Raw genomic sequence first — 56,836 nt, 5'->3', positions numbered from 1 at the left:
TTGCAACGGCGTCGATAGCTCTGACCAAGCTGCTCATTACAGCATTGACAGCACCGGCGATACCGGTTGCAGGTGAATTTACGCAGCCAAGCATTTTTGCATAGAGTTCTTCTCTTGAAGGAATGCTTGCGAGAGCTTTTACTTGGTCGGCGTCTAAGAGTTGACCATCCAAAGCTGCGGCTACGATTTCGCCTTTTTTAGTTGCTTTGATGAATTTTTCAAGTACTTTTGCAGGAGCGGCTTGATCTTCGTAACCGAAAGCGATTGCGATAGGACCTGTCATTTTGTCTGCTAATACTTCAAATTCAGTGTCTTTGATAGCAAGTTTTGCTAAAGTATTTTTAGTAACCATGTAGTCACCGTTTTCTTTTTGAAGAGCACGGCGTAAGTTTGTGATTTCTTCAACAGTGAAACCTTTGTACTCAGTTACTATGGCTACTTTTGCTTTGCTGACTTTTTCTTTGATAGCATCAATTTTTTCTTGTTTAAAGGCTTTAGTTGCCATATTATCTCCTTTATTTTTTATATCGACCTATTTTTTTGTAAAAATCTTTATATAACAAAAAATTTTTACGTATGGAACCGTAAAAATCGAATTATAAAATAAATTTAGTTTTTAAATGTATTTTACTAATCCTGAACGGGGTTGTTTTTTAAGGCTTTAGCTTGTATTTGCTATTGGGAATCGTTTTAATCTTCATCAAAACTGTACCCTTTCGCCCCCTGTTTTCTAAGGTTCGTATGATTATATTATGCAAAACATGTTTTAAAAGCAACATGTAAGTTTAATTTTGTAACATGGATTTATCGCACAGATATTCATCAAACTCTTCTTCAATATTTTTTAAAGTCCCTCTCAAAAGGATTTTTGCTTCGGCTTGAGTCAAATTTAGGCTTTTGTAATCTATCAATGCCTGTATTTCGTGAATATTGATTAGTAGCAAAGAAAATACTTGAGTCATTGTACTCCTCCAAAAAGGGAATGTCATTCCTGTAAATTAATATCGTATTAAATCATTATTGGAACATGAGTCAAGATTTAAATATAAATATCAGGCAAACACTTGCGAAAAATATAAAAGTTTACCGTGTCAAAAAGAAAATGACACGTGAAGAATTATCTCTGATTTTAGGGTTTGATAATTCATATATAAGTAAACTTGAAAAAGGTAACGTAAATATAACTATATACAGACTCGCAGCGATTGCTTCTGCACTTGAAACTGATGTGAAAAATCTTTTTTGATAATCAGATGAACTTTTCTAAAACAGCTTAGAGTTACACAATATTAAATTGTTCTCTTTTGCGTTTCAGTTTGGTATATTAACTCCAAAAGGAGGCTTATATGAAATCGCATACAAAATACCTTTGGTTCAACACAGAACACCATAGAGAATACATAAATATAACAGATGAAGTCGAAGATGCACTAAGAGAGAGCAAAATCCAAGAAGGAATGGTTCTTGTCAGTGCAATGCATATTACAGCAGGTGTATATGTAAATGACGACGAAAACGGTCTGATTTCAGATATCGACAAATGGGCGGAAGAAATTGCCCCTTTTGATATAAACTACAACCACCATAGAACCGGTGAAACCAATGGCGATAGCCATTTAAAAAGCCTTTTAATTGGGCACGAGGTTATTGTTCCGATAACAAAAGGTACTCTGGACTTAGGTCCTTGGCAACAAATCTTTTACGCTGAATTTGACGGACAAAGAAGAAAAAGACTGATTATAAAGGTTATGGGCGAATGATTGTAGAAAAAACCACAAGCACGCTGGGGCGTGAGATATTCTTATTGGAAAAATCTCCTGAAAAATATGACAAAACTATACTCATCATTGGCGTTTTCCACGGAGATGAACCTGAAGGAGAACAGCTTATTAGCAAATTTTTAAATGAAAAAGTGGACTATTTATCTTTAAAAAACAGGCTTTTAATTTTGCCATGCCTGAACCCTGACGGCAAAGAAGCAAAAACCCGTCAAAATGCTAATATGGTTGATTTAAACAGGAATTTCCCGACCAAAAACTGGGAAAAAGTCGAAGATAAAAATTATTTCGGCGGTGACGAGCCTAACAGCGAAGCCGAAACTCAATTTATGGTCAAAATAATCGAAAAATACAAGCCCGATATGATTTTATCTTTGCACACACCTTACAAAATAGTAAATTATGACGGCGACGCAAAGGAAATTGCCGAAAAAATCTCAAAGCTCACCGGTTATAAGATTGAAGCATCTATCGGCTACCCAACTCCCGGCAGTTTCGGGACATACGCAGGAATTGAAAGAAAAATTCCCACAATCACGTTGGAGCTCCCCGACAATGAGTCTTTTGAACAACTTTGGATAGAAAATGAACCTGTTTTTGACTTTTTAAGTATAGAAATTATTTAATATTATATTTCTTCTAAAAGCATTATTGCTTTTTCAAGTGCCTCTGTTTCAGTAATATTATGTTTTTCACTATAATTTTTAAGGACATTTAAAACTTCTTCATTTATTCTGCGTGTAAAAGGAATTTTTTTGGCACAGGTTTTTCTTCTACCTGCAAATTGTCTTTTTCCGCCCCAAGGATGGGCCAATTCGACTTCTTTCCAAATTTGTTCAATATCAAACTTGTATTTTTTTCCATCCTCTGTCAAAAGCCATTCATCAAAAGCTAAATCAGTATCGAAATTAGGAATTGAATTGGTCAAAAGGTATTTAGTATATTTTTCTTCAAAAAGTTTTCTTCGATTTCCACGCCCCTGACGCTTTTGGCAACCTTCTCCTTGTCCATTACCACACCCGTGTTGCCCATGATGATTACAAGAGTCCCCATGATGTTGCCCGTTTCGGCAACCTTGATGGTTACAATTTTGCATAACAAACTCCTTACTTTACATTTCTTTTACTTTAAGTATAACTCGCTTTTTGATTTTGTCAATACATTTTCAAGTTGCAAGATTCATTATTGCCTACGCCAATAGGTATTATGACAAATCTAAAACAAATATCTTTCGATTAGAAACGTAATAAAACTACAATTTTTATTTCCTACTTCTCAAAATAAATATTTTTATGGTATTATCAACGAAGCTAAGAATATAAGGAAAACTAAATGATTTCAGTAAATGATTTAAAAACAGGATTAACTCTTGAAATTGACGGAAATTTGTGGTCCGTTATTGAATTCTTACACGTCAAACCGGGAAAAGGTGCTGCTTTTGTAAGAACAAAACTTAAAAATGCTGAAAGCGGTAACGTTATAGAAAAAACTTTTAGAGCAGGCGAAAAAGTTGCAAAAGCAACTCTTGATCGCCGTGATATGCAATACCTTTACAAAGAAGGTAATGACTACGTAATGATGGATTTGGAATCTTACGAACAACTACCTGTCACCGAAGTCCAGATCGGCGACGGCGTTAAATATCTAAAAGAAAATATGAATGTTTCTATTCTACTTCATGATAACAGAATTATTGGCGTAGATATCCCTAACCACGTCGAACTTGAAGTCGTCGACACCCCTCCTTCTGAAAAAGGAAACACCTCTCAAGGCGGAACTAAACCTGCAAAACTTGAAACCGGTGCCATCGTAAACGTTCCTTTCTTCGTTGTGAACGGCGATGTCATTAGAGTTGACACAAGAACTAATGAATATTTGAATAAAGTATAAAGGCTTTTCGTGAAAGAAAATCTCTTTAAAAACCTATTTAATAAGGCAAAAAGTAAGCCCGCTGGATTACTTTGCGTCAAATCAGAAAAGGAATTAAACATGAAATTTGATATTGATTATATCGAAAAACTCGCTGAAGTCTTGACAAAGAGCGATTTGACAGAAATCACGTTGGAAGACACTGATAAAGCGATTGTCCTAAAAAGAGAAAAAAATTATATAACAGCTCAAGCTGCACCACAAATGATTGCAACTCCTGCTGCTCCTGTATCTACAGTTACTTCTCAGGTCATTGAAACTAAAAAAGATGAGCCAAAAGCAGAAGCTCCAAAAGGTAAAGCTATAACTTCACCTATGGTTGGAACTTTCTACGGCTCGCCTTCTCCTGACAGCAAAGCTTTCGTTGAAGTCGGTGATACTGTAGCTAAAGGACAAGTTGTCTGCATAATTGAGGCAATGAAATTAATGAACGAAATCGAAGCGGAAGTTTCAGGAAAAGTTACTGAAATTTGCGTTGAAAACGGACAAACCGTTGAATTCGGTCAAGTCTTGATGTATGTAGAATAAATTTATTTAAAAGTAATAGATATTTGCTAATCAAAATGTATAATTCTATTACTTTTATATTTTATATAAGGAAATTTTTACAATGTTTAAAAAAGTATTAATCGCTAACAGAGGTGAAATCGCTGTTAGAATAATTAGAGCTTGCAGAGAAATAGGAATCCCCACTGTAGCTATATATTCCCAAGCTGATGCCGACTCTCTCCACGTAAGCTTGGCAACAGAAGCTTATTGCATCGGACCTGCTTCCAGTGCGAAAAGTTATCTTAACATACCTACTATAATTTCAACCGCTTTGACTTCTGAAGCTGATGCAATCCACCCCGGATACGGTTTTATGTCTGAACGCTCCGATTTTGTAGACATTTGCACAGAACACGGTATTAAATTTATCGGGCCGACTTCTGAACAAATGAACAAAATGGGCGACAAAGCAACAGCAAGAAAAACAATGAGAGAACACGGCGTTCCTATTACACCCGGAACCGACCTCATTGACTCCGTTGAAGACGCTAAAGCTTTTGCTGAAAAAGTAGGCTACCCCATTATTATTAAAGCAACAGCAGGCGGCGGCGGAAAAGGAATGAGAATCGTCAACAATCCTGACGAAATGGAAGACAATATGCGTCTTTGCAAAACCGAAGCTCAAAACTCCTTCGGTAACGCAGGCGTTTATATCGAAAAATATCTCGTTAATCCACGACATATCGAAGTTCAAATTATCGGCGACAAATTTGGTAACGTAGTTCATTTAGGCGAAAGAGATTGCTCTATTCAAAGAAGACATCAAAAACTCTTGGAAGAAGCTCCCTCTCCTGCTATCGACGCTGAAACTCGCAGAAAAATGGGTGAAGCTGCTGTTACAGCCGCAAAAGCTATTAACTACGAAGGTGCCGGCACTATTGAGTTCCTTTTAGACCACGACGGAAGTTTCTACTTTATGGAAATGAACACCAGAATTCAAGTTGAACATTGCGTTTCTGAAATGATTTCTAACGTAGATTTAGTAAAAGAACAAATCAAAGTTGCAGCCGGTATGCCTCTATCCTTTACGCAAGAAGATATTGAACTTAAAGGACACGCCATAGAATGCAGAATTAATGCTGAAGACCCTGAAAAAGGCTTTATGCCTTGCCCCGGAGAAATAAAAGGCTACATTGCACCGGGCGGTTTCGGAGTAAGAGTAGATTCTCACTCATACCCCGGGTATAAAATCCCTCCATTCTACGACTCAATGATTGGCAAACTAATCTGCTGGGGCAGAGATAGAGAAGAAGCCCGCAGAAGAATGTACAGAGCCTTAAAAGAATATGTGGTTACTGGTATTAAAACTACCATTCCTTTCCATCAAGAATTGATTGAAAATGAAACCTTTATCAGTGGCAACTTTAACACCGGTTTTATTGCTGAATATCTTGATAAAAAGAAAAAAGCAGAAGAAACAACAGAAGCAAAATTGTAATTTAATGATTTTATTGCAAAAATGGTGTATCATTTAATTGAATACACCATTTTTTAATCGGGAGCGAGAGTTGAAAAAGTTTTTTGCAACATTAATAGGACTATGCATAATAAGCATGAACTTGTTTTGTCTATCAGCTCATGCTGAAACAACTCAGGGAACAGTCTTTGAAGGACATGCTGAAATAACTGACAAAGCTGACCAAAAACCTGACACCATTTTTTCAGGTGAAACCGAAAAAATTGAAACTAAAGACACGATAGATATGACCGTTTCTCAAGTTCTCAGTGCAGGCATTTCTCAAGAAGGAGATGAATTTTTCGCCGAAGTTACCAATGAAGTTATTGGCGACAAAGGGGTGCTTCTACCTCTCGGAACAATAGCACATGGAACAATTAGAGGCGTTCAACCCTCAAAAAGACTCGGGCGTGACGGCTGGATTGAGCTTTCTTTTGACTACCTTGTTACTCCTGATGGCCGTGAAATCCCTATTGACGGAAAAATGACAACAAGATTACACCCGGTTGCCGGTGTAGCAAAAGCTGTCGCAACAGATGCAGCCTACACAGTAGCAGGTGGCGTCGTTGGTGGCGTGCTCGCTGCAAATATGTTCGGACTCGAAGGTGCTATTGCCAGCCAAGGCTACACACTAATGGGTGGGGCAGGTGTTGGAGCCGGCGTTGGTCTAGGCATAAGCCTTTTCAGAAAAGGAAAAGATGCTCTGATTTCTCCAGGAGATTTAATAAAAGTAAAAATGAAAAGCGACATAAAGCTTCCTGTAATCTCATTTAATGCAATGAAACAAGATGAACAAAAATATGATGGCTTAACCGTTAAAATCAACAACATAAATCTTGAAAAAGACCCCTTCGGTGAAGAAAATACTATCGCTTTAAATTTATTAATTCAAAATAACTCTAAAAAGAATTTTTCAAGTTTCGACGTTTCCCTAGTTAATGATTTAGGAGCATGCTTTTTCCCATCAGTGTTCGCAGAAGAAAATTCTCTTGCCTTTACACAAATAAAAATCGGTGACAGAGTCGCAGGAAGATTGGCTTTTGGAGTAGATAATCCCAAAAGAAAATTTTGGCTTGTTTTTTACGACAGACAAACAAGAAAACCTGTTGCAAAAATCTCTATAGATAACGCAAAAAGACAACTTGAAGCTGAAAAAAAACAAAAAAAGAGAAGAAAATAAGCTCGTTTTCAAAATGTTTTTATAAATATAATAATAATTGATTTATTAAGAAATTGTTACACTAAATCCGTAAGTCCGCACATGGTGTGACTTTTTAGCATGCTTGCAATTATTGTGCATTTCGCTAGATTAAAAAAACAATTTGATGATATTTTTCTCTTTTCTCTTTAAAACGTTGAAATTCAAGGAAAAAAGGACTTGATTACAAATCTTGAACATGTACGATAGTATAAGATAAGATAGTCATGAGGTCTAAATGTCAAAAGATGTAATAGAATTTGAAGGAACGATTCTCGAATCACTCCCGAACGCAATGTTTAGAGTCGAGCTCGAAAACGGTCACGAAATATTAGCCCACATTTCAGGCAAAATAAGAAAAAATTTCATTAGAATATTGCCGGGCGACAAAGTAAAAGTAGAAATGACACCATACGACCTTACTAGAGGCAGAATTACATATAGATTAAAGTAGCAAACAATATAAGGAATCTACGATGAAAGTTAGAACATCTGTAAAAAAACTTTGTGATAAATGCAAAGTCATCAAAAGAAAAGGTAGAGTAGCGGTTATCTGCGAAAACCCTAAACACAAACAAAGACAAGGATAATTTATCCTAATTACGAACAAATTACACAAATCACAATAAAGGAGACACAATGGCAAGACTCGCTGGGGTAGATTTACCTCGTAACAAAAGAATGATCATAGCATTGACCTATATTTTCGGTATAGGACCTGCTCGCTCTGCGAAAATTTTAGCGGCTTGTGGTATTTCTGAAGATCTAAGATCTGACGATTTGACTGATGAAGATATTAAAAAACTTAGAAATGAACTTGCTAACTACACTATCGAAGGTGACTTGAGACGTGAAGAATCTCTATTCATCAAAAGATTGGGTGAAATCGGTTCATACAGAGGAATGCGTCACAGACGTAAACTTCCTTGCAGAGGTCAAAGAACTAAAACAAACGCTAGAACAAGACGTGGTAAGAAAACAGGACCAGTTTCTAAAAAGAAATAATTAAAGGAGTAATATAGAACAATGGCTAGACCAGTTAAAACTAAAAAGAAAGAAAAGAAGAATGTATTACAAGGTGTTGTTCATATTCAGTCAACATTCAATAATACAATCGTAACTTCAACAGATACTCAAGGTAACGCTGTTGCTTGGGCTTCTGCAGGTGGATGCGGATTTAAAGGTGCCAGAAAAGGTACTCCTTTTGCTGCTCAATCAGCTGCTGAAAAAGTTGCTAAGCAATCAATCGATCAAGGTATGAAAAAAGTTGAAGTCTATATAAAAGGACCCGGCTCAGGAAGAGAAACTGCTATCAGAGCTATCCAAGCCGCAGGACTTGAAATTACACTAATTAAGGACGTAACACCAATTCCTCACAACGGATGCCGTCCTCCGAAAAAACGTAGAGTTTAATAACCAAAAAGGAAAAGGAGTCATAAATTGGCTAGATATACAGGACCCAGTAATAAGTTATTTCGTAACTTTGGTGTTACGGATTTATCAAACAGAAAGCTAGTCTCCTCTATGAGACAAAACGCATCAGGTCAACACGGTGCTGCTAGAAAAAAACTTTCTGATTACGCTATTCACTTAAATGAAAAACAAAAAATTCGTCTTACTTACTTAGTAAGCGAAAAACAATTTGCTAAATATTACAACGAAGCTGCTAGAAGAAAAGGCGTCACAGGCACCATCCTTCTTCAAATTCTTGAATCAAGATTGGACAACATTTTGTTTAAATCAGGTTTAGCAATAACCAGAAAACAAGCTCGTCAAATCGTTAATCACGGTCACGTTCTTGTTAACGGTAAGAGAGTTGATATCCCTTCTTACTTAGTAAAACCTCAAGACGTTGTTACTATTAAAGACAAAAGTAACAACTTCCTTAAAACTGTCGTTGAAACTATCGACGCGGCTATCGCTCCTGCGTGGATGACTATCGATAAAGATAACTTGAAAGTTACTTTCGACAGAATCCCCGAAAGAGAAGAATTAGACCCTGAATTCAAGGAACAACTTGTAATTGAGTACTACTCTAAGTAATTGTAGGAGAGAATCTATAATGGAACTAAAAATTAAATGCGTAAATACAACAACCGATTCTGACGGTTCTCAATACGGCAAATTCGTCGTTGAACCGCTTGAAAGAGGTTTTGGTACTACTATCGGTAACGCTTTGAGAAGAGTGCTTTTATCTTCACTTGAAGGTGCTGCTGCTACTTCTATCAGAATTGAAGGTATCACACACGAATATACTTCAATCCCCGGTATCGTTGAAGATGTTATCGATATTATGTTGAACTTAAAAGGACTTATTGTCAAAACTGACAGCAAAGAAGCTCAACATTTAAGATTAGATATCGACAAACCAGGACCTGTCTTGGGTAGCGATATCCAATTGCCGGCCGGCGTTAAAATCGTCAACCCCGATTGGCTTGTTTGCACAATCGCTGAAGGCGGTAGCATTCACGCTGACATCATCGTTGAAACAGGCAAAGGCTATGTAACAGTTGATGTTCTTAAAGAAAATAAAGGCAACTTGCCAATTGACATGCTTCCAATTGATGCTTCATTTATGCCGATTAAAAGAGTAAGCTATAACGTTGAAAGCACTCGTGTAGGCGACGTTATCGACTATGACAAATTAACTCTTGAAATCTGGTCTAACGGTAGCATTGACGTTAGCAATGCTTTGAGCCAATCTGCTAATTTGCTTATCGAACACTTCATGCAAATCGCCTCAATAACAGGTCAACCTGCTATTTTGACTACTCAACAAGTCGTTGAAGAAGAAGTTGAAGAAGAACCTGCTCCAAGTATCACAATTGAAGACCTCGAACTTTCTGTAAGAGCATACAATTGCTTGAAAAGAGCAAGCATCAATTCTTTACCTGAATTGCTCAAAAAATCTGAACACGACTTACTAAATATTAAAAACTTCGGTAAAAAATCATCTGATGAAGTTATCGAAAAACTTCACCAAGTCGGTTTAGACTTAATGCCTAACCCAGAAGGCGTTGAACTCGAAGAAGTTTAGATTAATACAAAATAAAACAAAAGGACAAATAAAATGAGACACCAATGTAACAAAAACAGACTAGGCAGACCTCAAGACCAACGCAAAGCGTTATTGAGATCTTTAGCAACTGAATTATTCTTACATGGCGAAATCAAAACTACCATCTCTAGAGCTAAAGCTTTGAAACCTTACGCTGAAAGTATTATTTCTTTGGCTAAAAAAGGTGACTTGCACTCTAGAAGACAAGCAGCTAACTTTATTTTCGATGTTGAAACAGGAAAATTTATGGACGCTGAATCAGGTGAAGTTTTCGAATCTGCTCAAGAAGGTAAGAAAATGATGCCTGAAACCGTTTTGAGAAAACTTTTCAGCCAAATCGGTAAGAAATACGAAAGCAGAAACGGTGGTTACACTCGTATCTACAATATGCCTCCAAGACGCGGTGACGCTACTGAAATGGCATTAATTCAGTTGGTATAATGCAAAGATTTGTACTTGTTATTGAATATATAGGTACAAATTATGCAGGAAGCCAAACCCAGGGGGCTCGTAAGTCTAAGGACAAGGCGGTAACGCTGAAAACCGATAAAAACCCGAATCCCCCTAAAACAATCCAAGATGAGATTGAAAAAACTCTTAGCACATTGACAAAAAAACCTATAAAAACATTTTTCTCTGGGCGAACTGACGCAGGAGTCCACTCCAAAGGTCAGATTATCCATTTCGATTCTGATTTCGATTGCTTAAATCCGAAATTCATAAACTCTATGAACGGGCTTTTGCCAAAAGACATCAGCATTAAGAAGATTAAAGAAGTCCCAAAAAACTTCCACGCCCAAAAAAGTGCTACCGCAAGATGGTATCGATACAAAATCGTCAATCGTAATCAACGTAGTGCTTGGGACGAAAATTGTTTATTCGTTAGAGATAATTTGAATGTTGATAAAATGAATGAAGCCCTTTCCTATCTGGTAGGGGAACATGATTTCTCCACCTTCAAAAAGGTTAAAACCTTAAATCCTGCGAAAGTTTGCACAATGTATAAAGCTCAATGCTTTAGAAATAATGATGAAATTTATATTGACTTAATTGCAAACAGGTTTTTGTACAATATGGTAAGGTCCATAGTAGGAACTCTCCTGATGATTGAAAGAAATTCTTTAGCCCCGTCGGCACTTAAAGAAATTCTCAACAGTAAGGATAGAAACCAAGCAGGTCCTACGATAAGCCCTAACGGCTTAACTTTAATGAAAGTAATATACAATAATGAAAAATATGGAGATAGCTTATGAAAACTTATTCGGCTAAACCTCTTGAAGTTGAAAGAAAATGGTATTTAATCGATGCTGAAGGTAAAACTTTAGGTAGATTGGCTGTTGTAATCGCTAACTTATTAAGAGGAAAGCACAAACCTCAATATACTCCTCATATCGACACCGGTGACTTCGTTATCGTTGTTAATGCGGATAAAATTAAGGTTACCGGAAACAAAGAAACAGACAAAAAATACTATAGACACACTGGTTACCCAGGTGGTTTGAAAATAACAAGCTTCAAAGAATTAATGGAAAAAAATCCTGTTGCCGCTATTGAAAAAGCTGTAAAAGGTATGTTGCCTCATAATACATTGGGTCAAGACCAATTCAACAAACTCAATGTGTATGCCGGTGCTGAACATCCGCATGAAGCTCAAAAACCTGTTAAATTTGATGAAGTGGAGGCTAAATAATGGCTAATAATGAAGTAATGGCTACAGGCAGAAGAAAAACTTCTATCGCAGTTGTAAAACTTGTTAAAGGCAAAGGCAGAATTTTTGTCAACGGCAAAACTTTTGCTCAATACTTCGGCAACAGACCTGCTTTAGAAATGATGATGTATAGACCTCTTGCTTTAACTGACAATCAAGATAACTTTGATGTAAGAGTTAAGGCTGTTGGCGGTGGCATTTCTGCTCAAGCAGGAGCTATCAAACACGGTATTTCAAGAGCTTTATTAAAATTCAACGAAGAATATAAAGCTGTTTTGAAAGCTGAAGGTCTTTTAACCAGAGATGCTCGTGAAAAAGAACGTAAAAAATACGGTAGAAAAAGAGCAAGAAAAAGATTCCAATTCTCAAAACGTTAATACGTTTGTTTTTTGGAAAATATTTTCTTTTATTCATTTTACAAAATCCCCTTTTATTTGGGGATTTTTGTTTGCTAATTTTTTAAGAAAATTGTATAATAGCATGTCAGATTTTGCTTTTTTGCATATCGACGGTTTGTATTTAATTAGAGGTTTAATATGACAACTTTGACAGAAAAAGAAGGATTGGTTACTCAAATCATCGGACCGGTTATTGATGTTGAGTTTAGAGCAGGCAATTTGCCTAAAATTTATGATGCTTTAAATATTTTCTACGATGACGGAACTAAAGTAGTGGCTGAAGTTCAACAACATTTAGGCGAAAATAAAATCCGTTCTGTTGCTATGTCTTCTACCGACGGTCTTAAAAGAGGTATGAAAGTTGTCAACACCGAACAGCCTATTAAAATTCCTGTCGGAAAACCTATCCTTGGCAGAATTTTAAATGTATTAGGAGAAGAAGTTGACCATCAAGGCGAAATCGTCACTGACACTTATCTTCCTATTCACAGAGAATCACCTAAACTTGTTGACCAAAATACAAACGTTGAAATTCTTGAAACCGGTATTAAAGCAATTGACCTTTTACAACCTTATCAAAAAGGTGGTAAAATCGGGCTTTTCGGAGGTGCCGGCGTTGGTAAAACCGTATTGATTATGGAACTTATCCACAATATTGCGATGGAACACTCTGGTGTTTCTGTATTTGGTGGTGTTGGAGAAAGAACTCGTGAAGGTAATGACCTTTGGAACGAAATGAAAGAATCAGGCGTTATCGACAAAGTTGCTTTAATCTACGGACAAATGAACGAACCACCAGGAGCAAGAATGAGAGTCGGATTATCTGCTCTTACAGCTGCCGAATATTTCAGAGATTACTCAAAACAAGATGTGCTTTTATTTATTGACAATATTTTTAGATTTGTACAAGCAGGTTCCGAGGTTTCAGCTTTGTTAGGTCGTATGCCTTCTGCTGTAGGCTATCAACCAACTTTAGCAAACGAAATGGGTGAACTTCAAGAAAGAATTACATCTACTAAAGACGGTTCTATTACGTCGGTACAAGCAATTTATGTTCCTGCCGATGACTTAACCGACCCTGCTCCTGCTACTACATTCTCCCACTTAGATGCGTCTACGGTTTTATCTCGTCAAATCGCATCCTTGGGTATTTATCCTGCTGTTGACCCGTTGGCTTCTAACAGTAGAGTTTTAGACCCATTGATTATCGGTGAAGAACATTATAATACAGCAAGACAAGTTCTTGAAATATTGCAAAAATACAAAGAATTACAAGATATTATCGCTATTTTGGGTATGGATGAACTATCTGAAGAAGATAAAGAAACCGTAAACAGAGCAAGAAAAATTCAAAAATTCTTATCTCAACCTTTCTTCGTTGCTGAAAAATTCTCAGGTATTGATGGTAAATATGTAAAACTTGAAGATACTATTAAAGGTTTCAAAGGTATTATCGAAGGCAAGTATGACGATATTCCCGAGCAAGCTTTTTATATGGTCGGCTCTATTGAAGAAGCTGTTAAAAAAGCAGAAGAAATGAAATAGAGTAGGTTCAAATGGCAGAAAAAAAAATTCACATTAAAATAATCACTCACGATAAAATTGTTTATGAAGATGATGTTGATGCCATCTATACTAAAGGTGTTGATGGTGAATTTGGTATCTTATTTGACCATACACCTTTAATGAGTGCTCTTGATATCGGCGTTACAAGGGTAGAAAAAGAGTCTAAAATTGAATTTATTTCAACTATGGGCGGAGTTTTTCAATTCAAAAACAATGAGGCTGTTATTTTAACAGAAGCAGCTGAGAGGGGTCAAGATATTGACGTCACAAGAGCTCAACATGCCAAAGAACGTGCCGAAGCAAGAATAGATAATATAAATGAAAAAATTGACGCTGAACGTGCAAATATTGCCTTGGCTAAAGCTATGGCAAGACTAAAAGCGGCTTTAAATAAATAATTTTTATCATTCCTCTGGATTGCATCATTTCGTTCGCAATGACTTGAAAAAGTGAAAGTAAAAAACGTAACCTCTGCGGAGATGTTTAGGTTCAGTTATTTTGCAAAACTGCAAAGCCGAACTTGTTTGAGTTTACGTGTTGTGAGGCTTCAACAGAAAAATTACTGAACATTAATATCATAGCCAAAGGGGAAGATTTTTAGTTTTCACTTACCTTTGATTTATTCAACATACACGCTTACATATAGCAATCTCTATTATCACTCGACTGGATTGATTCATTTCGTTCGCAATGACTTGAAAAAGTGAAAGTAAAAAACGTAACCTCTGCGGAGGTGTTTAGGTTCAGTTATTTTACAAAACTGCAAAGCCGAACTTGTTTGAGTTTACGTGTTGTGAGGCTTCAACAGAAAAATTACTGAACATTAATATCATAGCCAAAGGGGAAGATTTTTAGTTTTTACTTATCTTTGATTCATTCAACATACAACTTTTTAACCGCCAAGAGTGCTGCTCCGACCATGCCAGCATTATTTTTCATTTTTGCCAGCTTTACTTTGATTGGTGAAACAACTATCGTATTATTGATTTCATTTTCAATTTTTTGAACATCAATGAATTCGCCCATTCCTCCTGATATAACAATGCTTTCTGTATCAAAAATATTCGTCAGGCTGATTAATCCTGCAACTAGATGGGATTGCCACAAGTCAAAAACTTTTTTGGAATACAAATCATTTTCTTTAACGCCTTTGGTTATATCATAGGTCGTAATTTGGTTTGGTTTTTTTGAATTAAACATACTTGATTTAAAAACAGGGTCTGATTGAGCTATTTCTTCTGCTGTTTTTTTCAATCCCGTTCCTGATGCGTAACTTTCCCAGCAATCATAGTTATGACAAGTGCATTCCCGCCTTTTGTCGGGATAAATTTTTATGCTTCCAACCTCTCCTCCACGACCTGATTTGCCTCTTAAAAGATTACCATTAATAATAATTCCGCCGCCAATTCCTGTTCCCAAGGTTATAGTTATTGTGTTTTCATCGCCTTTTGCAGCTCCGATTTTATATTCAGCATAAGCTGCTGCATTAGCATCATTTTCAACATAAACAGGTTTTTTTGTTAATTTTTCAAACTCAATATCCGGATAACCCTCAGGCAAATTTGGTGTAGATGAAGCAACTCTCGTGTTTTCAAGGTTTATTGCACCAGCTGTTGCAAAAGCCACGGCATCTATATCGCTCTCATGTTCTTGTATAACTTGTTTAAAAACAGCAATTATTTCGGGCGTTGTTTTCGGGGTTTGTATTTTATTAATTTTTGAAATCTCACATCCATTTTCATCAAAAACAGCATAACAGATTTTTGTACCACCAACATCAATTCCCAATACTTTTTTCATCTCAAGTCCTATTTTCTATTGCAAAATCTTTTAACAATTAATTGTGGTCTTGTAATTGCTGAACCGATAACCACAGAATGAGCTCCAAGTTCAAACGCACGATTGACCTGCTCCGGAGTCCAAATTCTACCTTCCAAGACAACAGGGCAATCAAGAATTTTTGTTAATCTTTCTAAAAGCTCAAAATCAGGTTCCGTAGAATCAGAATCAGACTCCTTAGTATAACCCGAAAGTGTTGTAGAAATAATATCTGCACCCAACGCACGGGCTGCAACACCTTCTTCAAGAGTCGAAATATCCGCCATTGAAAGCTTATTATTTATTTTTATATATTTGATTATTTTTCTCAAATCATCTTCTGGTCTTGGGCGAGGAGTTCCATCAAATGCGACAATATCTGCACCTGCAACTATAAGATTTTTGACATCTTTAATAGTAGGTGTAATATAAACGATTTGTTTCCAATTTTGAGGAATCACATCTGGTTTTGTAAGACCAATGACAGGAACATCAAAAAGAGCCTTTGCATTCTTGACATCTCTTGCACCTGCAAGTCTTAATGCCTTTGCTCCGCCTTTTACTACAGATTTCATCATCGCAATTAAGCATTCTTCTTGATATAAAGGTTCATTTGGCATTGCCTGAACCGATACAACAACTTGTCCTTTTAATTTATCAATTATTTTCATAACCTGATTATATAGCTATTTTTTATGTATTGCAATTGTATCAAGCTTTTGATACGTATATTAAATATATTCTATTTCTTTTCTATCATACAAAATTTTATCTTATCAAAACCTTATACGAAGCAGTAATAAGTTCAACTGTCCATTTCAAAATTACAACAGCTCCGAGAACACCAATCAACGGGTCTAAAACCGTCCAACCAAGATATTTTCCGAGCAAAAGAGCCGAAATAGCAAGCAAAGAGGTGAATGCGTCTGCCAAAATATGAAGATACGCTGATTTAAAGTTTAAATTTTCATGTTCATGGTGATGTTCGTCATCTTCAATTCCGTCATGAGCTTGATGATGATGATGCTCCGGTCCCATTACCATAATACAAAGAACATTCACAGCAAGACCGATTACAGCCACCAAAATCGCCTCACTAAAAGCAATTTGCTCTGGGTGAAAAATCCGTCTTAAAGATTCAAACAAAATTCCAAATGCCGTTAATCCAAGTAAAATAGAATTTGTATATCCGCCTAAAGCGTTTAACTTTTCCTCTTTATCTGCATTATTTACAGCTATTAAGCAAATAAAAAACGTAACAAACAACGCAAACGCATGCGTTCCCATGTGAATACCATCAGCTGTCAGTGCCATTGAGTGCGTCATCAGCCCAAAAGCAATCTCGGCGACCATTGTTATCAATGTGAATACTACAACAATTAATGTTCTGTTTTTTACTTCTGTTTGTTGCATAAAAAATCCTATCTTAATTTTTCAATATGATTAACTAATTCATCAATGAGTTCTTTGCTGTTTTTTCCATCTTTCATAGCTGTAGAAACACAACCTTGAAGATGGTCTTTGACAACCTCTTTCCACACGCCTTTTATCGCCGATTGAACAGACACCACCTGATTCAAGACCTCCATACAATCTCTATCCTCTGTTATCATTTTTGATAGCCCTCGAACCTGACCTTCTATCCTATTTAGTCTTACAATCAATTTTTTTTTATCATCATCTGTTCCGCAAAGAGTCATTTTATTATCCTAATTAATCATCTCATCACAATATAGTATATACCCCTATACCCTATTTTGTAAACCTCCGATTTGTGTTAACCTTTATAAAAGAAATGAGGATTTATGAAAAAAGCAACTGTCATGAGTGTTCAAATTGAGCCGATTTTAGGAGATAAAAAAACAAACTATGAAAAAATCTCCAAACTTGTTGAACAAAAAGCTCCGAACAATCTCGACTTAATTGTTATGAGTGAATTTTTTTCAACAGGAATCAACCACGATGTATTTACTTCAACAGCAGAAGAAGAAAACAACTCGCCAACTCTTGAATATTTTTCAAAATTAGCTCAACAATATAAAACATACATTGTTTGCGGCTCAATAATAATTAAAGAAAATCAAAATTTTTATAACACCTCTTTTTTGATAGACAGAAGTGGCAAAATCATCGCAAAATATAGAAAAATTAACCTTTTTGACTCTTTTGGTGGAACTGAACACGAAGTGATTTCAAGAGGAGAAGATATTGTTGTTGTAAACACTGATTTTGGGAAGCTGGGTTTAGCAATTTGTTTTGATATCAGATATCCGCAACATTTTTTAAAACTTTTACAAAAAGGAGCTGAAATTATTGCACTTCCTGCAGCATGGGGCATGCCAAACGAATTAGAAAAAGAATGGCGAAATGATTGGATTTTATTGAATAAAAGCAGGTCCTTTGACTCCTTTGCTTATTTGGTTTCAGCCGATATCTCAGGAAGAATAAACCCTGAAATTGTCAGCTGCGGACATTCCATGATTGTCGCTCCCAACAACAATATTATAGCTGAAGCCGGAAACGAAGACGAAGCCATAGTCGCAACTTTAGACCCGATTATGATAGAAAATTTAAGAAATAATTTTAATATGAAACACTTTTTGGCAAATTAAATTTATTCATAAATTGGGACTATTTGGGATGTTTTTTTCGTCAAACTTTATAACCGGATTACTTCATTTACCCGCTCAAACTTTTTGCACTTCATTTCGCAAGCTACACTTGCTTCTTTTCGGTAATGTTTTCGCCATTAAGCAAAGCCTCGGTAAAAATCCGCCTCTTGGATTATTTACCCGCTCAAACTTTTTGCACTTCTTTCCGCAAGCTACACTTGCTTCTTTTCGGTAATGTTTTCGCCATTAAGCAAAGCCTCGGTAAAAATCCGCCTCTTGGATTATTTACCCGCTCAAACTTTTTGCACTTCTTTCCGCAAGCTACACTTGCTTCTTTTCGGTAATGTTTTCGCCATTAAGCAAAGCCACGGTAAAAATCCGCCTCTTGGATTATTTACCCGCTCAAACTTTTTGCACTTCATTCCGCAAGTTACACTTGCTTCTTTTCGGTAAAGTTTTCGCCATGTGGCAAAGCCACGGTAAAAATCCGCAATTATTAATTTTTTGTTTATTTTTTTATTATTTCCTGAAATCGGTGATTTAATAGTAATGTAAAATTGTGATTGCATAAAATAATCAAAGGAGATAATAAAATGGCAAAAACAATAGGTATCGACTTGGGAACAACAAACTCTGTAGTCGCTGTCATGGAAGGTGGTAAACCAAACGTCATCGCTAACGCTGAAGGCTCAAGAACCACTCCTTCTATCGTAGGTTTTTCTAAAACCGGTGAAAAATTAGTAGGTCAATTAGCTAAACGTCAAGCTATTCTTAACCCAGACAAAACTGTAGCTTCTATCAAAAGACACATGGGTGAAGATTATAAAAAAGATATCGACGGAAAAAACTATACACCTCAAGAAATCTCAGCTATGATTTTGAGAAAATTAGCTGACGACGCTTCAAACTATTTGGGCGAAAAAGTTACTTCTGCCGTAATTACCGTTCCTGCTTACTTTAACGACGCTCAACGTCAAGCTACAAAAGATGCAGGTAAAATCGCTGGTTTGGACGTTCTTCGTATTGTGAATGAACCAACTGCCGCTGCTTTGGCTTACGGGTTAGAAAAAGATAAACCTGAAAAAGTTTTAGTTTTCGACTTAGGTGGTGGTACTTTCGATGTATCTATCCTTGAAATCGGCGACGGCGTTCACGAAGTTCTTTCAACTTCTGGTGATACTCAATTAGGTGGTGATGACTTTGACCAAAAAGTTATGGATTGGTTAGCTGATGAGTTCAAAAAACAAGAAGGCATAGACCTTAGAAGCGACAAACAAGCTATGCAACGTCTAAAAGAAGCTGCCGAAAAAGCTAAATGTGAATTGTCTTCTGTTGTTGAAACCAACATTAACTTGCCTTTCATCACAGCAGATGCAAATGGTCCTAAACACTTGGATATCCAACTTTCAAGAGCTAAGTTCGAAGAATTATCTCACGATTTACTCGAAAGATGTAAAACTCCTGTAGAACAAGCGATTAAAGATGCCGGACTTTCTAAAGGTGAAATTAATGAAGTAGTTTTGGTCGGTGGTTCTACTCGTATTCCTGCCGTTCAAGCTTTGGTTAAAGAATATACAGGTAAAGAACCAAACCAATCAGTAAACCCTGATGAAGTTGTTGCTGTTGGTGCAGCTGTTCAAGCAGGTGTTTTAGCAGGTGAAGTTAAAGATATCGTCCTTTTAGATGTTACTCCTTTAACTTTGGGTATCGAAACTTTAGGTGGCGTTATGACTCCTTTAGTTCCTCGTAACACTACTATTCCTGTCTCTAAATCACAAGTTTTCTCAACTGCTGAAAACAACCAAACCGCCGTTGACGTTCACGTTCTACAAGGTGAAAGACCAATGTCTAAAGACAACAAATCTTTAGGTATGTTTAGATTAGACGGTATTCCGCCTGCTATGAGAGGTCTTCCTCAAATCGAAGTTACTTTTGATATCGACGCAAACGGTATTGTAAACGTTTCAGCTAAAGATAAAGCTACTAACAAAGAACAAAAAATCACTATTACAAACGGTTCTAACTTGTCTGAATCTGATATTGACAGAATGGTCAAAGAAGCTGAAGCTAACGCCGAAGAAGATAAAAAACACAAAGAAGAAGCTGAAATCAAAAATAATGCTAACAGCTTAATCACTTCTGCTGAAAGAATTGTAAAAGACTTCGAAGGTAAAATCGCTGACACCGACAAGACTAAACTTGATGAACAAAAGAAAGCTCTTGAAGAAGCATTGAAAGCTGAAAAATCTGCTGATGAAATCAAAAAATTATCAGAAGAACTTCAACAAACAATGTACGCTATCTCTCAAGCCGCTTACAGCCAAGTTCAACAAGAAGCTCCAGCCTCAGGTGAAGCCGGTCAAGAACAAGCTCAAGAAGAACAAAAACCCGCTGATGACGACGTCATAGACGCTGAATATACTAAAGAATAGCGGATTTTTAACGTGGCTTTGCCACAACGAAAACATTAAATGCCGAGTTTAACAGCTCGGCATTTTTAAATAACAATTAACTTTAAAGCTTATGTTTGTGCAAGGTTAGGTATTTTAAGTTAAGCACTCTTGACTTGAGTTTAACAATAATCATAGATAAGAACGGTTCGATTACTTGAATATTTTAAAGCTCTTTATTAAATCAAAAAACTAATCTATTTTAATTTTTCATCAACAAAATTCTTCAACACTTCAAGAGAACGTTTTGATAAAAGTTCATTTTTAAGCTTTTTATTCTTTTTAGTTTTTCTATCCATCTGCATTTCTGCCACAATTCCCCAATTAGAATTAATCGGCTGAAAAGATTTATGCCCGTCAAATGAAATATAATGCGTTAGTGCACCCAAAATTGTTTCTTGAGGCAATTCAATTAAAGGTTCCTTCTTAATAAATCGAGCCATATTTATACCTGCTAAAACACCTGAAGCGATTGACTCTGTATAACCCTCTGTTCCTGTTATTTGACCTGCAAAAAATATTTTTGGATTTTTTCTTGTTTGCAAAGTCGGGTTTAAAACTTTTGGACTATTTATAAAAGTATTCCTGTGCATTACGCCAAACTTAACAATATTAGCGTTTTCAAGCCCCGGAATAGAATGAATAAGTTCTTTTTGAGCAGGCCATTTTAAGTTAGTTTGGAAGCCAACTATATTATATAAAGTTGCCGCTTTGTCATCTTGTCGAAGTTGAACTACAGCATAATTTTCATTATTTGTTCTTTCATCCACAAGTCCGATAGGCTTCATTGGTCCAAAACGCAAGGTATCAAACCCTCTTGACGCCAAAACTTCAACAGGAAGGCACGATTCAAAAAACTTGGCATCTTTTTCAAAATCTTTTAGCTCTATTTTTTCTGCGGTAGTTAATATTTGATAAAAATTTTCATATTCAGCCTTATCCATAGGACAGTTGATGTAATCATCGTCGCCTTTGCCATATCTGTTCATATAAAATGCTTTATCGAAATTTATAGAATCTTTTTCAACAATAGGAGCGATAGCGTCAAAGAAATAAAGATGATTTTCGCCTGTAAACTCTTTTATTTTTTCAGACAAATCAAGCGAGGTTAAAGGTCCTGAGGCGATAATGGTCGGAGCTTCTTCGTCAATATCCGTAACTTTCTCCCTAATAACATTGATATTTGGATTTTCCTCTATCATATTTGTCACCGCTTGAGAAAAAGCCTCTCTATCAATCGCAAGAGCACCCCCTGCCGGAACTTGATATTCAAAAGCCGTTCTTATCAAAAAAGAACCAAGGGTTTTTAGTTCGGCTTTCAATAGACCGGAGGCATTGGTTTCATCAAACGCACCAAGGCTATTTGAGCAAACAAATTCAGCAAATTTTTTAGTTTTGTGTGCCCCTGTTTCAAAAAGAGGTCGCATTTCATATAAATCAACTTCTATACCTTGTTTAGCCAGTTGCAACGCAGCTTCTGAGCCAGCCAGTCCCCCACCGATAACTTTTACTTTCATTAAATTGACAATTCCTCTAAATAATCTATGTCATTATAGCTTAGCATGTGTATAAATGTATATAAAGCATCTGCTGAAAATCTTCGTGAGCCGAGTTCTAACATTATTTTGCATGCTTCGTGACAATTATGTATTTTTTGGTTTGTCACATTTGATATCAAATTGTCAAAATGGTTGCAAACAGACACAATACAGCTTTCTTTACTAATAAAATCACCTGATTTGCCATATGGATAACCTGAGCCGTTACTATTTTCGTGGTGCTCAAGTGCAACTCTGGCAATATTTTCTGAAACTTTAAACTCTTCTTTTAGTAATTGATATCCGATTTTTGTATGAGTCTGTATAACTTTTTGTTCTTTATCTGTTAAAATTTGTTGTTCTAAAATAGATTCAGGAATTTTAACCTTGCCGATATCATGCATTAAAGCTCCTAAAATCACATCGGACAAAATACTTTCTTTAACCTGCATTTTATATGCTAAAAAACCACTCAAAATGGCAACATTCAAAGCGTGGCAATCTTTATAATCACCCATAATTCTAAGCTCTGAATAACAATTAAACTCATCACTATGCATTATAATATCAGAAATTATTCTGTCCTTTAAATGCGTGTACATTTGAGCTAATTCAGAAACTTTTTTTGTTTTTATTGAGTTTTGCGTATAAACATGAAATGCCTTAATTTTAAGTTGCAATTCTGGGTCAATTTTTGCCTTCCTATTTAAAGCACCTTTTACGCTACCGATATCAACGTCATCAAGAGTATAAATGACTTCTTCGTTTTCTGTTTCTTCTTGCTCGTCTTCATCTGTTACAGCCTGAGATTGATTGTCGCCATTTTCATTTATCATGTCAGCAAGAGCCTCCTGTTTCGGGGCTTCCTTTGCCTCTGCCAATTTTTGTTTATAATCTTCAACATCTGTATATATATCAGGAATTTGTTTCAACTCCATAAGTTTACCCGGGGTTAAAACATCTCCTGAGGCAAACAACTTCTCTCCCGCCTCGTTAAAAATACTAAACGGAAGAATTTTTTGTTCTACTAAATCTTCTATCAAAACTTTTTGCATATACAAAAAACCCTAATTGTACTCTGATATTATAGCTTTTGCTTCTGTTTTTAAAACGCTTCGTTTAGAGGATATTCAAAAAATTATTTTAAACTGGTAAAATTGATATACATATAGTAAAATAAAACTTATGAATAAAATTAATATTATAGTTATAGACAAAGAAGAAGTCTCTAAAACGCTTATTGAAAACTATTTGAAAGAAATCGATTCTGTCAGCGATATTTCGACTTTTGACTCTTTCGAACAAGTTGGCAATCTCGACAAGACGGCGACACCAACTATTGTCGTGATTGATATTTCGGAAAATACAAAACCGTCTTTGGATTTTATAAAACAGGTTATTGAAAAAAATAATCAATGCAAATTTGTATTGATTTCTTACAATCTTTCAACAAATTTCATTGTTGATGCCTTGAGAACCGGGGCTAAAGAATTTCTTGCAAAACCGATAATCAAAGAAGAATTTATTAAAATAATAAAAAATACAAAATCTATCTTATTCGGAGAAGCCTCTCCATATTCAACAAGCAAGGTTATTTCAACCTTCTCAAATAAAGGGGGACTTGGAAAAACAACCGTTGCGGTAAATCTTGCTCAAGAATTAGCTGATATTTCGAAGGAAAAAGTTGTACTTGTTGATTTAAACATGCACCTTGGCGATATAACTGCATTTTTAGATATTAACCCGAATTATGACATTAAATATGTTATTGACAATTTAGATAAAGCTAATAAAGACTTTTTCTTAGGCACTTTGGAACAGTATAAAGATTCTAATCTTTTTATCCTTGCGGATTCTCCCTACAGAGAACCCTCGGATGAACCTTCACCTCAACAATTCGCCAACTTAATCAAAAAATTAAAAGAATCTTTTTCTTACGTGGTTGTTGACAATAATTCTGTATTGGATACAAAAACTACAACTGTTTTTAATGAGTCTGATTTGATTTTGTTCATCACTGCCGCTAATTTGCCAACCCTTAGAAACTGCAAAAGATGCCTCGATATTATTGACAAACTCGGCTATAAAAATGACAAGCTCAAACTTGTCTTGAACAGATATATCAACACCGAAAACTATAAAATCGAAGATATTACTGCTGTTTTAAACAAAGATATTTTTTGGAAAATACCTAACAACTACTTCGTCGTGATTGAATCTATTAACAAAGGTTTAACTTTACAAGAGTTAAATCCAACCTCTAATATTACTCAAAATTATCAAGATTTAGCCCGAGAATTAATTAACAGAGAATAACTATGTCACTAAAAAGCAGATTGTTAAATAAAAAAAATAATCAACCAAAAGAAGAAGACTCTTTTATTATTCAAAAACCTATTGAGTCTGTTGAACCTGCCAAAATTGACCTTTTAAACTATTTTGAAATGCACAACGATATCGACTCCATTACCATTTATGGCGTAGATAAAATATATTGCGAAAAGAACAATCTACCTGTTGAAACTGATTTGTTTTTTCCGACAGACGAAAGCATTTTAAAAGAAATTAACGCTATTGCTAATAAATTTGACAAAATTATCAATGCCCAAAACCCAACTTTTAGTCTTATCCTGTCTAACGGAGTCAAAGTTGACGCAATAATCCCACCTCTCATTGAAAACGGGGCTTTTTTGTCTATTAAAAAAAATAATTCCATAAACAAAAAAAAGACTGATTTTATAAAAGAAAAAGCAATTAGCAATGAAATGATATTGTTCCTCAAAGAATGCTTGAAAAACAAGCTCAATATCTTCATAACGGGTGACGCAAACGTCGACAAAACAAGTGTTTTGAACTTTATTTTAAATCTATCAAACAAAGAAAACAGTTTGATTACTCTTGAGGCTATTCCAGAACTGAAACCTAAAACAGAAAAGATTGTAAACCTAATAAAACACCACGGAAACATACAAAAAACTATCAAAAAAGCTTTGAAGTTAAATTTTGACCGCTTTGCTATTTCTAATTGTGAAATAAACGAATTAATAACCGTTTTTGAATATATTAATCAAGGCTATAACGGTTTCGTAACAAGCTTTTCAACAAAATCTTGCAATAGTTTTTTATCTTCTGTTCAAAGTTTAATTTTGCTTAACCACCCAAACATGTCTAAAGAAAACACAGACACTTTAATCTCATCTTCAATAGACATAGTTGTGCAAGTAGCAAAAACAGCAGACGAGCAAGAAAGAATTATTGCTATCAGTGAAATTGACGAAACAAAATCAACAATCAAGTCAGAAGACATTTTTATCTGGAAAGAAAGCTCTGGCAAAACCACTCGCACCAAAGCTCACCATATTTCAACAGGTGCGAAATCTAAATTCTTTAGTTCTGATATTTGCTCGTCATTAAGCTTCTCAGATAATTACTTTGAAAAAACTTACAAACACAACTATATCGATACCTATGACTCGTTTTCTACAGACATAACCGAAAAACGCTCTAAAACATTAAACAAACTGAAAAAATTAAAACAAATTAAAGAATAATCTATCGGTTTTTTGCTTTCTGTGCAATACTTCATTTGTGGTAAAATTTTTATTTAAAAAATCCTCCATCAAGAGCAAACATAATTCATTCAGACTAGAATATGTGTTGTAGAATATTGACTTGATGAAAAGTCTTATCACATCTGGTTTTACAAGACTTTTTAGACCATGTGGTCTACACCCTTAAATACACCCCCAACCCCCTGAATATCGACCTTTCAGTTGATGAGAGCCTCATACATTTAGGGGTAATATGCATAGTGTAATCGATGTATTTACAAACATTTTAATAAAAGATTTGGGGGAAAACAAATGAGAAGAGGCGTGGAGTTCAAGAAAAAAGCAAAAATTGTGTTGATAGATGACAACTATGACCATTTATCAGGCATTAGAGAGCTTATTAATCTTGAAAGTGATTTTGATGTAATAGCAACTGCAACTAACGCTAATATCGGTATTAGCTTGGTAAAAAAATATCAACCGGATATCGTTCTTATGGACATCAACATGCCTGAAAAAGATGGTTTGACAGCAATTTGTGATATTGAAAAATTAAATCTGGAAACAAAAGTTGTTGCTCTTACCGCTTATGATGACCCTGATTTGATTTTCCGTGCAATGAAAATAGGTGCTAAAGGTTATGTCTTAAAAACAATGGCTTCTGCTCAATTAATCAGAGCTATTGAAGAAGTAAACCAAGGTAAAGTTTATTTACCTGCAGTTTTATCTTCCAAATTCTTTGAATATTTCCAAAAATCATTTAAAGAAGAAGCAGAAAATATTCAAGACGGCGAAAATCTTTTGTCTTACTTAACTCAAAGAGAAGAAGAAGTTTTAGACTTGCTAACTCAAGGTATAACCTACAAAGGCGTAGCTCAACAATTATTTATCAGTGAAACAACCGTAAAAACACACGTAAATAATATTTTCCAAAAATTACAAGTAAATGATAGAACGCAAGCCGTACTTTACGCTTTAAATAACGGTTTTGCTAACAAAAGAAAATTGAAAGTCGCTTTATAAAATGAAAAAGCAAAAAAATACTCTAAAATCTTTTATATTAAACGGTTCTTCTAAAGAATGCAGCAAACAGACCATCGTCGGTCTGTTTCGCTCAATTGTTGAACCGCTTGTAGAAGCTCCCTCTCAAGATGGATTCATTGCTTTCAGGCTTTTGGATACCAAAGGCATGGAAGCTTCTATCAAAAGATTAGAGTTTTCTAACGCTAAAATTTATTCTTTTAATGATACTTTAACAAGCAACAAAATAATAAACGTCGAAAAAGAAAAAATCTGGGAAAACATAGAGTTTATTTTGGTCTTGGCTCCCAGATATTCCGCTGTTTTGGTTTGGGATTATTCCGATTCTCAATTACAAAACTTTTCTCAAATTTGCCTCATTTTTAACTCAAGAAGTGTTGGTGATGTTGCAAAAGCAATTTTCGAAAATGCAAATATTCCCCTAGATGAATATTTAGCCAACTTTGCTCCGGATAGACGTGAAAATGAACTTTTAAACGTAAGCATCAACAAAATTGTCGGCTGCCTTAATTCTGTAAACGAAGAAATGAGAATTAACCAAGCAGAAAAAGATGATTTGGCTAAATCTGAAAAGAAGCTGCTTAAATACGAATATTCATCTGACAATGCTAAATTTATTGCTCATGAAATTAAAAATCACCTCTCCATTATTGACCTTTATACAAAAATTATGGAAAAAAGATTTGAAAAAATTTCATGCGACAGTCAAACTATAGAATCTATTCAAAATTCAGCTAAAAATATTAAAAACGCAACCTACTCTATTACTCAATTCATTGAAGAACTAAAATACAACGCAAAGCCAATCCTCGTTGAAAAAAAACTTATCCCCGTAGTAGAAGAAGCGATAAATCTATCAACTGCTAAGGCGGAAGAAAAAAATATTAAAATAGATGCGATTTTTAAAGAAGAAGCACGAATTCATATAGATGAGGTCAAGTTTCAAAGCGTTCTTTTAAACGTTCTTTATAACGCTATCGAAGCTCTTCAAAAAGGCGGAAAAATTACCGTGTCTTTTGAAGGAAAAATAAATAATATGGCTCAAATTATCATCACTGATAATGGAGAAGGTATTCCGGAAGAAATACAAGATAAAATTTTTGAAAAAGGGTTTACTACCAAAATAACTGGTAGCGGGCTCGGTCTATATAACTGCCAAACAATGATGAAAGAACAATACGGAACCATAAACCTTCTAAAATCAGATGTAAACGGAACCAGCTGGGAACTTTTAATCCCAACAATTTAAATTGGAGAAAAAATGGAACAACTCGGAAGCACTCGCTCGATAGAAATAACTAAATTGGCAATGGACGGCCTTATGCAAAGAGAAAAAGCTATTGCTGCAAATACCGCCAACGTTATGACTCCTGGCTATCAAAGAAAAGTTGTAGCTTTTGAAGACCAATTGAGAAATATCTTAAGCGAAGAAACTTCAAAAGAAGATATTAAACGCAGAAATAGTGCCGCTCTATCCTACAACGCAACCTCTCTTGATATTGTCACAAAACCTGATGCCCAACAAATGGCTTTATTAAATAAAAACTCATTTGAAGCCTATAAACCTGAAGTCATCAGAGATTTTTCCAAATATAATCCTGAAACCGACAACAACGTTGATATTGAAACAGAAATGATGGATATGGCAAAAGCCGGCACTCAATATGGCATTCTCGCCCAACTCGAAGGTAAAATGCTTTCCGGTTTGGGGACAGTAATTAAAGGAGGAGGTAATTAATAATGAGTTTTGATGTTTTTGATGTTTCTGCCTCCGGCATGAACGCTCAAAGAATTAAACTGGATACAATTTCCAGCAACATTGCAAACATAAACACAACAAGAAAACCTGATGGAACACCCGGTGTTTATGCAAAAAAAGACGTTACTTTCAGAGCTGTTTATATGGATAAACTTGAAGATAATGCCCCTGCTTTTCCAAATGGTGCTCATCAAGCTGTTTTCAGCCCCAGTGAAAACTCCATGGTTTTAAGAGGCGGTGTGTTTTTTGACGAAAAAAAACTCTCTCAAGGCGTTCAAGTAGCTTCTATAGCTGAAAGCAAAGACCCTTACAAAGTCGTATATGACCCCTCTCACCCTGACGCAAACGCTGACGGGTACGTGACTTTACCAAATGTAAATGTGGTTGAGGAAATGGTCAACATGGTAGGAGCCTCAAGAGCTTACGAGGCTAATGCTGCAGCCGCTGAAACAACAAAATCTATGATTTCAGCTGCAATGAAAATATAATGTTTAAACAAGACAATGAGGTAACATTTTTATCATGAGTGATGCAATAGGAGGTATAGGTAAGTTCGGAATGAATTATACTCCAATTTCAAATTATAATAAAATTCTTGAAAACAGTTTGGGCAAAACAAATATAAATGGTTCAAACGATTCGGTTAATGATTTTCAAAATATTTTGGACAATCAAATCTCTGCCATCGAACACCCAAACCAAAAACCTGAACCTATCAATATGGGAATAACAATGGATGTCAACGCTAACGCTATGCAATTTAATGCTAACCAAAATTCTGACAATCCTCATTTAAAAGTCGCTTCCGCAAAAGAAAGTTCACTGGTTCAAAATACAGCCGGTAGCATTTCTAACGCTTTTAGTAACAGTTTGAACTCCATAAATAACACCCAAGTTGAAGCAAATAAAGCTGTTGAAACTCTTGCTTCTGGCGGAAATATAAGTGTCCACGATGTAATGATAGCAAGCGAAAAAGCCAGTTTGAATATGCAAATGGCAATCCAAGTCAGGAACAAAATGATTAATGCCTACAACGAATTATACCAAATGAGATTTTAATTTAAGTTTACATATTTGAAAATATTGACATTAGAGGGTATATTTTTAATAGGCGTAATATAAGGAATTAACGTTGAGTAATAATTATTTTAAATTGCTAAAAGATGATTTGTCCCGTTTGTGGAAAGGCTTAGACCTATCTAAAAAATTCGGGCTCGTTGTTTTGGTTGTTATTACTCTCGTTGCAGGTTCTTATTTCTTGTTTAAATCTACTGAACCAAATTGGACAACTTTATATTCTGACCTTTCAGAACAAGATTCCGTCGCTATTACTGAAAGTTTGAAAAAAAGCGGATATGCCTACAAGTTAAGTAAAGATAAAAAATCAATTTTAGTTCCTGTTGAAAAACAAGACGAACTAAGACTTTTTGTTGCTGAAAACGAATTGATTAAAGACAGCAACCCTGGGTTTGAATTGTTGGATAACATGCAACTCGGTTCTACAGATTTTAAAAATCAATTGACAAAACAAAGAATTTTTCAAGGAGAAATTACTCGCTCTATCGAAAGAATACAAGGAGTTACTAAAGCAAGAGTCCAAATCGCTGAACCGGAACGCTCTGTTTTTCAAGATAAAGATGAAATCCCCTCCGCTTCTGTTATGCTAATACTACAACCCGGTATCAAGCTTAAAACAGCTCAAGTTAAAGCTATTAAAAATCTTGTTGCTTATTCTGTTCCAAGACTTACTCCTGAAAAAGTTTTCATTACTGACCAAAGCGGTAACAGTTTGACAGATGAAGTTGAAAAAAGCTCCAGCGATATTGAAAGCTTTAGAGCAAATTTTGAAAATGACACTGCTAAAAAAGTCCAAAGCGTTTTAGAAAAAATTGTCGGCAAAGATAATGTCACCGTGCAAGTTAGTGCCGATATGGATTTCAACTCAACTCGCTCTACTATCGAAAGCTATGTCCCCGTCAATGAAAATGCAAAAGAAGGCGTTTTAACAACAGAACAAACTGAAACTGAGGTTTACGATAATCCAAACGGTGCCCCTGCTCAAACAGAGGGCGAAAAAGCTGCAAATAAAAATTTGAACTATCAAAAACAAAGATCCTCTGCTACATATAGCGTTTCAAAAGAAGTTAAACAAATTGTTTACGCACCTGGTGCCGTTAAAAGAATGACAATTGCTGTTGCTGTAAATAAAATTTTAACAGATGAAGAAAAAACAGAATTAAAAAATCTCGTTATGTCAGCTAGCGGTTTAAATGCCGATAGAGGTGACGTCGTTAATATAACAAGCCTTCAATTCGCTTCTTTAGACGAAGAAAAAGCTGCTCAAACAAAAGCTCAAGCAGAATATGACAAAGCAATGCAACAAGAATTGTTGTATAACAAAATATTGCCAATGATTATTGTATTAATTCTAGGCGGTGGTGCTCTTGCAGTAATAGGAATGTTTATAAGAAAAATGGGAGATGCTACTCCTGCTCTTGAAAACTCAGGTAACGAAAACTTCCTCCCTGCTTATGATAATCCTGCCATGCCTGCTCTAAATAACGATATGACAGATGGCTTGGCTATTGAACCTTTACCTGAATTGGATGTTAAAGTTGACCCTGAATTTGACCGAATTAAACAAGAATTGAGCGATTCTATACTTTCAGACCCTAGCGAAGCTACAAAAATTTTGATTTCATATATTAAGGAATAGAAAATGGACAGTACAAATATTTCAATAGAATATATGACTTCAACCCAAAAGGTTGCCGCTCTTTTAATTGCTCTTGGGCCAACTACTGCTTCTGAAATTTTAAAAAATATCACTGATGATGAGCTTTTAGGGCAAATTACTTTGGATATTGCAAGCTTAAACAAAGTTTCTGTTGATGTTTTAAATGACGTCTTAAAAGAATTTTACTCACTTTTCCTGGCTAGCGATTACTTGCTTTCAGGTGGTATGAATTATGCAAAACAACTCCTAGAAAAAGCTTATGGAACAGAACATGCTCAAACAATTTTAGACAAATTGGTATCTTTGCTTGGTGCTAATCCTTTTCAATTTTTTAATGACGCTGACCCGTCTCAACTTGCAACTTCTTTTCAAAATGAAAATCCTCAATTGATTGCTTTGATTTTAGCTTATTTAAAACCTGAAAATTCTGCTCAAGTATTGAATTTCTTGCCGCCTCGTATTCAAGTTCAAGTTGCTATCAAAATAGCAGAAATGAACTCTACAAATCCTGAGGTTCTTGCTGATATCGAAAAAATTGTTGAGAGCAAATTCTCCTCTATTGTTGTTCAAGACTTCTCAAAAGCAGGCGGTATCCAAACTCTTGCAAATATCTTGAACAGAGCAGACCGAGCTACAGAAAAAAATGTTGTCGAGCTTTTGAAAGATTACAACGCCGATTTGGTAGAAGAAGTCAAATCTCTCATGTTTGTATTTGAAGATATTGTAAACCTTGATGACAGGTCTATTCAACGTGTATTGAGAGAAGTTGAAACAAAAGATATCGCTATGTCCCTCAAAGGTATGAAAGATGACGTTAAAGATAAAATCTTGAAAAATATGTCTGAACGTGCTCAACAAATGTTGGTTGACGACATGGAATATATGGGGCCTGTCAGAGCAAAAGATGTTCAACTTGCTCAATCCAAAATTGTAGGTATTATAAGAACTCTTGAAACAGCTGGCGAAATCGTTATATTCCGTGGCATGGAAGAGGATGAATTAATTGAGTAGAATTGATAGCGACAACGTAAATCTTGGCAATTCTTTCGTTTTAAAAATTGAAAAAGACCCCCAAAGTGTTTCTTCAAAAATACAACACGCTCTTGAAGAAAATAACATAAAGGCTCTTTCTATAATTGAAACGGCAAAACAAGAAGCAATTAATATTGTCAACGAAGCTAAAACTCAAGCTCAACAAGAAGCTTTAGCTCTTTCAGAAGAAATAAAACAAGCTGCTCAAAAAGAAGGCTATGATGCCGGTTTTTTAGCTGGCAAAGAAGAAGGTTTGAGTAATATTAAAGGTGAATTTAACAACAAAATTGAAATATTTAACTCTTTTGTTGAAAATTCTTTTGATATAAAAAAAAGAATAATAAAATCTATGCACCTTGATATGATTAATTTAATAGTCTTAATTACAGACAAAATTTGCCATAAAAAACTTGATTTGGACAAAAATATTTTATTAAATCTTACTGAATCTGCTATTAACGAGCTTAAAGAAAAAGAAGACATAACAATTATTGTAAATCCTCAAATCAGGAATGAAATAATGGCTGTTTTAGACTTAATAAAAAATCAAAACTCTCTTATCTCTAACATAAAAATAACCGAAGATTCTTCTATTTCTCCGGACGGCTCAATTGTTGAAAGTATAGACTCAAGAGTAGATTCAAGAATAAGCTCGCAAATAGACGAACTGACAGAAAAATTGCTATCAGAAATAAAAACTCAATCAGAGGAGCTTTTAGTAAAAGAAGCAGACGATTTTTTAACTAATAACACAATCGATACTGAACTCACGGACTCTAACAATGACAACTTTTGATAATTACAAAAAAACCATTATCGAAACAAAAACTCTCCGTAAAATAGGCAAAGTTCTTGAAATAATTGGTTTAATAATAGAAGCTGACGGCCCTGAAGCAAGTATTGGTGACCTTTGTCATATATACAATAAACAAGGTGACTCTCCTATTTTTGCCGAGGTTGTAGGTTTTAAAGAATCAAGAATTTTATTAATGCCTTTAGGTTCTATGGAAGGACTTCGCCCTGGTGCTACTGTTGTTTCAACTGGTGCTCCTATGAAAATTCAAGTAAGTGACCAGCTTATAGGTAGAGTTTTAGACGGTTTAGGAAAACCTATTGATACTTTAGGCGAAATAAATTCTCAAGAATTATATTCCACACAAGGAAAACTAATCAATCCTATGGCTCGCTCCTTAATAAGAAGCCCTTTATCTCTAGGTATTAAAGCTATTGATGGATTTTGCACTCTTGGAAAAGGTCAAAGAATGGGCGTTTTTGCAGGTTCTGGTGTAGGAAAAAGCACAACTCTTGCTATGATGGCAAAAAACACAAACGCTGACCTAAACGTTATAGCCCTTATAGGAGAACGTGGAAGAGAAGTTAGAGAATTTATTGACGCAATACTAGGACCCGAGGGAATGAAACGAACCGTTGTGGTTGTAGCAACTTCTGAACAGCCTTCTTTGGTTAAAATTAAAGCAGCTTTTGTGGCTATATCTATTGCTGAATATTTTAGAGATAAAGGTAAAGACGTTTTGTTTATGCTTGACAGTGTAACCAGAATTGCAATGGCACAAAGAGAAGTCGGCCTTGCCGTAGGAGAACCCCCTGCAACAAGAGGCTACACTCCTTCTGTATTTGCTTTAATGCCAAAATTTTTAGAAAGAGCAGGCAGCAATGAAAATGGTACCATCACTGGTTTATATACTGTTTTAGTAGAAGGTGACGACTTCAATGAACCAATTTCTGACACAGCAAGAAGTATTCTCGACGGGCACATTATGCTTTCAAGAGATTTGGCTCACAAAAATCACTATCCTGCTATTGATGTTCTGCAAAGTATTTCTCGTGTTATGAATGATGTTGTAGAAAAAGAACACAAATCAGCTGCTGCTAAAATAAGAAACCTTTTGGCTGTTTACAAAAAAAATGAAGACCTTATAAATATTGGGGCTTATGTTAAAGGCTCTGACCCATTGATTGATAGGTCTATCAACTTTATGGACGAAATTAATAATTTCTTAATACAATCCACTGACGAAAAAATAGACTTTGAAACATCTACAAAATTACTTGTAGATATTGCCTCTAAAATATAGCCTTTTTAACTATGCTTTTTCCTGCTTTTAGATTATAATCATCTGATAAAAGATGAGGATTATTTTTATGAAAAATGTTTTTAAATTGTTTTTACTATTATTTTTAGGTGCTTTTTGCTTCTTATCTTCTTTAAATAATTCCGATTATTCAAAAGCAATCGCTTTTCAAACCAATTGTTCACAAGTAAAAGCAAGTCATATTTTAGTTGATTCAAAAGAACAAGCAGAAATCATAAAACAAAAATTAGATGAAGGTGCTAATTTTCAATTATTAGCTAAAGAATACTCTAAATGCCCATCAGGTACATCCGGTGGCGATTTAGGTTATTTTAGCCGTGGTCAAATGGTCAAAGAATTTGAAAATGCAGCTTTTAATATGAATATAGGTGAAGTTTCAAAACCTGTTAAAACACAATATGGCTGGCATATAATAAAAGTTTATAACAAAATTTAGTTTATTTTTTATATCCGTATTGCTCAAAAAATATTTTTTGATTGATTATAAAAACGACTTCTTCATTCTTTCTTTTACCGACCGCCGTAATAAAATTAGAATTTACACTTGAATTAGTAACCGTTTCTTCTGAAATATCTTTTATATCTTCAATAGACATAACTTCATCAACGGGAAAGCTTAAAATTGTATCCCCGTTTGTAAAAGCTATGACAATTTCTTTTTTACTTTCCTTAAAAGATTGTTTTATTATATCAAAATACTCAATCATCTGTTTTAAATCAGTATCTTTCACAGCTTTTATCAAGTCTATTGCTTTTTGTTTTTCGCCTGTTTTTAATAATTCATCAACTTTATGAGCAATTTGATGAATTGCTTTATGAGGTCTATCAAATTTTTTAAAGGTAGAAATAAATAAAATATTATATGATTCTGGATTATAAGAATCATACCATTTGCCAAAGGCACATTCGTGTGGGTCTGTCACTAATTCGTCATTCGAATCGTTTAAAACTTTTTCTTCCAGTCTTTTTAACCAGACAACATGGTCTTGAAGCCTTGCATCCATTAACTCTTCAAATTCTTTTATTTCATCTTGTGTTGATTTTATATTAAGAACTTTTTTAATATCAATTAATTGAATAATTTTATTTTGATATTTTATTAATCCTCTGACTTTTTTATCATAATTTTGTAAAACCGTAACATCAGGAATTTGAAAAAGCGAACTTACTTCTTTCCCTGGAATTGCATATTTATTATTATAAAGCCTGAAAACAAGCCACTCTTTTGTTTCTAAATAACTAACCATTATGATATTATAGCATATTGATTAAGTATTTAAAGTCCCAAAAATGGTTAATTTTTACTTGTTATATCTTCTTAATGTTAAATCAGCTTTTCTCATTCTAACACTATCTGGTGTGACTTCAACAAGTTCGTCATCTGTGATATATTCCAAGCAATCTTCTAAAACCATTTGGCGAGAAGCTTGTAACGTAACCATAACGTCTGCTGTAGCACTACGAGTATTGGTCAATTTTTTTGTTTTACATACATTGATTTCAACATCTTGAGGTCTATTGCATTCACCAACAATCATTCCTCTATATACTTTTGTTTTCGGTGTTATAAAGAAAACGCCTCTATCTTCAAACTGATTTAATGCATAAGGAATTGCTGCACCTGTTTCAAAAGAAATCAAAGAACCGCTTCTTTGTTTTGGAATATCTCCTGCAAATGGTTTATATGAGTCAAAAGTATGATTCATAATACCTTCACCACGAGTTAATCTGATAAATTCACTTCTAAAACCTATCAATCCTCTTGCAGGTATTGAAAAATTCATATTTGTTCTATTGCCTACAACTTGCATATCAAGCATTTCACCTTTTCTGCCTGCTAAACGTTCTATGCAAGTGCCTGCATTTTCCTCTGGAACATCAATCAACAAATTTTCATAAGGTTCGTATTGTTTTCCGTCTATATTTTTATAAATAACTTCCGGTTTTGAAACTTCAAACTCAAAACCTTCTCTACGCATGGTTTCAATCAAAATACTTAAATGAAGTTCTCCACGTCCTGAAACTCTGAAAACATCTGTAGTATCTGTATCTTCAACTCTTAAACTTACGTTTTTTTCAAGTTCATCATACAATCTTTTTCTTATTTGTCTACTTGTAACAAATTTCCCTTCTTGTCCTGCAAATGGGCTTGCGTTTACGGAAAAATTCATTTGTAATGTTGGTTCATCAACGTGGATTAAAGGTAAAGCTTCAGGTTCATTCAAACAGGAAATTGTTTCACCTATTTGAATTTCAGAAAATCCTGCTATTCCAACGATATCACCTGCATAAGCTTCTTCTATTTCCGTTCTTCCTAAATCGTGGAAACCATATAATTTCATTATTTTTCCACGTTCAATACTTCCATCAACTTTTATAAGACTTACTTGTTCTTGAGAGTGAATTACACCGTTTACAACTCTACCAATTGCTATTCTTCCTACATAATCGTTATAATCAAGTGTAGTAGCTTGGAATTGAAGTTTCTTTTCAGCGTCACCTTCAGGTGGATTTATATTTTCAACAATACAATCCAACAAAGGTATAATATTATCAGAATCGTCTTCTAATTCTTTTTTAGCAAAGCCATCTAAGCTACTTGCATATATAAACGGAAAATCTAGCAAATATTCATCTTCTGTTAATTCTGTAAACAAATCAAAAACATCGTCCAGTGCTTTCGCCGGGTCTGCTGCTGGTTTATCAATTTTATTAATAACAACAATAATTCTAATTCCAAGCTCTAACGCTTTTGACAATACAAATCTTGTTTGAGGCATTGGTCCTTCTGCTGCATCAACAATAAGCAACGCTCCATCAACCATACCTAATACACGTTCAACTTCACCACCAAAATCTGCGTGCCCCGGGGTGTCCACAACATTTATTTTATATCCGTTGTAATTTATTGATATATTTTTAGAAAGAATGGTTATTCCTCTTTCTCTTTCAATATCATTACTGTCTAAAACTCTTTCTTGAACTTGTTGATTTTCTCTAAAAACTCCTGCTTGCTTAAGCATACAATCAACAAGTGTAGTTTTACCATGGTCAACGTGAGCAATAATTGCTATATTTCTTATTTTTTGGTTTTTCATTATTAATGTTTCCTAGTTATATAAAATTGTAAAATATTTACTTCCAAAAATATTTTATTACAAAATAAAGTTCAAAAAAAGGGGTTATTAACATGACTTAATAACCCACTTTTTTAAATTACATATTTTTTTATTTTTTAAGCTTCATCTAAAGCAGCAACTCCTGGTAATACTTTCCCTTCGATAAATTCAAGAGAAGCACCGCCACCAGTTGAAACATGGGTAAAATCTTCAGCTTTTGCAAACTTTTTAGCTGCAGAAACCGAATCTCCACCGCCGATAACAGAAACTGCACCGTTTTTTGTAGCTTCTACAATTGCTTCTAATACAGCTTTTGTACCTTCGGCAAATTTAGGATTTTCAAACGCACCAACCGGTCCATTCATCAATATTGTTTTTGAAGATTTTAATACATCAGCAAATGATTTTCTTGAATCAAGACCAGCATCAACTCCTTCAAACCCATCAGGTATTTCATTTATTTTAACAAATTTGTTTGTTCCATTACCTGAAAAATCATCAGCAACCAAAACATCTGTAGCCATTACAAGTTTTACACCTTTTTCTTTAGCCTTCTTTTCGATTGCTTTAGCTACTTCAATTTGGTCATCTTCACAAATTGAATTACCGATTTTTCCGCCGTTTGCCTTAACAAATGTATAAGCCATTCCACCGCCGATAATCATATTGTCTACTTTATCAAGTAAATTTTCTAAAACACCGATTTTTGATGAAACTTTTGCACCGCCAACTACTGCAGTAAAAGGTCTTACAGGATTATCAAGTGCTTGAGATAAACATCTTAATTCTTTTTCCATCAACAATCCTGATACAGCAGGTTTCAAAACTTTTGCTAATTTTGCTGTTGAAGTATGATTTCTATGAGCTGCACCAAAGGCATCATTTACATAAAAATCTCCAAGTTTTGCAAGTTCATTTGCAAATGTCATATCGTCATCTTTTGCTTCTTCTGCTTTATAAAAACGGATATTTTCAAACAATGCAACTTCTCCGTCTTTTAAATCTACTAATTCTTTTTCGGCACCTTCACCAATAGAAGTTGATACAAATTTAACATCTTCTCCTAAAACTTTAGCTAAATATTTAGCAACCGGAGCCAATGAAAATTCAGGTTTTACTTCACCTTTTGGTCTGCCTAAGTGAGCCATAAGGATAATTTTTGCACCTTTATCTTTTAGCATTTTTACTGTTGGTAAAATAGCTTGAATTCTTGTATCATCTGTCACGTTGTGATTTTCGTCCAATGGAACATTTACATCTACTCTAACTAATGCTCTTTTTCCTTTGATGTCATTCAAATCTTTAATTGACTTTTTCATAAAGTTCTCCTTTATATTATTACTGCACCATTTTCTTCTATATCTAATGTTTTTATAACACATTTTACATTCAGATCAAACCAAGTTTGAGATACGATTTCTTTTATTTTATCCAAAGAACCGCCCTTTGATATTACTATCATTGCAGGACCTGCACCACTCAACACGCTACCTAATACATTATCTTCGTGTTTCAATTTATCTGTAATTTCTTTTAACCCTGGAACCAATTTAACTCTGTATTGTTGGTGAAGTTTATCGTGTAAAGCAGCAGACATTAGTTCAGAATCTTCTGTATATAAAGCATTAACAAGCATTGCACAACGTCTTGCATTAAATGCCGCGTCTTTTATTTCAACTTTTTCAGGCAAAACAGAACGAGAAATTTCAGTCGCCAATTCGTAATCAGGGATACAAACTGTTATTTTCCAATCTTTTGGCCATGGCAATTTTCTATACAAAACACTTCCATCTTCTTCTTGTGAAGACAAAACAAATCCGCCCAAAATAGCAGGTGCTATATTATCAGGATGTCCCTCAACTTCTGTAGCTATAGAAAGAAGTGCTGCTTCATCTGCAGGTCTTCCTAAAAGTTCATTTGCTGCTATTAATCCGCCTACAATAACAGAAGCACTACTACCTAATCCTTTTGCAATCGGAATGTGTGTTTTTATTGAAATTTTGAGTTCACTTGCTGTTTGACCTATAGAATTATACAAAAGGTCAACTGCTTTATAAACTATGTTATTTTCATCTGTCGGAATAGAAAGAGTATCAAATTCTTGTTCTTCGTCGATAATATTTATCTCGACGCCTGTTCCCGGTAAAACAGTTTCTTCAATTGTCACTTCATTATATATAGGAAGAGCCATTCCCATACAATCAAATCCCGGTCCTATATTAGCCGTTGTAGCCGGCACTCTAACTGTAACTTTCATCTCTATTCTTACTTTCTAAATTTATCTAATTTGAATCGGCATTATCAAGCACAAATAATCTTCTTCACTATCTGGTTTAAATATAGTTGCAGAAAGACTTCCACCTAATCCTATTTGAGTATTTTTACTTTCCATTATTTTAACTGAATCCAATACATATTTATAATTAAATGCGATTGCAAGTTCTTCACCTTCATACTCTACATCAATCATATCTTCTGATGTACCTGAATCTGGAGTTTCCGCTTTCAATAACAATTTTCCTTCTTCAAATACAAATTTTACAATGCTGGTTCTATCATTAACCATACAAGAGACTCTCTCTAATGCACTTATCAAATCATCTCTTTTAACTATGGCTGTTTTTTCTGTTTTTGCAGGAATTAATTGTTTATAAGGAGGATATTCGCCCTCTAACAATCTTGATATAATCAAAAAGCTCTTTGTTTGAATAATAACTTTTGCAGAATCTACGTGCAATGCAACTTTTTCTTCTGCTACAAAAGAGCTGACTCTTAAAAATTCTTGCAATGTTTTTGACGGAATAACAATTTTTGCTGTTTTTTCGTCTTTATTTTTAATATTTTCAATAATTCTTGTTAATCTATTACCATCTGTTGCTGCCATTTCTAGCTTTTCATCTGCAATGTTACAAAAAACACCACTTATTATATTTCTGTTTTCATAATTTGCTGCAGCATAAACTGTATGTTTTATTGATTTAACAAAAGGTTCCATATCAATTTCGATAGATTCTTTTTTGGAAAGTTCTTCTTCTGTGCTTAAAACAGGAAATTCCTCTGCGGAAATACCTATTATATCAAATTTTGAATGTCCGCATGTTATTGTTACTACATTTGTATCTTTATTCAATGAAAAATCAACCGGTTTGTCAGGTAGTTTAGAAACAATTTCAAAAGTTTTTTTAGCTGGAAGTGTAATTTTTCCTTCCTCTTTTACAGAAGCCATTGTATTAGTAATTATAGAAATATCAAGGTCTGTAGCACTTAACTTGAGGGTACCTTCCGTTGCTTCAAACAATATGTTTGCTAAAACAGGTTGAATACCACGTGGTATTGTTATTTTTTCAACAATTTTCAATTTATTTAGCAACGAATCTCTATCAATTGTAAAAAGCATATTTTTCCCTCTATAATCTTCTCTTTAAACAAATATTAAAGCTTTATTAAAAAATTATAACCGAAACATGGTATTATATAAACTTTTTAAAAAAAATTAACCATAAATCAGAATTTTCAAAAAGGTAACTTTTGAAGGTTATATTTTTATCTTTAAAAAGTAGTTCTCTTAAATAAATAAAATAAAATAATAATAAGTAATAAAGAATCAAAAAGCTGTAGAAAAAACCATGTCTTTCAATTAAATCAACCGTATAGCTTTTTTTAAAACTTGTAGAAAACATTTTATTATTTGGTTTTTTTGTACAAGCTTATTATTTTTTGCAAAAGGGGTGTTTATAAGTATCTGAAAAAATATAAAAATTTAAACAGAAAAAAATAATTTATAAACAGTTATACACAGGTTTTGAACAAGTCGTTAAAATAAAATAATTTATTATAATACAAAAAAAAGGCATGGAAACATGCTCATAGTGCATGTTTTAACAATTTTTAAAATCATCAGGTTTTTTTGTATGTAACCATCGAGCAAGTTTTTGTTGTTCAAAACTCAATGCAAAATTGTATAAAGTGTCTATTAGTTTTCTTCCGCTGTCACTTTTTCCTATTAGCAATGTGTCGTTATATTTATTTTTTGCTATATATATTTCTGCATGGATAACTTGTTCTACTTTTGATTGAGGAGGCGTTTCTAGTATATCTTTTATCCATTTGTTTAAAAGATATACCGATGAGTCTTCTATATTATTTTGTAAATATTCTGCAAATTCTTTTAATATCATTGTATGTAAAAATTATTATGCTCGGGAATTGCTGTTGCAAAAGCCGTTACATCCTTTATGCTATTTTTGTTTAATAATTTAATTATTTCATAAAAAGTTGAGCCTGTCGTTGTTATGTCATCTATTAATAAGATGGGAGATTTGGGTTTATGTTCTTTATTTATAGAAAAAGCATTTTTCAGGTTATTTTCTCTTTCTTCTTTATTTAATTTGTATTGTGGTTTTGTGTCTTTTTCTCGGATAACAAAATCAGGGCAGAAATAATATCCGGTTAGTTTGCAAAATTCTTCCCCTACTAAATCCATGTGGTTGTATTTTCTTTTTTTTATTCTGTTTTTATGTAAAGGAACAGGAACAACTGTATAAATTTCATTTTTGCATTGTATTTTTTTCCAATATTCAAACATCAATTTAGCTTGATATTTTGCAAGCTCTTTTTGATTGTGATATTTGACTCCTCTTATTAATTTTTTAATAATATCTTTGTAATATACTGCACCATATATAGCACAACTATCAATATTATTAAGCTTTTTATATTCTAAAAATTTAATTTTATCATAGCATTTTGAACAAAAAATCGTATTTTCGAGAGATTGAGAACAAAAATAGCACTTTTGTTTATAAAGGTAATCAAGTAGTTTTTTTATCAAATTTATCATAGAATGATTATAGTAAAAAGATAAGTACAAATAAATAAGGATTGAAGAGGCATATATGAACCTGATTATAATGATATTACTAATAAGTTTGTTGATATTAGTTCATGAAGCAGGTCATTTTTTCGTTGCAAAACTGTTTAAAATGAAAGTTGATAAATTTGGTTTCGGGCTTCCTTTCGGTCCAACTTTGTATAGTAAAAAATTCGGAGATACAGAATTTTTAATCCACGCTTTTTTGTTAGGCGGATATGTTTCTTTTCCAGATGATGATGAAAATTCAGAACTTCCTAAAGATTCTCCGGAAAGATTTATGAATAAACCTATAAGGCAACGTCTTGCTGTTGTTTTAGCCGGCGTTATTTCTAATTTTTTGTTTGCTGTTTTAATAGTATATTTAGCAGGAATGATTTGGGGTTATTTGCCATCTAACAGTTACCAAACATCTGTTGCAAAAATTTTGCAAACGGCAACTCCTTCTACAGTCGTTTCCGGGCTTCAATCAGAAGATATAATTTATTCTATTAATGGCTCTAAAGACAATTTGCCTATCGTTATGAATAAATATTTGAATGCGTCTAAATCTTATGATGGTACTACTGACCTTAGGCTTGTTAATAAAAAAGAAACAGAACTGCTTAAGATTAACGACATAAGCAGAGGTGAATATATTAGAAAAGGAACTACTATAAAATTACCTCAATTTGATGCTGAACAACCTGTTCATTTTACCTATGATGAGCTTTTAGGTTTTGAAAAAGTTAAAAAATCAGAAAACGAAATAAATTTGGACGAAAAACAACTTAAAATAAGAAATGATATAAAAAATAAAAAATATTATACCGTTGAAGATGAAAATATTTCTGTAAAAGATATAGCAACAGCTATGAGTGATACCTATAAACCATTGCAAATAATAGTTTTGAGAAATGGTCAACAAATTAAATTAAACGATATTTATCCCGATGAAAACGGTATGATTGGTATTGAGAAAAAAATCAAAGAAAATATGAATAAAACCAGAAATCCAATAAAAGTTATGAAAAATACATCTGATTATATTTATTACAACACATCTATGATGATATACGGATTGAGTAAAATGATTATGGGAAAAGTGCCTGTTCAAGAAATGCACGGAATTGTTGCTATAACAAAAATTGGCTCTGATGTTATTCAGTATCAAGGTTTGTTTAAAGGACTGTTGTTGACTGCTATAATCAGTTTAAATCTTGCAATTATTAATCTTTTGCCTATACCGGCTTTAGATGGCGGGCATGTGTTTTTCTTGTTGGTAGAAAAAATGAGAGGAAAACCGTTAAATGAAAAGGCAATGGAAGTTGTAGGGAATTTATTCTTCTATTTGCTTGTTATTTTAATGATTTTGATTATATTTAATGACGTTTTTGCTCTTGTTACAAAACAAATTTAGTATTTGAAAAATTATTCTTCTGTTTTTTGAAAGGCTTTTTTCCACCAAGATTCTTTCATTGATGTTTTTTTTATATTAGAAAGGCATTTCGATAAAATTTTTATTATACATTTATCTGATAGATTAAAATGGATTTTTAATTCATTCAGATATTTGTATATATATTTTTCAGCCTTTTTAGAATTATCAGACGGATTGTTTAAAAGAAGATTATTATTCATCTAAAACGGTAGCCCCTATAGTAAGACTATAAATTTATCAGTCAATAAAAACATTGACGAAAAGTGTTATTTTATCCGATAGATAATCCTGCACATAGGTTAATTGATTGCCCTGTCAAACCTTTAGCATTATCAGAAATAAGATATTTACACAAGTTTCCGACTTCGTCAGGGTGTACAAATCTTCTTTGGGGAATCATTTCTATTATTTCTTCTTTGGAAAAAGTATCTTCAAGATTATCATTATTTACAAGTTCTGTATCAACCCAGCCGGGGTTAATAGTGTTTACGGTTATATTATCTTGAGCAAGTTCAAGAGCAAGAGCTTTTGTAAAACCTGAAAAAGCAGATTTTGTCATTGAGTATAGTGACGCATTTCCCTCACCTACAGCACCGGATATTGAACCTATATTTATAATTCTTCCCCATTTTTTTTCTTTCATTTTAGGAATAACGGCTCTTGTTAAAAGATAAGGAGCTATCGAATTAAGTTTAAACAATCTTTCAATTTCTGCTTCAGTCGTTTTTTCGATAGGATTATATACATACTCACCGGCATTATTTATGAGAATATCTATTGACCCGTATGTGTTTTCTATTATTTGGATTAGCTCTTGGGGTGCATTTTCTTTTGTTAAATCAAATGCAAAAAAAGCACTGAACTTGTGTTCATTTATTACTTTAAACAAGCGGTCTTTGTCACGCCCTGTGATAATAACATTATTATTTTTTGTATTTAAAACTTTTGCTATAGCAAGTCCAATCCCCTTGGAGGAGCCTGTTATAAGTATATTTTTATTTTTGTTCATAATAGATATCCGTTATCAAGTGAAAAAAGGATTCTTTAAAAGTATCAAGAAGAATTCTTTTTTTTGTTCATCAAGATTTTTTAACAATTCTATACAGGTATGCAGATTGTAGTCTTTATCGTACCATCTGTTATATTGACGAGGAGAAGTTTTATCAAGCATAGAAATAGTGTAATCAGCATCAATTAAACCTGATTCCATTATAATTTGTATAAAGTCCTGAGCGACCATATTTACTGTATCTTTGGGAAGAGCTTCCAGAATATTCATAAATTCTTTTAATACAGGGTCTTTGTCATACCATCTTAGATATTGCATTTCTCTTATTTCTAGCCCGGAGGCCATTTTAAATCTCTATCGGCAAGAACGTGTGCATGGAGATGAAAAACCGTTTGACCTGCTTTTTCACCAGTGTTAATAACCGTTCTATATTCATTAATTCCAAGTTTTTTAACGGTTTCTTTTACTCCATTTAAAACTTCTGACAATATTTTGTCGTCATTAGTTTCATTAAGAGAAGCAAAATGTTTTTTCGGAATGACTAAAAAATGAGTAGGTGCTTGAGGATTCAAATCATTAAAAGCAACAACGTTTTCATTTTCATAAATAAAATCACAAGGAATTTCTTTATTTGCTATTTTACAAAAAATACAATCTTTAGACATTTGGAAACCTTTTTGTGTATGTTTTTATAATATAACATTTATTCAAGGTCTGCAATATTTAATTAATATATTTTCTAAGTTTACAAAAATAGTATTCAAATGTTACAATAGTTAGGTCAAATGCAAACTTCTTGTTTTTCTTTTTTTCCTTGTCAAAAGAAAGGAAAAATAATGGGAAAAACCTCAAAAACATCACAAATGTTGCCTTCAGCAACTCAAAGTGTTACATCTGTCAATGGAGTCCCTGTTGTAAACTCTTACATTGATGGTGGAACTATTTACACAAATTACAATGAAACTCCGGAGCAAAAAGCCTTGAACTCTTATGCTCAAAATTCTTTGTTGGAAAATTTGCCCAAGGTAAACACATTTTTGCCAGAAACTATTCAAAATTTGAATTCACAAATTGATGCTTATACTAAAAAAGGTGCAAAAAGCATTGATGATATCTATTCTCCAATGATTAAAAATTTGCAAAATGATTCAGCTTCAAGATTTGGAAATTTAGACAATTCTATTTTCTTAGAGAATTTGAATTCTCTTGAGTCTAAAAGAGCGGATTCTATGGCAACTCTTGCTGAAAATATTCAGTCAAAAAGAAATGAACTTGTTAATGATGAACTTCAAAATCAATATAATTATTTAAGTTTTTTAACTGATTATTTGAATAATTATCAACAAAATCTTTATAACATGGGAAAAAATAATCAATCAGGTTTATCTACAAACAATAGTTATCAAACGCAATTATACAATGCTTTAAACAAAAGCAATACAACACCGACATTAAGTGCCGCAGATATTGCTCAATTGATAACCTTGTTAGCGGCATAATAAACCTTACAACTCAAGCGGGCGAGCAAAAATCGTCCGCTTCTTGTTAAATATAAGATTTAATTATATTATTGTATTATGGCTATAAAATATGAAATGGATACAATTAGTGCGATTGCCACCCCTTTAGGAGTGGGCGGAGTTGGTATTATAAGGGTTTCCGGAACAAAAGCTTTTGATATAATTCAAAAAATCTTTTCCAATAAAAAAATTAAAACAGGAAAAATCGCACATGGTTGGATTATAGATGGTGGCGATTTTGTTGACGAAGTGGTAGTTTTGCCATTTCAAAAACCCAACAGCTATACAGGTGAAGATGTTATAGAAATTCAATGCCATGGCGGTATTAATGTTGTAAGGAAAATTCTCGATTTAACAATAAAAAACGGAGCAAGACTTGCCGAACGAGGAGAATATACTAAAAGAGCTTTTCTTAATAAAAAACTCGATTTGTCACAAGCAGAAGCTGTATTGGATTTAATACATGCGAAAACAACTACTTTTGCAATGAAAAGTGCTAAAAATTTATCAGGAAAATTATCTCAAGAAGTTAATAAAATAAAAGATATTCTTTTTAATTTATATTCTTTAATTATTGCGGCGGTTGATTTTCCCGAAGATGTTAAAGAGCCTGATTACAATGTTTTAGAAGAAAAAATAAAATCAGCAATTGACTCAATTGATTATATTTTGAAATTTTCAAAAAGTTCTAATATTCTAAGACAAGGCATAAAAATTGCAGTTGTTGGTCGTCCTAATGTCGGGAAATCTTCTTTATTTAATACCCTTTTAAATTTAGATAGAGCAATAGTCACTGAGATTGCCGGGACAACACGTGATATAATCCAAGAAACGATTGATTTAGATGGTATTTCCGCTACAATCATTGATACTGCAGGAATTAGAGATGCGGAAAATATCGACAAAGTTGAATCTATCGGAATAGATTATACAAAAAAATGTATAGCTGAAGCTGACATTGTGCTTTTCCTTTTTGATATTGTGAAAGGAATAACAACTGAAGATGAAGAAATTTTCAATTTAATTCAAGATAAGCCATTTATAAAAATTGCTTCAAAATTTGATTTGCATAAAAAATCTACAGATAATGTTCTTTCTGTTTCTGTAAAAACAGGCGAAAATATTGAAAATTTGAAAAAAGAAATTAAAAAAATAGTTATAGAAAATAATGATTTAGAAGGTGAATTTATCACCAATCAGCGACAACAAGAATGTTTAGAACGTTCAAAAGAAGCCCTTATACAAGCTTTGAAGGCTACTCAATTAATGGAAATTCAGGATTTAATTTCTATTGATATAAAAACAGCCTTAATGCATGTGAGTGAGGTCTCGGGCGAAGTTATTACAGACGAAGTTTTGGATAATATTTTTGAAAACTTCTGTATAGGAAAATAAAATGAAAAAAATCTTATATAGTGATTTTGAATCGATAAAAGATATTATTGGAGCCCTAGGCATTAGCTATAATGCACCAAAGGAAACCAATAAGGATATTTTTTTTAATTCTTGGGCAGATTTGGTCGGTGAAAAGATTTCTAAACTTTCAAGACCTATTGAATTAAACGATAAAAATGTTTTGACAGTTTTATGTGCTAATTCTTTTATTGCAAATGAACTTTTTTTATCAAAAAAAAATTTGATGGAAATTATTTCTCAAAAGGCAGAAGAACTGGATTTAAAAGTTGAAGATATTAGATTTGATTATAAAAATTGGAAAAAATAATGAGATTAGATAAATATTTAAAAGTATCAAGACTTATAAAACGAAGAACGGTTGCTAACGATGTATCTGACCAAGGGCGAATATATGTCAATGATAATGTCGCAAAGCCCTCAAAACAACTAAAAGAGGGTGATGTTATAAAAATTGTTCAAGCAAATAAAAATATATTGGTTAAGGTAGTTAAAATACCTATAGGCAATGTGTCAATTCAAGAATCATCATCTTTATACCAAGAAATTTGTGAATAATTATTTTTCGATTATCTCTGAGATTTCATATATTTTAGGTTGTTTTGTGTTAAAAAATAACAACTCTTTATAAATTATAAAAATATCTCTCAAAACTTTAAATGTTCTGTTTAGTCCGTATTTGCTATATCCTGTATAGCGTTTGTGGTGGGAAACTTCAATTTCTGTAATTTTTGCTTTGTTTATTTTTGCTAAAACAGGAATAAACCTGTGAAAATCGTTTTTTAAATATAAAGATTTTGCACATTGAGCGTTATATATTCTTAAAGTGCAACCAAGGTCGTGAATTTTTAAAGCGAACAATTTCCTTATTAAAAAATTGGCACAAAGAGAAACTTTTTTGCGTAGGGAATCATCATGCCTGTTTTTTCGCCATCCGCAGACTAAGTCATAACCTTCATTATATTTGTTTAACAATCGGATAAAATCCTCGGGGTCATTTTGAAGGTCAGCGTCAAGAGTAAAAATAAATTTGCCTTTAGCGTAATCGAAGCCTGCCTTGAGGGCAGAAGTTTGACCAAAATTTTTGGTAAAATTTATAATTTTTAAATTTGGGTCATGGAGAAATAAATATTGTAATTTTTCTAAAGAGGAATCGGTTGAAGCGTCGTTTATGTATATAATTTCATAATTTGATGTGATTTTTTCAATATTTTTTTTAATTTTAGAGTGTAGTTTTATGATGTTATTTTCCTCGTTAAAAACGGGAATAATTATTGAAAAATCGATTGTCACAGAGTTTGTCCTTTAATATCCGAGAATAATTGTATCATACATCAATCCAGAGGCTTCTGTCTCCATTGTTTTGATGGGGTGTAAAGTGATTATATTTTGACCTTCATTAAAGTCTTTTTTATTAATTTTTATTTTTATTATTCGGTAAATACCTTCTGTTGCGGCTCGATAAGAGGCAGAGTCAATCTCCGGAAAGCCCAAAGAAAGATTGTCTTTTACCATTTTATTGTTGATTTTTATGTTTAAAGTTGTTTTGACAGAACTTGCAATGGCAACAATAAGAGTTAAATCTTCTGTTGGTTGCTTTTTTAAGCTAAAATGGATACGTAAATCGGAAGATGTGTCCTTTGGGTTCAAAACAGCGGGTGAAAAATAAAATATATCTTTTGAATAATCACTTTTTCCCTCAAAATAGTCCATTCCTTTGGGGAATTTTGTTTTATATTGTTTAAAACTTCCCCATTTATTATGGAAATTGCCACCTAAAAACTCTTTTGCGGAGCGGTTTGGTATTCCGATTTGGAAAAATTTGTTTTTTAAACAGGTATTGTTCCAAATAATAAGGTTGTTTTTAGTATTTTTATCTATTTTTTTGTTTGTTATTTTTAACTCGTCAACAATGCCGTTTTTTATGCCAAAAATAGTGTAGGTTTTTGGTCTTATATTTTTTATTTCAAAATAACCATTAGAATTTGTTTTTGAAAAATAAACATAGTCTTTTTTTTGAAATCGCCAGTTTTCCTCTCCAACTGATAAAACAACAAAAGCGTCAGCAATCGGCTTGTTGTGTGTATCTTTTAAGTAACCAGAAAAACTAAATCTTTCTTTTGCCATAAATAATGGGTTTGTAAGCCATTGATAAGGCCACAATTTCTTCTCTATTTCTGATTGTTTTTCGACTTGTTTGAGATTAAAAAATCCGTTATGAGTGGCAGATGGATAAATTAAAATCGGACCGTATATTTTTTGCCAATTTTTTTCAGGTGTGAAAAGTTCTGTCCCATAATGCCTTGAATACAGATACCAGTTGAGGTTTATGTTGTTTGGTGATTGATGTACTGTTAACTCTTGTTTTAACGGAGTTCCGGAAAAATATTCTTCACTCGGAATAATAAGCGAAAGTGCCGTGTTTTTGCCATAAGCTGAATAAAACTTTTTCAAGTACGAAGGTATTATGTAAGAGTATTTTGTATAATATTTATCCTCGCTAAGCTTGTAAACGCAATCCATAATTTCTTTATTTTTTTTGAGGTCTTTTTGTTGAGGTAATAGACCGTTTCTTGATGAATCTAAATAAAAGCTACTGAAGTCCTTTTCTTTTAAGGAAAAATAGTATTTTTCCTCTTCCAATTCAATAGAGAGATTGTTTGTTTTTTTATTTACAATGTAGCAGTATAAACCTTTTGTTTTTGAGGTCATTACAAGGTGAATTTCAAAATCAATAACGCATAGATTTTTATTTGCAGGAACAAAACAAACATCAATGATATTTTTATCAGATTTGATTATTTTATATTTTAGTGGAACTTTATTAGTGTTTATTTTTTTTAATTGATTATTTTCTCGGTAATATATATTTAATGCTGATTTTAATAAGATTTTTTCAGATGAAAAATTTTTTAATTGATATTTTGCAATACTGCCATTTTTTTTATTTATTGCAAAGGAGGCATATTTGTTTGATAAGATGATAAAATTTTGATTTGTTTTTACAGTAGCAGAATTATTAAAATAAAAAAACAAAGAACAACAAATTATAAAAAAAACAAATAAAAATTTTAAAAATATTTTCATAAACCCTCAGACGTTTATAAATAGTATATAGTAATATAAACAAAATACAAAGAAATTGAAAAAATAGGGTTTACGTGTTTTAATTTTATTAAGGAAAAATGGAAAAAAACAAAGAAAATTATATAATTTTTTGGGGTATAGGGTTGCTGTTTTTAGCAACTGTAAATTTATGTTTTTTCAGATATTATGATCACGATGAGCTTGAAGCAATACACACTGCGTGGAAGTTATTGCAAGGTCAAAGGATTTATATAGATTTTTTTCAACAAAAACATCCTTTTTTTCATTACACTGTAATTCCTTTTATTAGTTATTTTGGAGAAACAATAAGAACAATAACTGCCACAAGGATATATATGTTTTCTCTTTATCTAGGGACTCTTTTTGCTTCTTTTTGTGTTGCAAAAGAGGTTTTTTCTAAAAAAGCAGCGATTTTTTCTGTATTTTTAATTATGTCCGCACCAATTTTTGTTAATAAAGCAATTGAAATCCGACCTGATAACTTGCAAATATTTTTAACAATGGTCTCACTTGCTCTTTTATATTCCCAAAAAAACAAATGGACTTTTTATTTAAGTGCGTTATTTATGGCTTTAGCCTGTATTGTTCTTCAAAAAGCTTGTTTTATAGCAATTATCGTTTCTGTTTTTATGTTATATTGTGTATTAAAAAAAGAGCTCAAAATAAAAGATTTTATTTGTTATGAATTGGTTTTTTTATCTGTTATAGCCATTTTTATGTCTTTTATTTTCTCCGGAGTGTCTTTTCAAAAATATTGGATTTTTAATTGGTTTATAAATCGAAATTTTTTAGATGGATTTTCTTGTATAAAAAATATTAAATATTTGATTATGACAGCTCCTGTGTTTTTACCATTAACTTTAGTTGGATTGGCTAAGGTATCTACAGAAAAACAGAGGGAAATTGCTTTATTGACGATAATTTCTTTTTTGTTAATCTTTTTTATTACCGCACCCAATAAGCAATATTTCATGCCGTTCATTTTGTTCGGAGCTATTCTTGCCGGTAATGTTTTGAGTAATCTTTTTGTTAAAAATAAAAAACTTACATATTTTATAATATTATTTTGTTTTGGTTTTTCAATTTTTAATTATGTAAATATGGACTTTAAAGGGACGAACCAATCTCAAAATGTATTAATTGATTATGTTATAAAAAATACCTCTTCTAAAGATTTTGTATATGATGGAGATATCCAATTTAATTTATACAGAAATGATTTGGATTATTTTTGGTTTAGCTTGCGGAAGAGAGGCGTTTTAGATACATATAAAACAAAATATAATTATTCATATAATGTTTTGGAATTAATCAATCACAAAAAACCGCAAATAATTTCTGATAAATATATTACACAAAAAGACATGTTAGAATTGTCAAAAGATTATTCACCTGTTTCCTTTTTTAACGGAATATTTATAAGAAAGAAAAAATAATAAATGATAAATAAAACAATAAAAACGCATTTAATAATTTTGATTTGTTTAACATTGATATTGTCTTTAGTTGGCGGCACAGAATATTATTTTAGAGATTTTGTTGTGCACAAAGCACTGACGATATTGGCTTTTGATGGCAATCCTGAGTTTTTCAAAAAACCGTCATTAATTCCATACTTGAATTCAATTGTATATGGATTTTTATATGTTATTTTGCATGGTTTTCATATTATTTCAAATTTTCATGAGTATGTTCTGGATTTTCAAAAAGGGTTTATAAATATACATGGATTTTTGATTAATTTTAATTTGCCATCATTAATAATAAATGCAATTTTTGCAGCAATTGGTGTGGTTTATACCTATTTAACATCTGTTTTGTTAATGAAAAAAGAAAAATACGCTCTTTTGGCTGCTTTTTTCTTGATGACGTCCTTTTTTTGGATGGAATATTCGCATCATTTGACCGTCGATATTCCGCTTGCGTCGATGTGTATTGTGACTGTTTTTTATTCGATAAAAATCTTGGTGTACAAATTATCTCTAAACTTAAAAAATATTTTAATTTTATCTTCTTTAACTGCGTTGACTGCTGCTTGCAAATATAATGGAGGTATTATCCTTCTTGCTCCTGTTTGTGTTTGTATTTTTCAAAATATTAATGATAAAAATTGGGGCCGATTATTTAAGCAAAATTTTTATCTTATATTTTTTGCTTTGATTATTTTTATTTTAATAAATCCGTTTATTATTATAGATTTTAAACATTTTATTTCGGATTTTTTATATGAGTTTTTGCACGCTTCGGGAGGGCATTTTGGAGAAGATGATAAAAATGTATTAATCTTTAATTTGTTTAGGAATCTTCCAAATGGATTTGGTATTTTGCCTACCGTTATTGGGATATCAGGACTCTTTTTGCTCGCAAAAACAAGTTTTTTATCTAAAAAAATCAAAATTGCTTTTTTAATTTTCCCCATTACTTTTTTCCTTTTGATGGGCTGTTCAAAATTGATTTTTGTCAGATACATGGTTCCAATGGCTCCTTTTTTGGCAATAGGCGTTGCGTTTTTTGCCTTTGAATTATTCAGATTGCTAAATCAACAAAATACTAAATGTGCCAAAGCTGTCAAAACAATGTTTATTGTTGTTTTTTTCGGTTTGTTTCTTATTAATTTAAGTCGTGCAATTCATTTTATTAATATTTTTATGAAACCGGATACGATTTTTTCTTCCAAAGAAATTCTAAAAGAGCTAAATGTTTATCCTGATAATAAAAAAATATATTTTACAGAATTATTTAGTAATTATTTTTATGAAGAAGATTTTTTGCATCAAATGCCATTGCCGATAAAAAATGATACAAAAAAATATTTATACTCTGCATGTAATGATTCAAAAAAAGTGGTACCAATTGCTAAAAAAAATAATAAAAAAGAATTAATTTTATTTGATGCTTTTGATATCGTAATTTTAGATGCGAGAATTTATGACAGATTTATTTATTTGACTAAATATATTCCTTTTTATTCTCCATATCAAAAAGTTTCTAAAAGAATAGCACCAAGCCAAAAAAAATATTCTATTGTTGCTGTTACTCCTTTTAAATATAATAAAGAAGAGGTGCCTTTCGATGAACTTTCAAATACTTTAAGATATAGAATATCAAAAGGTTTTTATGTCGAGCTATATTTTAAAGATAAAAAATTAGCTCATAAGTTTTATAAAAAATGCAATAAATATAAACTTAAATGTATATATTCAGATGACATGAACGATGGATTTTATTATCAAAATCTGCAAGGAAGAAGGTTTATCAATGCAGAAAAACAATAAAATAATAAATATAACAATTTTAATTGTTTTTACATTGATTTTGGGATTATGGGGTGGTGCTGACCATTATTATAGAGATGGGGTTTTGCATAAAGGATTAACTATTCTCGCATTTAACGGCTCGCCTGAGTTTTATAAAAAACCTGCTTTGCTTCCGTATCTCAATGCTTTTTTGTATGGAGTATTTTATTTATTTTTGAAGATTTTTCATCAAATTTCTGATTTTACCTCCTTTGTTCAATGTTATGAAAAAGGTTATATTGGACTTTGTAAACATGTTATTCCTTTTAATTTTTTATCATTGTTTTTGAATAATATTTTTGCTGTTTTAGGCGTGGTTTATACTTATTTGACTGCTGAAAAATTGATGAAAAAACAAAAATATGCTTTTCTTGCAGCTTTTTTCATATTGACTTCTTTTTTCTGGATGAAGTTTTCTCACTATTTGATAGTGGATTTACCAATGGGTGCTTTTTGTATAATAACCGTTTTTTATACATTAAAATTTCTTGAACCCAAAAAAGAGCTTTCATATAAACATGTGGCATTACTAGGGGCTTTGTGCGGCTTAACAGCTTCTTGCAAGTATAATGGAGCTTTCATTCTGTTTGTACCGTTAGTTGGTATTGTGATGACTTATATTTCAAATAAAATAAGTTGCAAAAAAACAATAAGTATATTTTTTATTTATATGATTTTTACGTTTATAATCACAAACCCGTTTTTGATGATAAATTGGTGTCATTTTTTATCTGATTTTTCTTTTGAAATGAATCATGCTGTAGCTGGGCATTATGGTGCTGATGACAATAATGCATTGTTGTTTCATCTATTTCATAATCTACCTTTTGGTTTTGGGATTTTACCATTGTTATTGGCTTTTTCGGGTGCAGTTGCCTTTTCATGTTCAAAAAAATATTCAAATACCGAAAAACTTATAGTTTTAATTTATCCCGTAGGATTTTTCTTGATAATGAGTATGTCTAAATTGGTTTTTATGAGATATTTGATATCAATAGTTCCTTTTTTAGCTTTGTTTGTTGCGTTTTGTGTGTATGAATGGCGAAATAAGTTCGTTTATTTGTTGTTGATAGTAGCAATCGGTATAAATCTAAAAGAAATGGTTGATTTTATTGTTATTAATTCTAAAGAGTCTACAGAAATTGTTATGAAAAATGTGTTTGAAGATTTGAATATAAATATTCAAACTCAAAAAATATATTTTACAGAATCTTTTAATAATTTTTATTACCATGGAGATTTTGCTAAATTAATGCCAGAAGAAATTGCCACAAATCCCAAGAAATTCTTTCAAAATGCTTGTAATAATTCACACGACGTTACACCAAAAGCATATAAAAACCACATTGATGCTACAGATACTCTCTATGACTACAATCTGAAACACTACGATATAGTTGTTTATGAAAGTGTTTACATGGATAAGTCCTTTTTTCTAAATAAGGTTAGTTTAAATAAAAACAACAAATCACAATATTATTTTTATAATCCATATTTAAAACAAAAATATGTAATTGTTGAGGAGCCAAAGCCCTTTGCTGTTGTGAGCGTTTCTCCATATAACATTGATAAAAAAGATGTTCCTTTTGAAAACTTACAAGGGATTTCAAAGCATCGTGTTCGCAAAGGCTTTTATTCAGAAGTTTATTTTAAAGATAAAAATTTAGCTAAAAAGTTTTATGAAAAATGCAAAGAAACAGGCACAAATTGCCAAATATCTTTAAATAAAAATGATGGATATTACTATGGCAATCTAAAACAACCAAGTGAAAAATGCCCCGGAGAGGACTCGAACCTCCAACAATTTCCTTAGGACGGAACCGCTCTATCCAATTGAGCTACCAAGGCAATTTACTATATTATATTACCAAAGAAAAATAAAAAAAGGAAACTCTATACAAGGTCGATTTTGTTGCCTGCGAGTCTCGCAGGTGGGTGAGTGCCGTAGTCTATCCGTTTCCAGCTACAAGGCAGGTATACTTCAATACTATCTGAGACTACTCTCCCTTTAATAAAAATTGAAGGAACAAAATAGAATCCTCATATAGAGTCAATTTGATTATGACACATTTTTAATAAAATTTCACTATACAGTTAACCTATTTTAATAAGTAAAATATCTGTCAAAATCCACGTCATCAAAACAACAAAGCAACTTAAAAACCTCATCATCTTCATCCATTCTTTGAAAATTATATTCATCAAATTTCCAAATTTTTGGATTTATTCCCCTTACTCTTACAATGTTTTTATCTAATAAAATTTTTAATTTTTTTTTCACAACATCAGAAGGAATATCTAATAATTTGGCAAGTTCAACTGCTGTAATCCCTTTTTCGTGATTGCATTTTTCAGGTGTCAAAAACATAAGTTCCAGACCCACTTTTTTTAATTCTATATCATCAATTGTTGATTCATATTCGTACATTGTAAGTATTTTAAGTAGCTCCTTGCCACATATATAGTTTCTTTTTTATTATCGGAAAAATTTTTATATACTTAAATCATAAAAATAAAAACCCTACGGGTAAAGTAGGGCTTTTGTTTGTTTTTATTATTTGTTTGGCTGAATATCTTTTCCTAAATTTGTATATTCTGCCAATTTTTTAAAAGCGGTTTTTTTTGAATTAATTGTTGCGTTTCCGCCCATACAACCACCTTCACAACACATAACTTCTACAAGATTTCCGCAATCACATTTGCCTGTTTTTGCCATTTTCTTTAGGTCACGAATTGTTTGCTTGTTGAGCCCGTTTATTAGACACTGTTTAATTTTCTCCGGTGAGTTG

The 56,836-nt window shown here is 32.9% G+C and carries 65 protein-coding genes, 1 tRNA gene and 1 other RNA gene (2 of these 67 only partly in view); 40 read left to right on the top strand and 27 right to left on the bottom strand.

Annotation, left to right across the window (positions count from 1 at the left end; genetic code table 11):
- On the bottom strand, nucleotides 1-505 hold the 5' portion of the coding sequence (gene rplJ, locus PHV37_03955; protein ID MDD3237230.1) for a 50S ribosomal protein L10. It extends 17 nt beyond the left edge of the window; 505 of the gene's 522 nt are visible here — the first part of the coding sequence; it begins with the start codon at nucleotides 503-505; its stop codon lies beyond the left edge, outside the window.
- A gap of 280 nt (nucleotides 506-785) precedes the next feature.
- On the bottom strand, nucleotides 786-962 hold the full coding sequence (locus PHV37_03950) for a hypothetical protein (protein MDD3237229.1): 177 nt from the start codon (nucleotides 960-962) through the stop codon (nucleotides 786-788).
- A 65-nt stretch (nucleotides 963-1,027) separates the two neighbouring features.
- Here PHV37_03950 and PHV37_03945 point away from each other — a divergent pair, with 65 nt between their 5' ends.
- From PHV37_03945 to PHV37_03935, 3 genes are all read left to right on the top strand, one after another.
- On the top strand, nucleotides 1,028-1,246 hold the full coding sequence (locus PHV37_03945) for a helix-turn-helix transcriptional regulator (protein ID MDD3237228.1): 219 nt from the start codon (nucleotides 1,028-1,030) through the stop codon (nucleotides 1,244-1,246).
- 100 nt (nucleotides 1,247-1,346) lie between these two features.
- Complete coding sequence (locus tag PHV37_03940; GenBank protein MDD3237227.1) at nucleotides 1,347-1,760, top strand: secondary thiamine-phosphate synthase enzyme YjbQ; 414 nt, start codon at nucleotides 1,347-1,349, stop codon at nucleotides 1,758-1,760.
- Complete coding sequence (locus PHV37_03935; protein ID MDD3237226.1) at nucleotides 1,757-2,404, top strand: M14 family murein peptide amidase A; 648 nt, start codon at nucleotides 1,757-1,759, stop codon at nucleotides 2,402-2,404. Before PHV37_03940 ends, PHV37_03935 begins: the two co-directional genes overlap by 4 nt.
- Nucleotides 2,405-2,406: 2 nt before the next feature.
- On the opposite strand, the gene PHV37_03930 is transcribed toward PHV37_03935, so the two are convergent.
- Entirely contained in the window at nucleotides 2,407-2,874 is a 468-nt protein-coding gene (locus PHV37_03930) for a hypothetical protein (protein MDD3237225.1), read from the bottom strand.
- Nucleotides 2,875-3,110: 236 nt separating this feature from the next.
- Here PHV37_03930 and efp point away from each other — a divergent pair, with 236 nt between their 5' ends.
- The 16 genes from efp (at nucleotide 3,111) to PHV37_03850 (ending at nucleotide 14,038) form a co-directional block, all read left to right on the top strand.
- Entirely contained in the window at nucleotides 3,111-3,668 is a 558-nt protein-coding gene (gene efp, locus PHV37_03925) for an elongation factor P (protein MDD3237224.1), read from the top strand.
- 99 nt (nucleotides 3,669-3,767) lie between these two features.
- Complete coding sequence (gene accB / locus PHV37_03920; protein ID MDD3237223.1) at nucleotides 3,768-4,235, top strand: acetyl-CoA carboxylase biotin carboxyl carrier protein; 468 nt, start codon at nucleotides 3,768-3,770, stop codon at nucleotides 4,233-4,235.
- Nucleotides 4,236-4,317: 82 nt separating this feature from the next.
- On the top strand, nucleotides 4,318-5,694 hold the full coding sequence (gene accC / locus PHV37_03915; GenBank protein MDD3237222.1) for an acetyl-CoA carboxylase biotin carboxylase subunit: 1,377 nt from the start codon (nucleotides 4,318-4,320) through the stop codon (nucleotides 5,692-5,694).
- Nucleotides 5,695-5,764: 70 nt separating this feature from the next.
- Entirely contained in the window at nucleotides 5,765-6,892 is a 1,128-nt protein-coding gene (locus PHV37_03910) for a hypothetical protein (protein ID MDD3237221.1), read from the top strand.
- Nucleotides 6,893-7,148: 256 nt separating this feature from the next.
- Nucleotides 7,149-7,364 (top strand): translation initiation factor IF-1, encoded by a 216-nt coding sequence (gene infA / locus PHV37_03905; GenBank protein ID MDD3237220.1) that lies wholly within the window; start codon nucleotides 7,149-7,151, stop codon nucleotides 7,362-7,364.
- 22 nt (nucleotides 7,365-7,386) lie between these two features.
- A complete protein-coding gene (rpmJ, locus tag PHV37_03900; protein MDD3237219.1) occupies nucleotides 7,387-7,500 on the top strand; it encodes a 50S ribosomal protein L36 in 114 nt (37 codons plus the stop codon).
- 49 nt (nucleotides 7,501-7,549) lie between these two features.
- Nucleotides 7,550-7,915, top strand: a complete 366-nt coding sequence (rpsM, locus tag PHV37_03895) for a 30S ribosomal protein S13 (protein MDD3237218.1) — start codon at nucleotides 7,550-7,552, stop codon at nucleotides 7,913-7,915.
- A 21-nt stretch (nucleotides 7,916-7,936) separates the two neighbouring features.
- The gene (gene rpsK / locus PHV37_03890; GenBank protein ID MDD3237217.1) at nucleotides 7,937-8,323 is read left to right on the top strand and encodes a 30S ribosomal protein S11; all 387 of its coding nucleotides are present in this window, start codon (nucleotides 7,937-7,939) and stop codon (nucleotides 8,321-8,323) included.
- A gap of 27 nt (nucleotides 8,324-8,350) precedes the next feature.
- A complete protein-coding gene (gene rpsD / locus PHV37_03885) occupies nucleotides 8,351-8,953 on the top strand; it encodes a 30S ribosomal protein S4 (protein MDD3237216.1) in 603 nt (200 codons plus the stop codon).
- A 19-nt stretch (nucleotides 8,954-8,972) separates the two neighbouring features.
- Nucleotides 8,973-9,947: a DNA-directed RNA polymerase subunit alpha gene (locus tag PHV37_03880; GenBank protein MDD3237215.1), complete on the top strand. Its 975-nt coding sequence runs from the start codon at nucleotides 8,973-8,975 to the stop codon at nucleotides 9,945-9,947.
- A gap of 33 nt (nucleotides 9,948-9,980) precedes the next feature.
- Nucleotides 9,981-10,409 carry a 50S ribosomal protein L17 gene (gene rplQ, locus PHV37_03875; GenBank protein ID MDD3237214.1) on the top strand — a complete coding sequence of 143 codons (429 nt, stop codon included), beginning with the start codon at nucleotides 9,981-9,983 and terminating at the stop codon, nucleotides 10,407-10,409.
- Nucleotides 10,409-11,221 carry a tRNA pseudouridine(38-40) synthase TruA gene (truA, locus tag PHV37_03870; GenBank protein MDD3237213.1) on the top strand — a complete coding sequence of 271 codons (813 nt, stop codon included), beginning with the start codon at nucleotides 10,409-10,411 and terminating at the stop codon, nucleotides 11,219-11,221. The genes rplQ and truA overlap by 1 nt, the downstream gene beginning before the upstream one ends.
- Nucleotides 11,218-11,658 (top strand): 50S ribosomal protein L13, encoded by a 441-nt coding sequence (gene rplM, locus PHV37_03865; GenBank protein ID MDD3237212.1) that lies wholly within the window; start codon nucleotides 11,218-11,220, stop codon nucleotides 11,656-11,658. The genes truA and rplM overlap by 4 nt, the downstream gene beginning before the upstream one ends.
- Nucleotides 11,658-12,053 (top strand): 30S ribosomal protein S9, encoded by a 396-nt coding sequence (gene rpsI / locus PHV37_03860; protein ID MDD3237211.1) that lies wholly within the window; start codon nucleotides 11,658-11,660, stop codon nucleotides 12,051-12,053. Before rplM ends, rpsI begins: the two co-directional genes overlap by 1 nt.
- A 159-nt stretch (nucleotides 12,054-12,212) precedes the next feature.
- Nucleotides 12,213-13,619 carry a F0F1 ATP synthase subunit beta gene (gene atpD / locus PHV37_03855; GenBank protein ID MDD3237210.1) on the top strand — a complete coding sequence of 469 codons (1,407 nt, stop codon included), beginning with the start codon at nucleotides 12,213-12,215 and terminating at the stop codon, nucleotides 13,617-13,619.
- Between the two features lie 11 nt (nucleotides 13,620-13,630).
- Nucleotides 13,631-14,038, top strand: coding sequence for a F0F1 ATP synthase subunit epsilon (locus PHV37_03850; GenBank protein ID MDD3237209.1), 408 nt, complete (start codon nucleotides 13,631-13,633; stop codon nucleotides 14,036-14,038).
- Between the two features lie 475 nt (nucleotides 14,039-14,513).
- Here the strand turns inward: PHV37_03850 and PHV37_03845 are convergent, their stop codons facing one another.
- The 4 genes from PHV37_03845 to PHV37_03830 form a co-directional block, all read right to left on the bottom strand.
- Nucleotides 14,514-15,440 carry an ROK family protein gene (locus tag PHV37_03845; protein ID MDD3237208.1) on the bottom strand — a complete coding sequence of 309 codons (927 nt, stop codon included), beginning with the start codon at nucleotides 15,438-15,440 and terminating at the stop codon, nucleotides 14,514-14,516.
- Between the two features lie 8 nt (nucleotides 15,441-15,448).
- Nucleotides 15,449-16,129: an N-acetylmannosamine-6-phosphate 2-epimerase gene (locus tag PHV37_03840; protein MDD3237207.1), complete on the bottom strand. Its 681-nt coding sequence runs from the start codon at nucleotides 16,127-16,129 to the stop codon at nucleotides 15,449-15,451.
- Nucleotides 16,130-16,226: 97 nt separating this feature from the next.
- Nucleotides 16,227-16,871 (bottom strand): cation diffusion facilitator family transporter, encoded by a 645-nt coding sequence (locus PHV37_03835; GenBank protein MDD3237206.1) that lies wholly within the window; start codon nucleotides 16,869-16,871, stop codon nucleotides 16,227-16,229.
- Nucleotides 16,872-16,879: 8 nt separating this feature from the next.
- Nucleotides 16,880-17,158: a metal-sensitive transcriptional regulator gene (locus tag PHV37_03830; GenBank protein ID MDD3237205.1), complete on the bottom strand. Its 279-nt coding sequence runs from the start codon at nucleotides 17,156-17,158 to the stop codon at nucleotides 16,880-16,882.
- 105 nt (nucleotides 17,159-17,263) lie between these two features.
- Here PHV37_03830 and PHV37_03825 point away from each other — a divergent pair, with 105 nt between their 5' ends.
- Nucleotides 17,264-18,070 (top strand): hypothetical protein, encoded by an 807-nt coding sequence (locus tag PHV37_03825; protein ID MDD3237204.1) that lies wholly within the window; start codon nucleotides 17,264-17,266, stop codon nucleotides 18,068-18,070.
- A 293-nt stretch (nucleotides 18,071-18,363) separates the two neighbouring features.
- Here the strand turns inward: PHV37_03825 and PHV37_03820 are convergent, their stop codons facing one another.
- A complete protein-coding gene (locus PHV37_03820; protein ID MDD3237203.1) occupies nucleotides 18,364-18,639 on the bottom strand; it encodes a hypothetical protein in 276 nt (91 codons plus the stop codon).
- 24 nt (nucleotides 18,640-18,663) lie between these two features.
- Here PHV37_03820 and dnaK point away from each other — a divergent pair, with 24 nt between their 5' ends.
- Nucleotides 18,664-20,502, top strand: coding sequence for a molecular chaperone DnaK (dnaK, locus tag PHV37_03815; protein ID MDD3237202.1), 1,839 nt, complete (start codon nucleotides 18,664-18,666; stop codon nucleotides 20,500-20,502).
- A gap of 215 nt (nucleotides 20,503-20,717) precedes the next feature.
- Here dnaK and trmFO read toward each other — a convergent pair whose 3' ends face one another.
- Entirely contained in the window at nucleotides 20,718-22,037 is a 1,320-nt protein-coding gene (gene trmFO, locus PHV37_03810; GenBank protein ID MDD3237201.1) for a methylenetetrahydrofolate--tRNA-(uracil(54)-C(5))-methyltransferase (FADH(2)-oxidizing) TrmFO, read from the bottom strand.
- On the bottom strand, nucleotides 22,037-23,113 hold the full coding sequence (locus PHV37_03805; GenBank protein MDD3237200.1) for an HD domain-containing protein: 1,077 nt from the start codon (nucleotides 23,111-23,113) through the stop codon (nucleotides 22,037-22,039). The genes trmFO and PHV37_03805 overlap by 1 nt, the downstream gene beginning before the upstream one ends.
- 130 nt (nucleotides 23,114-23,243) lie before the next feature.
- On the opposite strand from PHV37_03805, the gene PHV37_03800 reads away from it, so the two are divergent.
- From PHV37_03800 to PHV37_03745, 12 genes are all read left to right on the top strand, one after another.
- On the top strand, nucleotides 23,244-24,374 hold the full coding sequence (locus PHV37_03800; GenBank protein MDD3237199.1) for an AAA family ATPase: 1,131 nt from the start codon (nucleotides 23,244-23,246) through the stop codon (nucleotides 24,372-24,374).
- Between the two features lie 2 nt (nucleotides 24,375-24,376).
- A complete protein-coding gene (locus tag PHV37_03795; protein ID MDD3237198.1) occupies nucleotides 24,377-25,609 on the top strand; it encodes an ATPase, T2SS/T4P/T4SS family in 1,233 nt (410 codons plus the stop codon).
- A gap of 312 nt (nucleotides 25,610-25,921) precedes the next feature.
- Nucleotides 25,922-26,632 carry a response regulator transcription factor gene (locus PHV37_03790; protein MDD3237197.1) on the top strand — a complete coding sequence of 237 codons (711 nt, stop codon included), beginning with the start codon at nucleotides 25,922-25,924 and terminating at the stop codon, nucleotides 26,630-26,632.
- A gap of 1 nt (nucleotide 26,633) precedes the next feature.
- Nucleotides 26,634-27,899 (top strand): HAMP domain-containing sensor histidine kinase, encoded by a 1,266-nt coding sequence (locus PHV37_03785; GenBank protein ID MDD3237196.1) that lies wholly within the window; start codon nucleotides 26,634-26,636, stop codon nucleotides 27,897-27,899.
- A 12-nt stretch (nucleotides 27,900-27,911) separates the two neighbouring features.
- Nucleotides 27,912-28,388, top strand: a complete 477-nt coding sequence (gene flgB / locus PHV37_03780) for a flagellar basal body rod protein FlgB (protein ID MDD3237195.1) — start codon at nucleotides 27,912-27,914, stop codon at nucleotides 28,386-28,388.
- Between the two features lie 2 nt (nucleotides 28,389-28,390).
- The gene (flgC, locus tag PHV37_03775; GenBank protein MDD3237194.1) at nucleotides 28,391-28,897 is read left to right on the top strand and encodes a flagellar basal body rod protein FlgC; all 507 of its coding nucleotides are present in this window, start codon (nucleotides 28,391-28,393) and stop codon (nucleotides 28,895-28,897) included.
- Between the two features lie 34 nt (nucleotides 28,898-28,931).
- Nucleotides 28,932-29,468, top strand: coding sequence for a flagellar hook-basal body complex protein FliE (fliE, locus tag PHV37_03770; protein ID MDD3237193.1), 537 nt, complete (start codon nucleotides 28,932-28,934; stop codon nucleotides 29,466-29,468).
- 73 nt (nucleotides 29,469-29,541) lie between these two features.
- On the top strand, nucleotides 29,542-31,125 hold the full coding sequence (fliF, locus tag PHV37_03765; protein ID MDD3237192.1) for a flagellar basal-body MS-ring/collar protein FliF: 1,584 nt from the start codon (nucleotides 29,542-29,544) through the stop codon (nucleotides 31,123-31,125).
- 3 nt (nucleotides 31,126-31,128) lie between these two features.
- Nucleotides 31,129-32,157, top strand: coding sequence for a flagellar motor switch protein FliG (gene fliG / locus PHV37_03760; GenBank protein MDD3237191.1), 1,029 nt, complete (start codon nucleotides 31,129-31,131; stop codon nucleotides 32,155-32,157).
- On the top strand, nucleotides 32,150-32,974 hold the full coding sequence (locus PHV37_03755) for a FliH/SctL family protein (GenBank protein MDD3237190.1): 825 nt from the start codon (nucleotides 32,150-32,152) through the stop codon (nucleotides 32,972-32,974). The genes fliG and PHV37_03755 overlap by 8 nt, the downstream gene beginning before the upstream one ends.
- Entirely contained in the window at nucleotides 32,961-34,274 is a 1,314-nt protein-coding gene (gene fliI, locus PHV37_03750; GenBank protein ID MDD3237189.1) for a flagellar protein export ATPase FliI, read from the top strand. The genes PHV37_03755 and fliI overlap by 14 nt, the downstream gene beginning before the upstream one ends.
- A 67-nt stretch (nucleotides 34,275-34,341) precedes the next feature.
- A complete protein-coding gene (locus PHV37_03745) occupies nucleotides 34,342-34,728 on the top strand; it encodes a peptidyl-prolyl cis-trans isomerase (GenBank protein MDD3237188.1) in 387 nt (128 codons plus the stop codon).
- A 1-nt stretch (nucleotide 34,729) separates the two neighbouring features.
- On the opposite strand, the gene PHV37_03740 is transcribed toward PHV37_03745, so the two are convergent.
- The 7 genes from PHV37_03740 to PHV37_03710 all read right to left on the bottom strand — a co-directional run bounded on the left by PHV37_03740 (nucleotide 34,730) and on the right by PHV37_03710 (nucleotide 42,251).
- Nucleotides 34,730-35,539, bottom strand: coding sequence for a chemotaxis protein CheW (locus PHV37_03740; GenBank protein ID MDD3237187.1), 810 nt, complete (start codon nucleotides 35,537-35,539; stop codon nucleotides 34,730-34,732).
- 54 nt (nucleotides 35,540-35,593) lie between these two features.
- Nucleotides 35,594-37,390 (bottom strand): translational GTPase TypA, encoded by a 1,797-nt coding sequence (typA, locus tag PHV37_03735; GenBank protein MDD3237186.1) that lies wholly within the window; start codon nucleotides 37,388-37,390, stop codon nucleotides 35,594-35,596.
- Between the two features lie 137 nt (nucleotides 37,391-37,527).
- A complete protein-coding gene (locus PHV37_03730; GenBank protein MDD3237185.1) occupies nucleotides 37,528-38,730 on the bottom strand; it encodes a phosphoglycerate kinase in 1,203 nt (400 codons plus the stop codon).
- Between the two features lie 11 nt (nucleotides 38,731-38,741).
- Nucleotides 38,742-39,668: a homoserine kinase gene (gene thrB, locus PHV37_03725; protein ID MDD3237184.1), complete on the bottom strand. Its 927-nt coding sequence runs from the start codon at nucleotides 39,666-39,668 to the stop codon at nucleotides 38,742-38,744.
- A 21-nt stretch (nucleotides 39,669-39,689) separates the two neighbouring features.
- A complete protein-coding gene (gene dnaN, locus PHV37_03720) occupies nucleotides 39,690-40,808 on the bottom strand; it encodes a DNA polymerase III subunit beta (GenBank protein ID MDD3237183.1) in 1,119 nt (372 codons plus the stop codon).
- A gap of 481 nt (nucleotides 40,809-41,289) precedes the next feature.
- The gene (locus PHV37_03715; GenBank protein MDD3237182.1) at nucleotides 41,290-41,589 is read right to left on the bottom strand and encodes a hypothetical protein; all 300 of its coding nucleotides are present in this window, start codon (nucleotides 41,587-41,589) and stop codon (nucleotides 41,290-41,292) included.
- Nucleotides 41,586-42,251 (bottom strand): ComF family protein, encoded by a 666-nt coding sequence (locus PHV37_03710; GenBank protein ID MDD3237181.1) that lies wholly within the window; start codon nucleotides 42,249-42,251, stop codon nucleotides 41,586-41,588. Before PHV37_03710 ends, PHV37_03715 begins: the two co-directional genes overlap by 4 nt.
- 55 nt (nucleotides 42,252-42,306) lie before the next feature.
- Here PHV37_03710 and rseP point away from each other — a divergent pair, with 55 nt between their 5' ends.
- Nucleotides 42,307-43,680 carry an RIP metalloprotease RseP gene (gene rseP, locus PHV37_03705; GenBank protein ID MDD3237180.1) on the top strand — a complete coding sequence of 458 codons (1,374 nt, stop codon included), beginning with the start codon at nucleotides 42,307-42,309 and terminating at the stop codon, nucleotides 43,678-43,680.
- A gap of 11 nt (nucleotides 43,681-43,691) precedes the next feature.
- Here the strand turns inward: rseP and PHV37_03700 are convergent, their stop codons facing one another.
- The 4 genes from PHV37_03700 to PHV37_03685 all read right to left on the bottom strand — a co-directional run bounded on the left by PHV37_03700 (nucleotide 43,692) and on the right by PHV37_03685 (nucleotide 45,375).
- Nucleotides 43,692-43,901 (bottom strand): hypothetical protein, encoded by a 210-nt coding sequence (locus PHV37_03700; protein MDD3237179.1) that lies wholly within the window; start codon nucleotides 43,899-43,901, stop codon nucleotides 43,692-43,694.
- Between the two features lie 71 nt (nucleotides 43,902-43,972).
- Nucleotides 43,973-44,710 (bottom strand): SDR family NAD(P)-dependent oxidoreductase, encoded by a 738-nt coding sequence (locus PHV37_03695; protein ID MDD3237178.1) that lies wholly within the window; start codon nucleotides 44,708-44,710, stop codon nucleotides 43,973-43,975.
- A 15-nt stretch (nucleotides 44,711-44,725) separates the two neighbouring features.
- A complete protein-coding gene (locus PHV37_03690; protein ID MDD3237177.1) occupies nucleotides 44,726-45,055 on the bottom strand; it encodes a hypothetical protein in 330 nt (109 codons plus the stop codon).
- Nucleotides 45,040-45,375, bottom strand: a complete 336-nt coding sequence (locus PHV37_03685) for a histidine triad nucleotide-binding protein (GenBank protein ID MDD3237176.1) — start codon at nucleotides 45,373-45,375, stop codon at nucleotides 45,040-45,042. Before PHV37_03685 ends, PHV37_03690 begins: the two co-directional genes overlap by 16 nt.
- Nucleotides 45,376-45,546: 171 nt before the next feature.
- Here PHV37_03685 and PHV37_03680 point away from each other — a divergent pair, with 171 nt between their 5' ends.
- From PHV37_03680 to PHV37_03665, 4 genes are all read left to right on the top strand, one after another.
- Nucleotides 45,547-46,209 (top strand): hypothetical protein, encoded by a 663-nt coding sequence (locus tag PHV37_03680; protein MDD3237175.1) that lies wholly within the window; start codon nucleotides 45,547-45,549, stop codon nucleotides 46,207-46,209.
- Between the two features lie 78 nt (nucleotides 46,210-46,287).
- Complete coding sequence (gene mnmE, locus PHV37_03675) at nucleotides 46,288-47,625, top strand: tRNA uridine-5-carboxymethylaminomethyl(34) synthesis GTPase MnmE (protein ID MDD3237174.1); 1,338 nt, start codon at nucleotides 46,288-46,290, stop codon at nucleotides 47,623-47,625.
- Nucleotide 47,626: 1 nt separating this feature from the next.
- Nucleotides 47,627-47,953, top strand: a complete 327-nt coding sequence (locus tag PHV37_03670) for a DUF721 domain-containing protein (GenBank protein MDD3237173.1) — start codon at nucleotides 47,627-47,629, stop codon at nucleotides 47,951-47,953.
- A complete protein-coding gene (locus PHV37_03665; GenBank protein ID MDD3237172.1) occupies nucleotides 47,953-48,201 on the top strand; it encodes an RNA-binding S4 domain-containing protein in 249 nt (82 codons plus the stop codon). The genes PHV37_03670 and PHV37_03665 overlap by 1 nt, the downstream gene beginning before the upstream one ends.
- On the opposite strand, the gene PHV37_03660 is transcribed toward PHV37_03665, so the two are convergent.
- The gene (locus tag PHV37_03660) at nucleotides 48,202-48,936 is read right to left on the bottom strand and encodes a glycosyltransferase family 2 protein (protein ID MDD3237171.1); all 735 of its coding nucleotides are present in this window, start codon (nucleotides 48,934-48,936) and stop codon (nucleotides 48,202-48,204) included.
- A gap of 12 nt (nucleotides 48,937-48,948) precedes the next feature.
- Nucleotides 48,949-50,679, bottom strand: coding sequence for a polysaccharide lyase family protein (locus PHV37_03655; protein ID MDD3237170.1), 1,731 nt, complete (start codon nucleotides 50,677-50,679; stop codon nucleotides 48,949-48,951).
- Nucleotides 50,680-50,828: 149 nt separating this feature from the next.
- Here PHV37_03655 and PHV37_03650 point away from each other — a divergent pair, with 149 nt between their 5' ends.
- Nucleotides 50,829-52,187 carry a glycosyltransferase family 39 protein gene (locus PHV37_03650; protein ID MDD3237169.1) on the top strand — a complete coding sequence of 453 codons (1,359 nt, stop codon included), beginning with the start codon at nucleotides 50,829-50,831 and terminating at the stop codon, nucleotides 52,185-52,187.
- Nucleotides 52,188-52,190: 3 nt separating this feature from the next.
- A complete protein-coding gene (locus PHV37_03645; protein MDD3237168.1) occupies nucleotides 52,191-54,026 on the top strand; it encodes a glycosyltransferase family 39 protein in 1,836 nt (611 codons plus the stop codon).
- A gap of 1,795 nt (nucleotides 54,027-55,821) precedes the next feature.
- On the opposite strand, the gene PHV37_03640 is transcribed toward PHV37_03645, so the two are convergent.
- The 4 genes from PHV37_03640 to PHV37_03625 form a co-directional block, all read right to left on the bottom strand.
- Nucleotides 55,822-55,895: transfer RNA gene (locus PHV37_03640), tRNA-Arg, on the bottom strand.
- 38 nt (nucleotides 55,896-55,933) lie between these two features.
- Nucleotides 55,934-56,101: non-coding RNA, 6S RNA (gene ssrS / locus PHV37_03635), on the bottom strand.
- Nucleotides 56,102-56,151: 50 nt separating this feature from the next.
- On the bottom strand, nucleotides 56,152-56,475 hold the full coding sequence (locus PHV37_03630; protein MDD3237167.1) for a hypothetical protein: 324 nt from the start codon (nucleotides 56,473-56,475) through the stop codon (nucleotides 56,152-56,154).
- 126 nt (nucleotides 56,476-56,601) lie between these two features.
- On the bottom strand, nucleotides 56,602-56,836 hold the 3' end of the coding sequence (locus PHV37_03625; protein MDD3237166.1) for a monomeric [FeFe] hydrogenase. 1,226 nt of this gene lie beyond the right edge of the window; 235 of the gene's 1,461 nt are visible here — the last part of the coding sequence; its start codon lies beyond the right edge, outside the window; its stop codon occupies nucleotides 56,602-56,604.

The sequence above is a fragment of the Candidatus Gastranaerophilales bacterium genome (assembly GCA_028693235.1).
In the GTDB taxonomy this organism is placed as follows: Bacteria; Cyanobacteriota; Vampirovibrionia; order Gastranaerophilales; family Gastranaerophilaceae; genus JAQUVW01.
Note: the sequence above shows the minus strand (reverse complement) of the source record. Positions and strands in the feature narration are given on the sequence as shown.

Bases quoted from the DNA above. Each gene is read 5' to 3' on its own strand.
- PHV37_03950 (MDD3237229.1), bottom strand. From the start codon at position 962: ATGACTCAAGTATTTTCTTTGCTACTAATCAATATTCACGAAATACAG.
- PHV37_03945 (MDD3237228.1), top strand. From the start codon at position 1,028: ATGAGTCAAGATTTAAATATAAATATCAGGCAAACACTTGCGAAAAAT.
- PHV37_03940 (MDD3237227.1), top strand. From the start codon at position 1,347: ATGAAATCGCATACAAAATACCTTTGGTTCAACACAGAACACCATAGA.
- PHV37_03935 (MDD3237226.1), top strand. From the start codon at position 1,757: ATGATTGTAGAAAAAACCACAAGCACGCTGGGGCGTGAGATATTCTTA.
- PHV37_03930 (MDD3237225.1), bottom strand. From the start codon at position 2,874: ATGCAAAATTGTAACCATCAAGGTTGCCGAAACGGGCAACATCATGGG.
- efp (MDD3237224.1), top strand. From the start codon at position 3,111: ATGATTTCAGTAAATGATTTAAAAACAGGATTAACTCTTGAAATTGAC.
- accB (MDD3237223.1), top strand. From the start codon at position 3,768: ATGAAATTTGATATTGATTATATCGAAAAACTCGCTGAAGTCTTGACA.
- accC (MDD3237222.1), top strand. From the start codon at position 4,318: ATGTTTAAAAAAGTATTAATCGCTAACAGAGGTGAAATCGCTGTTAGA.
- infA (MDD3237220.1), top strand. From the start codon at position 7,149: ATGTCAAAAGATGTAATAGAATTTGAAGGAACGATTCTCGAATCACTC.
- rpmJ (MDD3237219.1), top strand. From the start codon at position 7,387: ATGAAAGTTAGAACATCTGTAAAAAAACTTTGTGATAAATGCAAAGTC.
- rpsM (MDD3237218.1), top strand. From the start codon at position 7,550: ATGGCAAGACTCGCTGGGGTAGATTTACCTCGTAACAAAAGAATGATC.
- rpsK (MDD3237217.1), top strand. From the start codon at position 7,937: ATGGCTAGACCAGTTAAAACTAAAAAGAAAGAAAAGAAGAATGTATTA.
- PHV37_03880 (MDD3237215.1), top strand. From the start codon at position 8,973: ATGGAACTAAAAATTAAATGCGTAAATACAACAACCGATTCTGACGGT.
- rplQ (MDD3237214.1), top strand. From the start codon at position 9,981: ATGAGACACCAATGTAACAAAAACAGACTAGGCAGACCTCAAGACCAA.
- truA (MDD3237213.1), top strand. From the start codon at position 10,409: ATGCAAAGATTTGTACTTGTTATTGAATATATAGGTACAAATTATGCA.
- rplM (MDD3237212.1), top strand. From the start codon at position 11,218: ATGAAAACTTATTCGGCTAAACCTCTTGAAGTTGAAAGAAAATGGTAT.
- rpsI (MDD3237211.1), top strand. From the start codon at position 11,658: ATGGCTAATAATGAAGTAATGGCTACAGGCAGAAGAAAAACTTCTATC.
- atpD (MDD3237210.1), top strand. From the start codon at position 12,213: ATGACAACTTTGACAGAAAAAGAAGGATTGGTTACTCAAATCATCGGA.
- PHV37_03850 (MDD3237209.1), top strand. From the start codon at position 13,631: ATGGCAGAAAAAAAAATTCACATTAAAATAATCACTCACGATAAAATT.
- PHV37_03845 (MDD3237208.1), bottom strand. From the start codon at position 15,440: ATGAAAAAAGTATTGGGAATTGATGTTGGTGGTACAAAAATCTGTTAT.
- PHV37_03840 (MDD3237207.1), bottom strand. From the start codon at position 16,129: ATGAAAATAATTGATAAATTAAAAGGACAAGTTGTTGTATCGGTTCAG.
- PHV37_03835 (MDD3237206.1), bottom strand. From the start codon at position 16,871: ATGCAACAAACAGAAGTAAAAAACAGAACATTAATTGTTGTAGTATTC.
- PHV37_03830 (MDD3237205.1), bottom strand. From the start codon at position 17,158: ATGACTCTTTGCGGAACAGATGATGATAAAAAAAAATTGATTGTAAGA.
- PHV37_03825 (MDD3237204.1), top strand. From the start codon at position 17,264: ATGAAAAAAGCAACTGTCATGAGTGTTCAAATTGAGCCGATTTTAGGA.
- PHV37_03820 (MDD3237203.1), bottom strand. From the start codon at position 18,639: ATGCAATCACAATTTTACATTACTATTAAATCACCGATTTCAGGAAAT.
- dnaK (MDD3237202.1), top strand. From the start codon at position 18,664: ATGGCAAAAACAATAGGTATCGACTTGGGAACAACAAACTCTGTAGTC.
- trmFO (MDD3237201.1), bottom strand. From the start codon at position 22,037: ATGAAAGTAAAAGTTATCGGTGGGGGACTGGCTGGCTCAGAAGCTGCG.
- PHV37_03805 (MDD3237200.1), bottom strand. From the start codon at position 23,113: ATGCAAAAAGTTTTGATAGAAGATTTAGTAGAACAAAAAATTCTTCCG.
- PHV37_03800 (MDD3237199.1), top strand. From the start codon at position 23,244: ATGAATAAAATTAATATTATAGTTATAGACAAAGAAGAAGTCTCTAAA.
- PHV37_03795 (MDD3237198.1), top strand. From the start codon at position 24,377: ATGTCACTAAAAAGCAGATTGTTAAATAAAAAAAATAATCAACCAAAA.
- PHV37_03790 (MDD3237197.1), top strand. From the start codon at position 25,922: ATGAGAAGAGGCGTGGAGTTCAAGAAAAAAGCAAAAATTGTGTTGATA.
- PHV37_03785 (MDD3237196.1), top strand. From the start codon at position 26,634: ATGAAAAAGCAAAAAAATACTCTAAAATCTTTTATATTAAACGGTTCT.
- flgB (MDD3237195.1), top strand. From the start codon at position 27,912: ATGGAACAACTCGGAAGCACTCGCTCGATAGAAATAACTAAATTGGCA.
- flgC (MDD3237194.1), top strand. From the start codon at position 28,391: ATGAGTTTTGATGTTTTTGATGTTTCTGCCTCCGGCATGAACGCTCAA.
- fliE (MDD3237193.1), top strand. From the start codon at position 28,932: ATGAGTGATGCAATAGGAGGTATAGGTAAGTTCGGAATGAATTATACT.
- fliG (MDD3237191.1), top strand. From the start codon at position 31,129: ATGGACAGTACAAATATTTCAATAGAATATATGACTTCAACCCAAAAG.
- fliI (MDD3237189.1), top strand. From the start codon at position 32,961: ATGACAACTTTTGATAATTACAAAAAAACCATTATCGAAACAAAAACT.
- PHV37_03745 (MDD3237188.1), top strand. From the start codon at position 34,342: ATGAAAAATGTTTTTAAATTGTTTTTACTATTATTTTTAGGTGCTTTT.
- PHV37_03740 (MDD3237187.1), bottom strand. From the start codon at position 35,539: ATGGTTAGTTATTTAGAAACAAAAGAGTGGCTTGTTTTCAGGCTTTAT.
- typA (MDD3237186.1), bottom strand. From the start codon at position 37,390: ATGAAAAACCAAAAAATAAGAAATATAGCAATTATTGCTCACGTTGAC.
- PHV37_03730 (MDD3237185.1), bottom strand. From the start codon at position 38,730: ATGAAAAAGTCAATTAAAGATTTGAATGACATCAAAGGAAAAAGAGCA.
- thrB (MDD3237184.1), bottom strand. From the start codon at position 39,668: ATGAAAGTTACAGTTAGAGTGCCGGCTACAACGGCTAATATAGGACCG.
- dnaN (MDD3237183.1), bottom strand. From the start codon at position 40,808: ATGCTTTTTACAATTGATAGAGATTCGTTGCTAAATAAATTGAAAATT.
- PHV37_03715 (MDD3237182.1), bottom strand. From the start codon at position 41,589: ATGATATTAAAAGAATTTGCAGAATATTTACAAAATAATATAGAAGAC.
- PHV37_03710 (MDD3237181.1), bottom strand. From the start codon at position 42,251: ATGATAAATTTGATAAAAAAACTACTTGATTACCTTTATAAACAAAAG.
- rseP (MDD3237180.1), top strand. From the start codon at position 42,307: ATGAACCTGATTATAATGATATTACTAATAAGTTTGTTGATATTAGTT.
- PHV37_03700 (MDD3237179.1), bottom strand. From the start codon at position 43,901: ATGAATAATAATCTTCTTTTAAACAATCCGTCTGATAATTCTAAAAAG.
- PHV37_03695 (MDD3237178.1), bottom strand. From the start codon at position 44,710: ATGAACAAAAATAAAAATATACTTATAACAGGCTCCTCCAAGGGGATT.
- PHV37_03690 (MDD3237177.1), bottom strand. From the start codon at position 45,055: ATGGCCTCCGGGCTAGAAATAAGAGAAATGCAATATCTAAGATGGTAT.
- PHV37_03685 (MDD3237176.1), bottom strand. From the start codon at position 45,375: ATGTCTAAAGATTGTATTTTTTGTAAAATAGCAAATAAAGAAATTCCT.
- PHV37_03680 (MDD3237175.1), top strand. From the start codon at position 45,547: ATGGGAAAAACCTCAAAAACATCACAAATGTTGCCTTCAGCAACTCAA.
- mnmE (MDD3237174.1), top strand. From the start codon at position 46,288: ATGGCTATAAAATATGAAATGGATACAATTAGTGCGATTGCCACCCCT.
- PHV37_03670 (MDD3237173.1), top strand. From the start codon at position 47,627: ATGAAAAAAATCTTATATAGTGATTTTGAATCGATAAAAGATATTATT.
- PHV37_03665 (MDD3237172.1), top strand. From the start codon at position 47,953: ATGAGATTAGATAAATATTTAAAAGTATCAAGACTTATAAAACGAAGA.
- PHV37_03650 (MDD3237169.1), top strand. From the start codon at position 50,829: ATGGAAAAAAACAAAGAAAATTATATAATTTTTTGGGGTATAGGGTTG.
- PHV37_03645 (MDD3237168.1), top strand. From the start codon at position 52,191: ATGATAAATAAAACAATAAAAACGCATTTAATAATTTTGATTTGTTTA.
- PHV37_03630 (MDD3237167.1), bottom strand. From the start codon at position 56,475: ATGTACGAATATGAATCAACAATTGATGATATAGAATTAAAAAAAGTG.